This is a genomic window from Mesorhizobium sp. M0030 (assembly GCF_040323695.1).
In the GTDB taxonomy this organism is placed as follows: Bacteria; Pseudomonadota; Alphaproteobacteria; order Rhizobiales; family Rhizobiaceae; genus Mesorhizobium.
In genome coordinates this window covers 226665-282598 of the sequence record NZ_JAMYVE010000007.1, presented here as the reverse complement: position 1 = coordinate 282598, position 55934 = coordinate 226665, and the positions used below count along the sequence as shown (strand labels likewise).

Below are 55934 nucleotides of genomic sequence, written 5' to 3'. Positions count from 1 at the left end.
GTGTAAAAATGGTCTGGCCATGTTGACGTGAGCTTCTACCTTCAAACTGCCCACTACCTGGACCGGCAGTCAAATGGTCTCAGGGCAGCAAGTGAGGAGATGCGCTGGGAACCGGCTTATCGGGCGGGTATTCTATTGATCTTCGGTATCGATAGATCCATGTTCCGTCGTCACTGTGATCGCGTTGTCGCCCGCGATTGCTCTAGCGTATTCGAAGCGCTCCAACTTCTGTTCTGCCGATAGGCCTTTGAACATCGCGGTGGCCGAGTTCGTGATTTTGAAGTCGCCGCAACTCGGACAGCGAAACTCCCGGATGTCACCAACTGTCTCCGAATTAACGAGCGCCTGCTCATCTGTAGTCGGGCAAATTGCGGCCATCCAAGCCATCATGGTCCTCCGTCCTAAGGCCGTCCCCGATTACCCAAAAGGCATCGTCGAGTGCAAAATCCATTTCTGCCGACGCTCACCCCACCTGGAGTACTCCACCGAGTAGATTGCGCTCTCCACTCTCCAACCCAGAATGTGGATTAAAGCCAGTTCCTCGGCGAGCGATTTGCTGGTGAGCGGTAGGCGCTCTCGCTCTGGAGCCTCTCCCAAACGATCGGAGATGTTCATGTAGCGTCGGGCAGGACCGAAGGGCCGGAACGTGGCGTTTTCATCTCTTCGGCAATCACCAGTAGCGCCTCCAGAGCGACGACGATCCCCGACATCACCGTACTTATGTCTGCGCTGCCGCCGAGCGTCGAAAGTTCGGCCGCTCGCGTTTGCATGCTTTGGCTCAGCTCTTGTAACTTCAGGCGCAGCTCGCCATCCATGGTATGTTCTCCAAGCTTGACGCTGGAGGAACGCGCCTGCTTACAACCCGTTCCGCCGGTGGCCGCAGAGAACCAGAGACACCGCAGATGCTACTACTTGCGCTGTGGCGGCGCTTAGGATGGGCGGTGGATTGAGCCTCAGCGAATGACCGTCGGCAAATAGCGGATGCTTCAGTCTCGAAAAGGTGCTGGACGGCTCGATATGCACCGCCCCTTGGCCCTGGGTGCTGGTCCCATGCACAGTAAGGCCGTGCAAGTGCGCGCGGCCTCTGGGCTCAACATTCCAGTCGTCATGGTCCAAAGTTGTCCCAAGGTGGGTTCTCACCAAAGTGGGCGGCGAGAAGCGTCACGAAGCTTTGAACTTTGGCGGAAAGATGCCTTCTTGACGGGTACATCGCGTAGATCGACCGGCTTACCGGCTTGAACTGGGGCATCACTGTCTCCAGTTGGCCCGAACGAATGGCTTCTCCAACAAGGAAAGTGGGGCAAAGTACTATGCCTGCTCCACCCAGCGCCGCATCGCGCAGGAGCTGCCCGTTCGTTGCCGTCATCCGTGCAGTGATTTTTACCGCCACTTCCCCCTTTGGTCCGTCGAACCGCCATTTTCCGCGGCTGGCGCGCAACGCGTAGTCCAGACAATCATGGTCGTGGAGATCCGACGGCTTTGTGGGACGCCCGCGTCTGTCCAGATAATCGCGCGAAGCGCAGACCACCTCGCGTGACGGCGCGATTCGGCGAGCAACCAGATTGGAAACCGTGAGTGGAGCGATGCGTACCGCGACATCCAGGCCCTCTTCCACGATGTCAACCACACGGTCGTCCAACACCAACTCAACCGACACCTCCGGGTAGACCGCGAGATATTCTGCAACGACTCTCCCAAGGTGCATCGCGCCGAAGGAGATCGGCGCGCTGACACGCAGTGAGCCGGTCGGACGTGTCTTGCTCTCGGCCGCGCTCGTACGAACTTCCTCGACATCCTCGATTATGCGCAGACTGCGCTCGTAGACGGAGGCGCCGAGCTCTGTCAGGCTGATGCGCCGGGTCGTCCGGTTGAGAAGGCGTGCGCCAAGCCACTCTTCCAGCATTTGGACATGCTTGCTCACAGCCGCTGGCGATAGTCGCATCCGCTTGGCCGCTCCAGCGAAGCTGCCTTCACCGACGACGTTGGCAAACACGGTCATGCTGGTCAGCCGGTCCAACTGCAATCACCTCTTTCATTCACGTTTCGTGAATTCACCATCCATATCTCCCTCGATTATCAATCCGCAGTGGACAGATTATCTGAAACCAGGCCGGGATCAATTGCCCGATCCGTCTCTCTAACGTTTGCCCGAAACGTTGGCGTCGAGTGCCTTCTCGCGGGCTGGAGGTGATCATGTCTCTGACCAAAGCAGCCCTTCGGGAGAAACAGGGAGCCACTTTTCGCATGTGGCTCTCCGTGCTCACTGTATCGCTGGGTATTTTTTCGATGATCACTGCGGAGCAACTCCCTGTGGGGCTGATTCCGGCAATTTCTTCCGAGTTGAATGTCTCTATTGGGAGTGGCGGTCTCACGGTGACGATACCCGGCGTAATTGCGGCGTTCGCTTCTATCGGTTTGCCGTTGGCAGTGGGGAGGCTCGACCGGCGTATTCTGATGGCGGGCCTGCTCGCGGTAATGGCTGCGGCGAGCGTGATTTCAGCGCTCGCAACGAACTTTCCCGTTCTGCTCGCGTCCAGGCTGCTCGTCGGGATCACCATCGGTGGCTTTTGGGCGATAGCCGGAAGCATCGCAGTACGCCTTGTTCCTGGACCGTCCGTGCCGCGCGCCATGACTATTGTCTTCGGCGGTGTAAGTGCCGCTGCGGTGCTGGGCGTGCCGGCCGGCACGATCATCGGTGATCTAGTCGGCTGGCGCGGCGCGTTCTGGTCTCTCGCCGGCCTGAGCTTTGCCATACTGCTCGCCGCCCTGCTTGTGCTTCCGAAGCTGGAGGCGGCGCAGCCTGTGGAGGTGAAAGCCCTGCGTGCGCAATTGCGCAATCCCGCCCTCCTGTCGGGCGTGGTTGCGACCGCACTGCTGGTGGCTGCCCACTACGGTGCCTACACTTTCGTGAGCCCGGTGTTGCTGGAGGTCTCGGGCGTCACTGCAGGGAGCATAGGTTGGTTACTGTTGGGGTATGGCATTCTCGGAATGATTGGCAACGCCGTCGCAGGCGTCTGGGCCGCCAAATCCGTCGGTCGCACATTGGCCTGCATCGTCATTGGGCTCGGCGCCACGCTGGCTCTCTTCCCGTTGCTCGGGGTCACGCCGCTCACAGGAACCATCCTGCTGCTGGTGTGGGGCTTCGCGTATGGCGCGGCGCCCATCACGCTGCAGACGTGGGTGCTGAGTGCAGCACCAGAAAGCGCGGAGACCGCGACGGCCATCTACTGCTTCACTTTCAATCTTGCCATCTCCGTGGGTACCCTAGCGACCAGTCAGATCGTCGACACGATGGGCGTGAACAGGGTCCTCTGGGTCGACTCCGCCATCATCCTGCTGGTGCTGCTGCCGGTGTGCCGCGCACCCATGCTTAACCGGAACATCGGAAACTCGTAGACAGCAAGCCATCCTGTGCCGCCCATCTGGCAATGATGTGATAGGTTGAAGTAGATCTTCGTTTCCTCTGTCTTGAAAGTCACGCGCATCACATCAAACGCGGGTTCCGCCGCACCGTGCGGGTGCCGATGCTTTGCGCCCCCGGAGGACAACTGGCTACTTGAAAAAGGACTTGATCCCCTCGTCGATATGTGTGCTGATATGAGATCGATCTCATGCCGCGCTCTCAATTGCTGTTTCTCTACGGGAGCGCGCTCTGGGAAGCATATGTCTGAATGACGATGAAGAGGGAGGTTCAAGTGAGGAAATTGATCGCGTGGCTGGCCTTGGCCACTACCACGCTCGCGTTCGCGTCTGCGGCCTCGGCGGGTGAAACCATCAACCGGGTTACCTCGAAGAAGGCAATGGTGGTCGCCACAAACAGCGGTTGGCCGCCGCAGAGTTTCCTCGACGACAGCAATCAGTTGGTCGGCTTCGACATAGATGTCTCGAAAGAGATCGCAAGGCGCCTCGGTGTCGAGGTCAGTTTCGATACGCCGGACTGGGCGACGATGACGGGCGGCCATTGGCAGGGACGTTACGATCTGGGTGTCGGCTCGGTGACGCCGACCAAAGCGCGCGCCAAGGTGATCGATTTCGAAGGCATCTATTATTATAGCCCCTACGTTTACGTGGTTCACAAGGACAGCCCGGCCAAATCGGTCGCCGACCTGAACGGCAAGATCATCGGCGTCGAGACCGCCACCACGTCGGAGGATTTCATCCGTAGACAACTCGAGATCGATGCTCCCGGCCTGCCGCCCATCGAATACAAGCTGGAGCCCGGTGAGATCAGGACTTTCGCTGACTCAATGCTGCCGTTCGACGATTTGAGGCTCGGCGACGGCGTGCGCCTCAACGCGGTCATCGCACCAGAACAGACGGCTCAGAACGCGATAAAGAACGGCTACCCGTTGCGTGTCCTGGAAGGCGGCTATGCCTTCCGTGAGCCACTGGTGGTGATCGCGGAAAAAGGTGATGCCGAGTGGAATGCCAAGATCGGCGGCATTCTCGACGAGATGAAGAAGGACGGTACCCTCGCGAAACTGACCACCAAGTGGTACGGCAAGGATTACAGCTCTGACTGAGAGGCATCGTGGATAAAGCTTGAGCGGGGTGCATTCAATTGAACATCCCGCTCCATCTGTTTTGTTTCAGCCGCATTTCCACGACACCGGGCGGCTCCGCCTGCCTGCAAAATGCTCTAGTGCCGCCACCTCATCATATTGATCATGACATGTCCTGACACATATTACCGACGCACGCTTGCCGACAACACCATCAGACCGCCGCTGAGCGGCGTTTCCGAGTGCGAGACAGTCGTTGTCGGCGGCGGACTGGCCGGCCTGACGACGGCGTTGCAGCTGGCTCGCGCCGGCCAGCAGGTCGTCGTGCTTGAGGCGCAGCGGATAGGATTCGGCGCTTCCGGTCGCAATGGCGGCTTCGTTAATCCCGGTTTCGCCACCGGCACCGACAACATCGCCGCGATGGCCGGCGTCGACGCGGCACAAAAACTGCACCGCCTGTCCATCGAAGGCGTCGACTTCGTGCGGCAGACGATCCGCGATCTCGACGTCAAGGCGGCAGAGCCGCGCTCCGGTATATTGAGCGTGCTTCGCCACGATGGCGGCGCCGTGCTCAAGGCATATGCCGAGCAACTGGCGCGGGATTTCGACTACCGGCTCGACTATCTCGATCGCGACCAGGTGCGAGCGGTGCTGCATTCGGATCGCTACCACCAAGGCCTGCGCGATCCCAGCGCCTTCCACATGCATCCGCTTAACTATCTGCGCGCCGTTGCTGGCGAGATCGAGCGGCTGGGCGGCAGGATATACGAGAGAACGGCTGCCGTTGAAGCCAACCTTGACGGCGCCGAAAAGATCTTGCGTACCGACAGCGGCGAAGTGCGCGCCCGCCAGGCCGTAGTTGCCACCGGCGGATATACGGGCCCACTGGTCGGCCGGCTGCAGCGGGCATTCCTGCCTATCGCCACTTACGTTATGGTGAGCGAGGAGGCGCCTGACCTCATCGCCAAGGCGATTACGACGACCGACGCCGTCGGCGATAACCGTCGCGCAGGCGATTATTACCGTGTTGTCGAAGGCGGCAGGCGGCTGCTCTGGGGAGGGCGCATCACCACCCGGGCAGCCTTATCGGGCGTGTTGGCGAGGCAATTGCGCCGTGAGATGGTCACCACTTATCCGCAGCTCGAACACCTCAAGACCGAACTCGCCTGGTCCGGGCTCATGTCTTATGCCCGGCACATGATGCCCCAGATAGGCCCGTTGCAGCCGGGCGTCTGGTACCTCACGGCTTTTGGTGGCCATGGCATCAACACCACGGCGATCGCCGGCAAGTTGATCGCCGAAGCCATACTGGGACAATCGGACCGTTACCGGCTGTTTGCACCATTCGGCCTTGCCTGGGCGGGCGGCCCGGCTGGACTTGCGGTTGCGCAACTCACCTACTGGAAGCTGCAGGCGCAGGATTGGTGGCGCGAGCGGGCCCGCTGACCGCAGGGAGATCGAAGACGTGATCGGCCGACTATTGCTCAACCACCCGGACGCGGCGCGCCGCGTTGGCGTGTTCTTCGTGCTCGCCGCCATCGCCGCCGGCCTGTATGGGCTCGGCATCAAAGCCAGTTGGCTCGGCAAGCTCGTTCCGGGGTCGGTCGAGTGGCTCGCCGCCAACCCGGACGTCGGGCGGGCGGTCTCGGCGGTGCTGATCGCATTGATCTTGGTGGCGAACTGGAACGCGCTGCGGTATCTCAGCCGCAAACAGCAGATTGTGGCAGTTTGGATAGAGCTGTTCGTGTTGCTAATGTTGTTTTTCTATTCCTTCGACCTGTCCTTCGCGTTCATCGCCAAGAAGATCGGCTTCCTCGTCTCGAAGGGTGTGGTGACGACCCTCTACATTTCGGCCATTTCGATCGCCATTGCCACCCTCATCGCCTTCGTTGGCGCCATCGCCAAACTTTCCCGCAACGGCGTGGTCTATGGCTTGGCGACCTTCTATACCTCTCTGTTTCGTGGCTTGCCGTTGCTGATGCAGATCTACATCATCTATCTCGGCCTGCCGCAGATTGGCTACGTGATCGGCGCCGTGCCGGCCGGTATCATGGCGCTGTCGCTCTGCTACGGCGCGTACATGACCGAGATCTTCCGCGCCGGCATCGAAAGCATCTCGCGCGGCCAGACCGAGGGTGCTACGGCACTCGGCCTTAGCGCTAACCAGACGATGTTCCTGGTCATCCTGCCGCAGGCGATGCGCGTCATCGTGCCGCCGACCGGCAACCAGTTCATTGCGATGCTGAAGGATTCTTCGCTGGTCTCGGTGGTCGGGGTCTGGGAGATCATGTATCTCGCACGCACGCAGGGCCAGACCGAGTTCCGCCACATCGAGATGCTCATCACCGCCTCGATGATCTATTGGCTGCTCTCGATGGGGCTCGAGTTCCTTCAGTCGCGGATCGAGGACCGGTTCGGGCGCTCACTCAAGCGCTGATCGTCATCCGTGATCTTCGCCAAAGCGAGTTGCACAGCACCGCAACAGCCAGCTTCGGAGAGCAGCTGCAGATTGTACGCGACAGCATGCCTTTCGGCGACGTCGTGAGGGGTAAATCAACCCGGTATTTCATCGGCTTAGCCCGATCGGAGGGCAGAATAGAGCAAGTGCTGGACGAGCATGTTCGTTGGCCGACTGCCCGGCAACTACGACCGATTGCTGGACGCTATGTATCAATGGTAGCCGAGTTCGCCACGTGGTTCGCTAGGCAGTGGTTTGCGCGTTGCCAGCCGCACGACTCGGTCCATGCCCTGCACAGCCAAACGCACCGGCGAGGTTCCCGGGAATCAAGCTCGGCATGGTGTTTCGTTCCTTTGAAGTGGGCGTGTTTGGGGGAAGACCGTAGTCGGCGTGTTCGCGCCCGGTGGAATTTTCGAAGAGTTGTTTCCAACGGCGGGAACGAACCAAACTTCCATGCATTTAGCTCTGGCTTCGTTCATTCACTCTTTCTTCTGGGAGCTGGACCATTGTCATCCGGAGGCTATCTCTTGGCCGACCAACAAACCAATGACGTTTCCATCGTTGATCTGATACCTGCCCTGCGGGCTTTCGCGCGCACCTTCTGCCGCGTTCCAGACGATGCCGACGATCTGGTGCAGGAAACGTTGACCAAAGGGCTCGCCAACATCGACAAGTTCGAACCCGGTACACGCATGAAGTCGTGGCTCTTCACCATCATGCGCAACACCTACTACACGCGGATCAAGATCGCTGCACGGGAAGCGCCAGGCCTTCTCGACTGCGCGTCTTCGAGACCGATTTCGGAAGCTACCCAGGAATGGACCGTTCAGAGCAAGGAAGTTCACGGCGCCATCCAAAAGCTGCCCGAACATCAGCGCGAGGTGCTGATGCTGATCGGCGTTTTAGGAGTGGGCTACGAGGAAACCGCCGAAATCTGCGGCTGCGCGGTAGGGACGGTCAAGAGCCGGCTGAACCGTGCCCGCGCCAACATCCTTGAGCTACTCGGGGAGAGCTCGTTGCAGACATTGATAGAAAGGCGAAATCAGCTGTCGGATGGTCAGCTCGATATAGAGGTCGACAGCCGCAGATAATCAGCTCTTCACGTCTCGCCGATGCTTCTCGACGAGAGCATTTTGCAATTCGATCGCCAGCTTGGATAGGCGGTCTGGTATCTTTTCCTGCTCTATGGCGGCCAGCAGGGAAGCAATCTCCCGATCCACTGCCATCTCGACAAGCAGATCCGTGGTATCGTCGCTCGAATGAGACATCACGTTCTCTTGATAGCATCCCTAGATCCAAGTCTGGTGGATGAGCGCTCGGCACTACAAGGCGTTGTCGGCCGCTGAGAGGCTCACCGGCGGCCCTTGCACAGTTTTTCCTCCGTGCCGCGGCAAGACGCGGCGCGGTGGCGTCAGTCCTTCAGCAACCGGTTTGCGGCGTGATCCTGAAATTGATCGGACTTGGTTCGATTGCCGTCCAGCCCGCGCTCTCGGCCATGCTGCTTCCTGTCGCGGTTGGACAAAACCGCGTTTTCCTCGATCTTGTCCTTGTCCAAGGTGGTCATTGCGCCGGCGCCGGCACCTTTGCCTTGGCTGCCTTGGCCGAAATGCTTTTTGCCGCCGGATGCCATGATCTCCTCCTTCGAATCCAGGACACCGATCGGTGCCGACGCCCGAACCGGCATCGCGCTGTAATGTTCCGTCTCACCCAGCAAGCAAGAAGGCGTCGCCATCCCATGACCGAAACGGCTTCTCGCCGTCGATGACGACCCGCAATTGGTGAGCTTGCGCAAGACGGCCGATGTCGGCCCGGTCCAAAGAAAGCGATCCGCGATAAGAATAGTTCAGCAATGCGAGCCGGCCCGGCCGTTTGAGAACGCGCGCAATTTCATCGAAAAGCCGCTCAGCCATGCCGGCTAAAACCAGGTAGGGAAAGCTGTCGACCGCCAACACGCAATCGAAACTGTCGTCGTCGAAGTCGGCCAGATCGAGACCGGAGGTTTGGCGCAGTTCGACATTGCCGAGCGCTGCGCATTGCTCGGAGGCGATAGAGATCATCCGCGAGGATATGTCGATGCCGACCATCCGCTTGAAGGAATTGGACAGCGCGCGCTCGAAACGTCCGATGCCGCAACCGATGTCGAGAATGTCTCGTTCAATTCCGGTGAATTCTCGCGCCTCGAGCCATTCAACGATTTCGTCGGTCATGGCTGTCAGCCGCTCGTCATCGCCAAGGGATCCTAACTGGACACTTGCCGCGGTCGAAATTGCTGCCGCGGCATCAAAACTCGAGGCCAGCCTCCTGACCACGGCGATATCCGTCTCGCCGTTACCGCGTTCATGCCGAACGGCGCCGCCTGTCGCTCGCAAAGTGGCAAGGACGCCCGGTTTGTGGCGCAGCAGTCCAGCGACCTTTCGCAGTCTTTCAGCATCGCCGGTATTCGCCGGACGGACTTTCAGCACGACCTCCGCCAATTCCGCCGCTTCAATTGTGGGCGGCAGGTGAAGCGCCAACCTGACGAGAACAGCTTCGGCGCAGGCACCATCGACCACACAACCTTCGACCGCCCGTCTGACCGATGTCTGGCGCTGCGCGTGCACACTCATGACATCAACTCCGCGTCCAGATCCTCCGCATCGTCCACCTGTCGACGGCGCCCCAGCCATATTTGTAGGCTTCCTGGCCGCGCAGGAAGTCGAACTCGCGCGCCTCCTCGCGGATCGACTCCGCGATCGCGTGGCCGATCAGGATCGCCCCTGGGCTCTCCTCGGCATAAGCAGGATCGAGGCCGCCGAGATAGGCATAGGCGCGGCCGCGGTGGTGAAATCCGTAATAGGCGGCGACAGTCGTGCCATCGATCGCGAGCAACCAGCATCGGACCAGACCGTGAGCATCGAGCAAGGGAAGTGAAAGCCCATGGAAGTGCTGCACGGCGGGGTCGGCCAATACACCACCTCCATGTCCAACCCAGCGTGCATGGTGCAGGCGGATCAATTGGTTCAGGAAGTTCTGATCGCCCCGGGCTGACGCCAACGCGAGCCGGCCGCGTCTGGACGCCGCTTGGCGCGCCCGGCGCAACTGGCGCCTGCGCCGAGCGGGAACGCAGCCGGCCAACGTTTCGCCGCCGGCAACAGCAAGCACGGGGCAGGCTGCATGAATTGCCGGCCTCTCGACCGTTAAACCGGGATGCGCGATCGTAAGACCGGCACTGTTTTGCGGCAGATCAGACAAGATCCATTGTGACCACCCGACCGAGCAGATCGTTTCGGCGATGGTGGCGACAACCGCCGCCTCGATATCCTGGACAGCCAGGATGTCCAGATAATCACTGAGCGAAATGCCGACCGGAAGCAGCTTCGAACCGGCCGTTCCATGCTCGAGATAGAGTGGCGCCAGCCCGACCAGATCGCCGCCACGCCAGACCGCGACTGTCGCCAGTTCACCGGGTGCGAATGCGCGCCACCATGGCACCAGCCAAGCGGGGGATTGGAACGGCGTCGCAGAGGAGCTCCGCTCCCATAGTTTCCACCAGTGCGGCGTCAAGGCATCGAATTTTACGGGGTCATCGATGATTTCGCTGCGCAACACTGCTTTTCTCACGGTGCCGCAGCGAAGCGCCGGCAATCTGTGCCAAGTTGTGCCAGCGCCTGATAGGCAGCCATATACGACGAGATCATCCGTTCCAGCGAAAACCGCCGTCGCGCCTCCACCCGGCACGCCTCGGCGTCCAGGCTGGGCGCCGCAAGAATGGCTTGGGCCATTTCGTCGACTGTGTTGACGAGAAAGCCCGTCCTGCCGTGCTCGATGACATCCGCAAGCGCGCCATTCGGGAATGCGACCACCGGGGTACCGCAGGCGAGGGCCTCCATGGCGACAAGCGAGCTTGTCTCGGCGGCGAGGCTTGGAATGACCAGACAGCGGGCTGCGTTGAGAAAGCGCCTCTTGGCGTTAAAACCGAGCGGGCCCAGGAAGCGGCGGCGAGCATCAAGACGGGATTGGACCTCGTCGCGAAAGTAGCGCGTATGTGTTTCGTAGGGATAGACCTTGCCGCCGATGACCAGGGGCACGCGCGCCTGTTTGGCCGCGTCCAGGGCCAGGTGAATGCCCTTTTCCGGGCAGACCCGGCTGAGAACCAGGGCAAAGTCTCGCTTCGGCTGCACCAGGCTCAGTGCTTCGATGTCAACGCCGTTGGGAATCGGCGCCACCAGTCTGGCCCCTGGTGGCGCCGTTTGCTGCTGGGTGGGCGAGACCGCATGGAGCCATAGGTCGTCCCGCGTCGGTCGCAGAGCCTCGGCCGGATACCAGTCCAAGGGCAGGTGGAGGCTCACCAGGGTCGGACCATCGTCGGGCAGATAGGCATGAAAATCGATGCCGTGCAGATGAACCACATCAATCGGCCATCGGGCGCGGGCAGCGGCGATCGCTTTGCGATGAGCCTGCTGCGCGCGGCTCTTCGCCGCCTCGTCGATCACGCCGTTTTCAGCCGGTATTTCCACAAGGGTACCGCTCGCGCTGGAGCCGCGGCAACCAATGACGATAGAGCGGTGGCCGGCGCGAACCAGTGCCCGATCGAGCATCGACAGAACCTGTTCGGCACCGCCGACAGCATCGGGTCCGACGGGCGCGAGAGGGTAGGCGACATTGAGGACAGTGAGCGCCGCGGCTGGTTGCGCCTCGGTCCCGTATGCCGCACCACCTGTCGATGATGCCGCTAATTCGTCCAATGTGTCAGGCGTCTGATGCATGGCAGCATGACACTTTCACGCTGCCGAGGCCCGCCGCGTCGGGAGCGAAGCGGACGTCATGCCGGGCGCATAGCGGCGGATCATGGTTGCGCAGAATTCCGCGAACTCCTCCGGCGCCAGTGGCGGGCTGGTGTGGTGGGGCATCATTCCCCGATGCTGCGGTGTAAAGCAAAAGGTGACCGTCACGTCGAAATCGGCGAGTGCCTCCATCTGCCGGTCGAACCAGTCCAGCGCGTTCGGCCGGAAGCTGTCTGCCCAGGAAAGCCCCGTGCGCATATTGGTGACGCCCAGCCGCTTCATCCAGGCGACGGCATCGTCCAGCCGGGGGTCCTCGAAATGAAACCACTGCACCAGTCCCATTGCGGGCGTGCAGCGCAGGAACTCCTCCAGCGCTGGTTTTGGCGTGCCGTCCTGGCGCAGCAGCCCCATGTGGAAATGTCGATAGTAAGAAGAGCCCTCCGCCTCGCGATGCCGCGTCGTTGCTTCCCATTCGCGCGGAAGATCGTAGAGGCTGTACCACTGGATACGTGGTGCGTTGCCAATCAGCAACTCGGCGGTGCGCTTGAGCCCCCAGACCTGGATTTCTTCCGCGCCGAAGGTCGATACGCCGACTTCGCTGACCCAGATGGGAAGGTTGGTGACGGTCGCGATCTCGCCGATCTTCTGCGGCCATTCGTGGATCTGCCACAGGTTCCAGTCGAGCGGAAAGCCGTGCACGGCGACGGCATCGACATGGTCCAGCACGCCGAATTCCTTCATGCGGGTGATAAAGCCCGGATCTATCGGCGAGATGCCACCGAGTACTTTCGTCAAAGACGGGTTCTCCGACGCGATTGCGTCAGCCGACAAGATCGCCATCCTGGCAAAGCGGCTCCAATCGGGATCGAGCTCTGGGTCCCAATGCGATTTGTTGTTGGGCTCGTTCCAGATCATGGCGGCTTCAATCATGGAGCTGTCCTTTCGAGGGATAGATGGCGCCGCCGCCGGCCGGGTCCCCGGCTGCGCGGCAGAAATAGACCTCCTGCTCGGGGTGCAGAACGATCTCGAAACCGGCGCTGCGCAGCATCGCCTCGGTGCAGGCGCGGTTTGGAATCCACCAGTTGGTGGGATCGTCGGCATAGCGGTGCTCGATGAAATGCAGCTTGGGAAATTGCGGCTGGTCGAACAGGTCATGCGTCCAGAAATGATAGTTTTCTTCCAACTCGGGCAGATCCGCGCTGCCGCGCTGCATGGACTGGAAGATCATCAGGTCACGGGCGACATGTTCGCGGATCAGGTCGAGCGCGAGCAAGGGGTGGCGCAAATGGTAAAGCACCCCCATGAACAGCACGACATCGAATGTCTCGCGCAGCGAGCCGACGTCGTAGACCGAAAGCTTCTGGAATTCGATCTCGCAATCGGCAACCTCGGCCGCAAAGCGAGCTTGGGCCAGATAGGCGTCATCGAAATCGATGCCGAGGACACGGTCAGCACCTCGCCGTTTCATCTCGATGGAGTAAAATCCTGCATTGCAGCCGATATCGAGTACCGCCTTGCCTGTCAGATCAGCGGGAATGGCATTGGCAAATTTGCGCCATTTGATCAGCGGGTAGTTGCCCAGAAAATGGTTGGGAGCGGTTTCGACGCCGGCAAGTTCCATGTTGTGGAACCATGGGCCGAGCGCATCGATGCGGCGGCGGATTTCGGCATGGGAATGCAGCATGGCTCAGGCTCCTTCGCCAGGAACGACGGGTACATGCGACTGCGCGCCGGGCATGATCATGGTGGGCCGGCGGTGCGCGGATGGGGCGTCGTTTTCAAGCAACCGCAGCGCTGTGCGATAGCCGTTGAAAGTGCCGACATCGACATAGTCCGACCCAGCCCTGACACCAAAAGCTGTACCGCCGGCCGCAATATAGGCGTTGACCAAAGTGCCGATATATTCGTCACTGCGCTCCCGCTCACGCCAGAGTGCCGCAAGCTGATGCAGGATATGGCCCGGCATCTTGAACGCACCCCAAACCCAGTTCGTGGCGGCATCCTGCCGCTTGACCTGGATTTCGATCACGCGCTCGTGGACGTCGATGACGACGGCGTCGAAGAATTCCGGCTGATCCACCGGGAAAAGCAGAAATGAGAGCTGATCGTCGGGCAAATGGCGGAAACCGTCCTCGGGAAACCAGATCGTATCGGGAAGGCCGACCAGGACGACCTCGTCGGCCGCGACGAGGGGCGCCGCCCGGAAGATCGCATCGCACAGACCGACGGGGTTCGGCTGCACCACGAAGAGAGCCGCCGCGTCACCGTAGCCGGCGGCGTAGTATTCAAGGATGTCGGATTTACCCGATCCGATGATGAAGCAAATCTTGTCGACGCCGGCCTGCACCATGCGCCGTACCAGATACTCGCTCACGGCGCAGGGACGCTCGGTCTGTCCATCGATCCGGCTACCGACCGGCAGCAGCTCTTTCGAGAAGCCGAGCGGCTGAATGCGGCTGCCGCGCCCGGCAGCGGGTACGATGCCCAACATCAGACCGCTTCCCTCATCGGTTCGCCGGGAGATCTTTGAAAGGCATCGTTCAGGATGCGATCCAGTTCCGCCGCGCGCCGTGCGGAAGTGTGTTCGCCCAAGACCCGGTCGCGGGCACGCCTTCGAATGCCGTCGAGCTCGCACTCCGGCAATTGCAATGCGGCGACCACATCATCGGTGTCATGCGCCAACAATATTTCGCGGCCGGGTTCGAAAAATTCGGCCAGGCCCGGCCATGCATCGGTGACGATGGCAGCCCCACACGCGGCCGCTTCGAAGAGCCGTCCCGACGGGCACCAGCCCTTTTGCGCCATCGCCTCCCGGGTGACGTTCAGTGTCAGGCGAGATGATGAGAAGAAAGCCGGATGGTCGGCTGGCGGAAGATGCCTGACAAAGAAGATGTTGTCGCTCCATGGGAATTCCTGCGGATATTGCGCGCCGCCAATGATGAAACGGTGGTCGGGCAGGCGCGCGGCCGGGCGGACCAGCAGCTTTTCGACGCCGGCCTGGCGATCCGCCGCGTAAGTTCCGAGATAGGACAGATCACCGGCGAATTCGGCCCGCTTCTCTGCCGGCCGGTGTTGGTCGGGATCGACATGCCCATAGAGAGGCACCACGTGACGCGCGCCTAAAACCGACTTAAGCGCCTCGATCGCAGAGCCGCCGGTGTAACTCAAAACGAGGTCGAAATCGGCAAGACCCTCAGGTCCGAAATAGGGCGGACGCTCGCCTTGCTCGATGCGGGCAAGCGTGACCGGAGTGTCGAGATCGTAGAAGACACGCAATCCGCGACCTGTCTGCTGCGCCAGCCGCGAGGCCTCCACGGCGTCGGCACAGTAGGAGGTAACGACGACGACATCCGCTTGCTTCATTGCCCGCTCCGCAACGCGACGGATGTCTTCCCAGTCCGGATAAATGACGACGTTGCCGCCATCGAGCCGATCGAGATCACGCGTCCCGGCATAGTAGGGGGTATCGCGTTCGAAGAAGGTGATGGACCATCCCAGCCGACCCAGGGCGCGGATCAGTCCGCGCCAGAGCGTGGCATGGCCGTTGCCCCATGATGATGTAACGGTGAGACCGAAAATGACCATCTGCATCCGGAAAGTCCTCGTCAGGCAGCTTCGTTCATTCGCAGGAGCTTGGAGCCCCAGTCACCCGACACGATCGTCGTGATCGAGGCTGGATCGATGTCGAAGCGGAAGCAGTCGCCGACCGGCAAGCCAAGCACCTTGCAGACGGCGGCCTTGATGACGTCGGCGTGGCTGACCAGGGCGACACACTGGTTCGGATGCCGCTCGCGCACTGCGTTCATCAGTGCGACGATCCGCTCCTGGACATCCAGCATGGTCTCGCCGCTCGGTGTCCTGGCCTCCTGCCGCTGGTCGTTCCACGCCCGCCAGCCGGCGTCGCCGTTCAACTCGTCGAAGGTCTTTCCCGACCAATCGCCGAAATCGATCTCATCGAGTTCGGCGCAGATCGCAATCTCACCGACGCCGCAGGCAAGCGCGATCGGCACGGCCGTCTCTTGCGTACGCTCACGCGGGCTGCACAAGATGGCTTCAATCGGCTCCCGGGCCATGCGGCCACCAAGATGCGCGGCCTGCGCCTTCCCAGCCTCGCCAAGGCAAACGCCGTCCATTCGTCCTGCAAGATAGGAGCCGACATTGTCGTGCGCTGCATGACGGATCAAAAAGAACGTTGTCGTCATTCCGCGGCATCCAGCAAAGGCTCGTCCTTGCCGGCGATGAAAGCGAGCGTGCGCTGCCGCGCTTCGGCGTCGGTGAACTGTTCGGGAGGCGACTTCATGAAATAGCTGCAGGGGCCGGTCAGTGCTCCCGCTATGCCGCGATCGAGCGCAAGCTTGGCGCAGCGTATCGCATCGATCACCACGCCGGCTGAATTTGGAGAATCCCAGACTTCCAGCTTGAGCTCGGCGTTGAGCGGCACGCCGCCGAAGGTCGTCCCTTCCACTCGGATATAGGCCCATTTGCGATCAGTCAGCCACGGTACGTGGTCGCTGGGTCCGACATGAATATTGCCCGGCTCCAGGGGAACATCGAACTGGCTGGCCACGGACTGGGTCTTGGAAATTTTCTTTGATTCCAGCCGCTCGCGTTCCAGCATGTTGAGGAAGTCGGTGTTGCCGCCGAAATTCAGCTGATAAGTGCGATCGATGCGCACGCCGCGCTCGCGGAAGAGATTGGCCAGCAGGCGGTGAACGATGGTCGCCCCGACCTGGCTCTTGATATCATCGCCGACCAGCGGCAGCCCTCGCTGCTCGAAGCGCCGGCGCCATTCCGGACGTGAGGCGATGAAAACGGGTATGCAGTTGACGAAGGCGCAGCCGGCCTCAAGCGCGCATTCGGCGTAGAAGCGCGTCGCCTCCTCGGAGCCCACCGGCAGGTAAGAGACCAGCACGTCGGCGCCGCTGTTGCGCAGGATTTCGCTGACGTCGGCAACCGGCTCCGGCGCCTCCTCGATTTCGTCGCGCAAGTATTTTCCGATGCCGTCAAGTGTCGGTCCGCGCTCGACGCGAACGCCGTTTGCCGCCGCATCGGCAAAGCGGAACGTGTTGTTCGGGGCGGCGTAGATTGCTTCAGCGACGTCGAGGCCAACCTTGCTCCTGGCGACGTCGAATGCGCAGACAATCTCGATGTCGTCGACATGGTAACCGCCGAGGTCGGCATGCATCAGCCCTGGGATTGGTTCGTTGCTTTTTGCGTGACGATAATAGGAGAGGCCCTGCACCAGGGAGGATGCGCAATTGCCGACCCCGACGATACCGACACGAACCTTTTTCGATCCCACGAAACTGCCGCCCTATGCTGTTCAAAGGTAAGTTCCTGCCGCCGAACCACCAGCGTGCCGGAATGTTCCTTGGCCTGCCGAAAAATTGCGCAAGACAGCATGGATCGAAGCAGCGCTCGCTGCGTTGCCGCAAGGCAAAGCATTGGAAAACGATGATCGTTTACGGCGACCAGAAGCGGAGGCAGAGCGCAGAACGGCTTCGCGATGCTGCGAGCGAAATTGCTCAAAGTCTGGACCGCATGGCTCATGGCGTCCGACGCCATGCCGCGTTGGTCGGCCTATTCATCAGCGTATCGGAACTGGTTCGCGCGCTTGCCGATGTCGATTTCGAGAACAGGGGCATCGACATCTTTTCGCCGCGGCAACAGCAAGGCGCCAGATTGCTGGTTGGTCTTGCGGCAGAGGTGGCGAAGTCGTGGCGAAGCGGTTTCGCCGTGGGCGGTGGCATCGACCCGGGACTTCTCCAACTGCTGGACGGGTTGGATTGCGAGGCTGAGGTTCTGACCGGTTCTGCCGAGGGTTACGCGCATTACGCGCTTTATCCCGAAAGCTATTTGGGAGCGGCGCAGGAGTCAGGTCTCGATGCGAACACATGCGTGATCGGCATCCGCAGCATCGGCCTGGGGCTTGCAGCCATAGTGGCTGCCGCGATTGGCGCGCCGGCGCCGTTCAGCGTTCGTCCGGTCGGCCATCCTTTCCGCAGGCACATCAATGCCGATCCGCGCTCGATCGCTTCCTGGAAGAACAATCCATCGGCACGCTTCGCCGTTGTAGACGAAGGTCCCGGTCTGTCCGGCAGTTCGATGCACGCCGTCGTCGCGTGGCTGCGGGAACTGGGTATTGGTATGGACCGCATTCACCTGTTTCCCAGCCATCCTGGCAACCCGGGCATCGAAGCGTCACGGGAGGCTAGGGAGACATGGTCGCGCTGTCCGAAACATGTGGCGACGGCGCTCGAATGCACCTTCCCCGAAAGCTCGAACATTCCCACGCTTAGCGAATGGGTGGCCGAGGCGGTCGGCAGCCCCGAATTACGCCTGACCGAACTGTCTGGTGGCGAATGGAGGAGCGTCCACTACGTCGACGAAAAGCATTGGCCGCCGAGCCCGCGCGGCATCGAGCGGCGTAAATTCCTGGCGTCCGCGGGGTGTGGTCGCTGGCTCGTCAAATTCGCCGGCCTCGGCGAAACCGGACGGCGTAAGAGACGAGCCGCGGAAATGTTGGGGAAAGCCGGGTTCGGATCGCAAGTGGTCGGGCTTTGCCACGGCTTTCTGGTTGAACGGTGGATTGACGGCACCACGATGGACCAGGCGCCGCTGCCCAGAGGAAGGCTGCTCGCGGAGTTGACGCGCTATCTAACCTGGCGGGCGCTCAATCTCCGAACATGCGAACCGGGTGCATCATTGCTCGCACTCGCGGAAATGGCTGTTTCCAATACATCTGAAGCCTTGGGCGAGAACCGAGCGGCGACGTTGCGCGGCTGGCTCTCGAAAAAAACCCCTGCGCATGTTCTGCAGCCGGTGGAAATCGACGGAAAGCTTCACGCGTGGGAGTTTCTCGTTTGTGCCGACGGCTCGGTGGTCAAGACAGATGCCGTCGACCATTGCCGGGCACACGATTTAATTGGCTGCCAGCCGATAGAGTGGGACATTGCCGGCGCCCGTGTCGAATATGGACTGCCCGACAGCGATGTGAAGACATTGGTCGAGGGGATGGGGCTCGATATTGACAATGGCCACATCGATTTTTTCGAACCCTGCTATTTGGCGTTCCAAATCGGGCTCTGGAGCACGGCTGCGCAATCCGAAAATGGCCAGGAAAAAGCAAGGCTGGCCGCGACCGCAGACCGATACAGGGCGGGGCTGATACGATTCCTGGACGAATCTCAGGTGTAGCGTTTCGATCAATCCAGCCTTCGTAGCATGTCTGCTTCCTGCTCGAGAATAGCGGCCACTTCCTCGCGCTGCAGATGCGTCATCATCAGGCTGACGCAGCACTCGAGATAGGTGATCGAGGAGCGCCGCAGATAGGCAGCCGCCTCGCGTTCGGCAATCTTGTCGACATCCTTCGCGGGTCGCTTGGGTTGCATGAGGATGATCCTCCGTATCGGGTCCCTCCCGCCAAACTACAAGGTTGGATGGATGTTCCGCACGATCTCCGGGCAGGTCCGGCCGCGGCCCACGTCATGCAGGAAGGTTCTGCAGCCCGCCTGCGGGTCTCCTTTTGGCAAGGCCTGTCATCTGATCGCCGATGCCGGTGCCTTCGAGCGCCGCGAAATAATCGATCGTCAGCTTGAGCCCTTCGTTGAGCGGCACTCTCGGCGACCAGCCGAGCAGCGTTTTCGCACGCGAAATATCAGGCTGCCTGCGCCGAGGATCGTCTTGCGGCAGGGGCAGAAATTTCAGATCCGACTTGGTGCCGGTCATCGCCTTCACCAATGCCGCCAGTCGCACGATGGTGAATTCTCCGGGATTGCCCAGATTGACCGGCTTGCCCGGATTGGGGTCGATGTTCATCAGGCGCATCAATCCATCAATCAAGTCGGAGACATAGCAGAAGGATCGCGTTTGCTGGCCGTCGCCGAATATCGTCAGCGGACGCTTCTCGAGCGCCTGCATGATCAAATTCGAGACGATGCGACCGTCGGCCGGATCCATTCTCGGACCGTAGGTGTTGAAGATGCGCGCGACGCGGACGTCGGCCTTGCCGGCCCTTAGATAGTCGAAGCAAAGCGTTTCGGCGGTGCGCTTGCCCTCGTCGTAGCAGGCGCGTGGGCCGGTGCAGTTCACATGACCGACGTAATCCTCCCTTTGCGGGTGTTGTTCCGGATCGCCATATACTTCGCTCGTCGAGGCCTGCAGCAGTCGCGCGTCATTGCGGACAGCGAGTTCGAGCAGGTTGAGGGTTCCGATCACGCAGGTACGCGTGGTGTGTATCGGGTCGGCCTGATAACGCGGCGGTGAGGCGGCGCAGGCCAGGTTGAAGATGTGATCCACGGGCTCGCCGAGATCCAGTGGCCGGCAGATGTCCTGCTCGATCAACCGGAAACCGGGCCGGTCCATGATCGAGATGATGTTTTCCATGCGCCCGGTCAGAAAATTGTCGACGCAGATCACGCGCCAGCCGTTGCGGAGCAATACTTCGCAAAGATGCGAACCGAGGAAACCCGCGCCGCCGGCAACAAGCACCGTCTTTGCCCTGTGCGCCTTTCTTGTCTGTCGCATCGCTGTTTTCTCCTGTCTGCCGTTCATGCTGCACTTCCAATGTCGAGATCGAGGGCCGTCGCCCTTGGTTGGGTCAGCGCCGCCACGAATTCGCGAGCCCTGGCCGCGCCGGTGTGGGAAGCGAGGACGAGTTTGCGAGCCCGGCCGGCCATGGCCAGGCGTGCGCGCTCGGACTCGCCAACGAGGATATCGATGACATCGTCCGTCTCCGCTGCGGTGTGGATCGCCGACGCGGGAAAGAAGCTGTCGAGCCCTGGCCAGCGGTCGCTGACGATGGGCGTGCCGCAAGCCGCCGCTTCGAACAGGCGCACGCTGGGCGACCATCCTGCGGTGATCATGGAACTGCGTGTGACATTCAGCGTGTAGCGCTGACGGCTATAGAACGCGGCGTGATCGGCTGGCGGCAAATGTTCGATGCGTTCGACATTGTCCGGCCAGATGATGTCGGATGGATATTGGGAGCCGGCCACGACGAAACGGAGGCACGGCATATGCCGTGCGGGCTCGAGCAGCAGAGCGTTCAGCGTTGTCTGCCGGTCCATGCTGTAGGTGCCGAGATAGCCGAGATCCCAGCGGATCGGATCTCCTGTCGGGTGATGCCGTTCCGGATCGACCGAACAATAGAGAGGTTCGGCATGGCGCGCGCCGAAGTCTTGCGCCAGATGGCTGAGCGTTGGTCCGCCGGTGAAGGAGAAATAGACATCGAAGTACGGAATTTGCCGCGAACTCAGATAATCGCAATCGTCGGCTGAAAGCTTGGCCAGGGTCACCGGGGTGTCGATGTCGTAAAAGCAGAGCTGCCCCTTGCAAAGCGAGGCGACGATGTCGATGACCTGGCGTCCTTCTGGAACAAAGGATCCGATGACAATGATGTCGGCCTGCTCCAGGCACTGTGCGTAGTCGCGTTGCAGCTCCGCAGTGGTTTCGTAGTAGCGCAAGGCGCAGAACTCCGGATCGCGCAGATCGCGGTGATTGGCGTACCAGGGCACGTTGCGCTCCAGAAAAGTCACCCGGTGACCGAGTCCGTGCAAGCCTTTCAAAAGACCCCGGAAAGTCGTGGCGTGGCCGTTTCCCCAGGATGAGGACAGCGACAGGCCGAGAAAGACGATGTCCAGTTTCTTGGTCATTCCGCTGCCTCCACGGCCCCGTGCTCGAAATGACGTTTGAAGACGGCATCCGCCACATCCGCCCGAAGCGCGTAGGTATGGTCCGCCAGCACGCGGTGAAGTGCGGCTTGGCCGATTGCCTTGGCCCGCCCGGGGGTCAGCGAGCGCATTATTTCGGCGACATCGCCGCCGTCACGCGCGACCAGGATCTCCTCGCCTGGTTTCAGGAACAGTTCCACGCCCAGCCATGCATCCGTGATGAGACAGGCGCCGGCGCCAGCCGCCTCGAACACTCGCGTGGCCGGTGAAAAACCGTTGGCGGCCATGCTATCGCGGCTGATGTTCAACACGGCTTTTGGGGTGACATTGAAGGCGTTGTGATCGCGGGTGCCGACATGGCCGAGCCAGCCTACATTGGTGGGGAGCGGCTTGTCGCCCCAACCCGAGCCTCCGAGCAGGAAACGCTGTTTCGGCAGCTGGCTGGCGGGATCGAGGAAAAACGATTCGACACGCGCTTCACGGTCCGGCAGCCGGTTTCCGAGGAACGCCAGGTCGCAGGCAAAACGCGCTTTGCTGGCGACCGGATGGTGCGTTTCGGGATCGAGCGCATTGTAGATGGGCACGCACTCCTTGGCGCCCATGGCACGATAGGCCCAGACAACGGGATCGCCGCCACCATAGGTCAGCACGAGGTCGATCTCCTGCAGTGCACGATGGAGCGGGTGGTCCGGCTCGTCGCGCAACTGGGCAAGCGTGGCTGGCGCATCCACGTCCCAGAATACGACAAGCGCGTCGCTGCGGGCGTGGTCGAGAACGGCGCGAAGCAGCGCCTCGTCTTCGAAACCGACGCCACTCGCCTTGACGACGATGTCGGCGCCGGCGGCACGTGCCGCCACCTGCATCAGCGCATGCTGGGTCGCTTCATAAACGACGACAGTGCACCAGTCGGGCGCTTCGATGTCGCGGTTCTTCTGCCGGTCGTAGACATCGGGTTCGTAGAACGTGATCTCGTAACCCAATTGCGAAAGTGCCTTGAGCAAACCGCGATAGTACGTCGCGGCACCGTTCCAGTAGGACGACAAAAGGCTCGATCCATAGAATGCGATTTTCATGCGACGGCTTCCTTTGCGGCTGTCGGGACGGCGGTGTGTCGGTTCGCGCATTGCGTGAGCACGCCGAGCAACTCGTCGACGCGGTGGCGGCAGGTGTGCCGCGAGCGGATGGTCTCGAGACCCGAGGTCACCAGGGAGGCCGCAAAGTCCTCGTCGGACAACACCGTCCGAAGCTGTTGCCGCATTTGCGAGCCATTCTCGGCAAACAGGAAGTCGATACCGGGCCTGAAAAGCTGCTCGACATCGGACCATGGCGCTGAAATCAGCGGAATGCCGCAGGCGAGTGCCTCGAACATGCGGATCGTCGGGATACCGGGCAACCTCTCACGATAGGGGCGCCGTGGAACGTGAACGGTGACCCGATGCGCGGCGAAGGCCTTCGGCACGTCGGCATTGGCGATCCACCCCTCATAGCGCAGTCCGGCGGTGGCCAGATCCGCGAGTGCGGTCTTGGGGTAGCGTACGCCGTGAACAGCGGCATCAAGGCCGAGATCGTGCACCGGCTCGATCAGAAACTCCTTGAGTTCGGCGGTCCGCTCATCATCGCCCCAGTTGCCGATCCAGACCAGATCGGAGGTGGGGTGGATCTCCGGGTGCGGCTTGAACAGGCGATCGTCCGCCGCTTCATGCCAGGTGAAGACGCGCTTGCCCCAGCCGGCGCGCAGATAGCTCTCGCGCAAGGTCTCGCCAAAGGCGAGAACGCCGTCATAGTGCTCCAGCCGGAGCGCCGAGAGCGCCTCGGTCGCAGACACGGCCCGGTGATGGGTGTCATGAAAAAGAAGGATGAAGTTGCCGCCGGCGGCCCGGGCACGGCCAATACGTGCGACAAGCTCCGGATCCGTCCACTCATGAACGATCACAACGTCGGCCTCGGCGATCCAGGCTTCGTGATCAAATCCGGCATCGTAGGTCACCGGCATCAGTTCGGGAAAATCCTTGCGGAAGCGTTCGATGGCGAACGACCCCTTCTCAGCCAGCAGATTCGACCGGCTCCAGCCATTCGCCGGCTCCAGCGCAATCGCCTGATGCCGGCGCTGGACCAGCTCTCGCATGACGCCGCGCAGGAAATGGGCATTGCCATGGTTCCAGTCGGAAACGACCGAGTGGGTGTAGAACACAAAGCGCATGATCAGCGCTCCGCCATCGCTAAGGCCGCTTTGTCGTAGACGCCGCGCATAGCCGCTGTCTGCTTTGTCAGCCTAAACCTGCGGCTGCGTCGGATGGCTGCCTGGCCAAGCTCTCGCCGGAGCTCGGCATCGCTGGAGAGACGGTTGAGGCAGGCAGCGAGATCGTGCGGATCGCGCGCGTCAAAGAATATCGCGGCCCCGTCCCATAGTTCGCGATAGGTGGCGATATCGGAAAGCACCAGGGGCGTAGCCGACATGGCGGCTTCCAGCGCGGCCAGGCCGAATGGCTCGTAGAGCGATGGCGATACGAAAATACCCGCGCGAGCCATCAACGAACGCACCTCATCGGACGGCACTGCTCCCAGAGGAACAGCATGGCTGAAGCTGACATGCTCGCCGTTTGGGCCGTTCGTCGAACCGGCGGCAAACAGAGGCCATCGCGTCAGGGACGCCGCCTGATCGACCACCGCCGCATTTTTGCCCTCGTCCCACCAGCGGGCAGCGGCGAAGACGAGCGGTTGGTGCTTTTCGGCCTTCGGCAGAGGACGGGCACCATTTGTGACCACACTCAAGCGCGCGATCGGGCCGTAGCAGGTCTCTAGCATGTCGGCATGGCTGCGGCTCGGCGCGATGACCGCGTCGGCCCGATCCATGCCGCGTCTGTTGCGCTCCTTCTGCCAGGCCCATGCCCCATCCGCCGCCTGTCCTCTGACCGCATGGAACCAAGTCGTCACGCAGGAATGGGAGACCACCACGACCGGGCATGGCGCGTCGAATCCCGCCGCCTGCGACGGCGCGTTGAAATGGACAAGGTCGATGGCGTGGTCGCGCATGGGCGCATGCAACTCCCGAGGCAGCGCGTCGAGATCACCGCCGTTCCGGGTCATCCAATCCGGCGGCGTGTTGAGCCAGATCAGCTTCGCGAAAGCCTCCGCCTCGTCGGCCTGTTGCCTGGACGGTGGCGGACCGAGACCGGCAAGCACTACGCTATCGCCGCCATTGACAAGTTCCCTGGCCAGGTCGAGCGCATAGCGCCACACGCCGCCCACGGCATCGACCGTCATCAGGATGCGCCGCGAGCGCGGCGTCAGTGTCCGCAACATGTCGCCTCCAGTTCCGCCAGCGGACGCGGGCGCCTTTCCTGGATGTCGCTGAACTTCTGGAATGATGCGAGATAGTGATCATGGGCGCGCTCCCAGGCGAGGTCGTCGGGTTCGCCCCAAAGCTCGCGATAGCTTGGCGAACTCGGATATGGATAAAGCGGTACGGGTTGATTGGCCCACACGCCGTTGTCGATCAGGTGCGTTCGCCAGTAATCGACGAGGGCAGGATCATCCTCGACGACGCCGATCAGATTGGCCTGTACGAACGGAACGTGACGCCTGGCATTGACGAGCAGCGCGGCGAGTTCCTCGGTACCCAGCCGGCAGCGTTTCGCCAGCATCGCACGACCTTCCACGGTCAGGCTTTCGAGACCGGCCTCGATGGAGACGCAGCCAGCCGCACCAAGCAGTTCCAGCAGCTCGGGTTTCCAAAGGTCGATGCGGGTCTGCACACCGAACTTCACGTCGCGATGGATCAACGCTTCCAACAGCGCTTTTTGCGGCAGGAAGATTTCATCGATGAAATAAATGTAGCCGACGCCTTGGGCAATCAGCCGATCGATTTCCGCTATGACCGCCTCGTGGTTTCGGCGGCGATAGGCATCGCGGAAATCGATCTTGGCGCAGAAGCTGCAATTGTATGGGCAGCCGCGCGATGCTTCGACCTCCGCGCCGAACCCAACCTGATTGTCATCGAACCTGTGATGGTGATGCGAATGGGCAGCGATCCAGTCTGATGGCCATTGGAGTGGCGGATGATCGACAAACGAGCTGGCGTGGACGCTGCCGGTCAAAACCACCTTGGCCTCGCGCAGGTAAGCGGTCGAGGGCACAGCGCTCCAGTCGTCGCGCCGGGCAAGTTCCGCGACGATTTCCTCGCATTCGCCGCGCACAACAATGTCGACGCCAAGCTTGCGCAAGGTTGGCGCGGGCGTAGCCGAGCCATGCGGCCCGACCGCGACTGTGCGTCCACCGCGCCCGGCGAGACGGTTGAGGAAATCGGCCGGCACGCGCAACTCGGGTGGTGCGCAACGCCAGAACAGATAAGTCGGGGCGGTACTGACTACCGTCATTGCAGGCGCGAAATCAGCCACACGCTCGGAGAGGTCCGAGTTGTCGAGCTTCTGCAATTGCCCATCCAGCATCAACACCTCATGGCCGGCTGTTTCGAGCAGGGATTTCGAATAGCCGAGTTCCAGCGGGAGATGTGGTTGGCGGCAGCCGAAATAAATGCTGTCGTCATAGGTCCAGAACGGGTTTACCAGGGCGACTTTCATGCAACGTACCTCACGACTTCGGGGCGAGGCTGGAGCCGGTGTTGTTGCAGCCAGTCTGCGAGATCGCGAATGCCTTCGCGCCATGAAACACGAGCTTTCCAGCCAAGCATCGCTTTGATCTTGCGGGTGTCGGCGACGAAGAAGGGCTGATCGCCGGTGCGTTCGCCATCATGGCGGATCGAAAGCTCACGGCCGGTCAAGCTACGGATCTCGCTCAACAGCATGCGCAGGCTGATCGCATTATCGGGGCCGCCGCCAAGATTGAATGCCTGGCCTTTGGTCGTCTCGATACGATCGAGCGTGGCCCTGTAGGCGGCGACCGCATCGGAGACATGCAGTATGTCGCGCACTTGTCTGCCGTCGCCGTAAATGGTGATTGGACGTCCCGTCAGCGCACTCAGCAGGAAGTGCGCGACCCAGCCTTGATCCTCGGTTCCGAACTGGCGCGGCCCGTAAATGCAGCTCATCCGCAACACCGCCGTCGGCATGCCGTAGGATTTGGCATAGTCGAGCACATATTGGTCCGCCGCGCCTTTGGAGCAGCCATAGGGCGTGCAGAAATCCAGGCCGTGGGTCTCGTCGATGCCATTCGCTTGGATGATGCCGTCGCAAGGCAGGTAACGATCGCCGTCCTCGCGCACCGCGACGTCGGGCAGGCTGCCATAGACCTTGTTGGTGCTGGCGAAGACCACCGGAACAAACTCACTGCTCAGCCGCGCCGCCTCGAGGACATTGAACGTTCCTCGAAGGTTGATGTCGAAATCCTCGTCCGGTTGGACCAGGCTCGTTGTGACGGCGGTTTGCGCGGCCAGGTGGAAGATCGCCTTGGAACTCTTCAGAACGGGCGCAAGCGCGTTGGCGTCGCGCACGTCAATCGTTTCGACCATGACGCGGCTTCCGTGTTTCTGCGCCAGCCATTCAAGGTTCTGTTCGACGCCGGGGCGGCTGAGATTGTCGATCACCAGCACCGGCTCGCCATCCGACAACAGGCTGTCGGCCAGGTTCGATCCTATGAAGCCGCTGCCGCCGACAATGGCGACGGGCGCGTCGCGTCGATTGCGCGTATTCATGACACCAGCCCACGTTCTTCAAGCTCGCGTTTCATGTCGGCGCCGCGGTCGATGGCGGACGAGTTGCGCACCCAGGAAACGAAATCGGCGAGCGAATTCTCCAGTTGTTGCCTCGGCTCGAAACCGAGCAGCTCACGGGCCTTGGAAATATCGGCGAAGCAGTTGCGGATATCCCCGGAGCGCGCCTTGCCGAGCAACTCTGGCGAGCGGTCCGGCGTTCCCATGGCCTCGGCAAGTACCCGCGCGACGTCGCTGATAGCATAGGCTCGGCCGCTGCCGATGTTGATGACGTGACCCCTTGCCTGGCGTTGCTGCAGCGCAAGACGAAAGGCGCGGGCAACGTCATCCACATGGACGAAATCGCGCTTCTGTTCGCCATCCTCGAAGATCATTGGACGTTGGCCGTTGGCGAGACGCGAAGCAAAATTGGCCAACACGCCGGTATAGGGGTTCGATAACGCCTGGCCGGCGCCGAAGACGTTGAACAGGCGCAGCGCGACCGCATCGATGCCATAGGCTTCGCCGAAGATCAGCACGGCGCGTTCCTGGGCGTATTTCGTCAGTGCATAGATAGAGGCGAGATCGACCGGCTTTTCCTCGTCCGTCGGCAGGGGGGAGAGGGGTTCGCCTTCCGGCGACAGCGGATTCCACTGTCCGTTTTTGATGTCGCTCGCCTTGCGCCGGGCATTGTCGATGCGCCGGCCGTCCGATGTAGCATAGAGGCCCTCGCCATAGACACTCATCGATGAGGCGACGACAATGCGCTCGACCGGGTGTTTGATCAGCGCCTCAAGCAGCGTCGCGGTGCCGAGATCGTTGGTGCCGACATAGCGCGCGATCTCGTACATCGACTGTCCGACGCCGACTTCCGCGGCTAGATGAATGACCGCGTCAACGCCTTCCAGCGCCTTGGCGACCGCCTCCCGGTCCCGAATGTCGCCCTTGATCAGCTCGGCCCCGGCGGGAAGGGCGACTGTTTCGCCTGCGTGCACCTGCTCCAGCAGCACATCCAAAATGCGAACCGAATAATCCTGCTCGATGAGTTCCTGGGCGACATGCCGGCCGATGAAGCCGCAGCCCCCTGTAACCAATATCCGTTTCACGACCACTCCTCAGACAGGTAATCTTGGCGACCCGAACTTTTCGGCAAAAGGTTTGTTCCCTTGGCTTCAACAAAGTTCCTTTGGCCGGCTTCGTTCGGAAGCAGCCACATCGCGCTCGCCGCGCCGTGCCGGAACATTGCCGCCCTTGTGCTGTTAGGACGCCGGCAGCCCCGACGATGCCCGATGTTGGCAACGCCGATGATCAAAGGAGATTTCAATGTCCCAGTCGCAAACGACCACCAATCACGACGAAATCCGCAAATGGGCGGAGGAGCGGGATGGACGGCCGGCAGTGGTTCGCACCAAAGGCGCGGGCGGCATCCTGCGGATCGACTTCGGCAAACCCGAGGAAGCATTCGAGCCGGTCGAATGGGATGAGTTCTTCCGCATATTCGACGAGAACGATCTGGCCTTTCTTTACCAGTCCAAGACTGGTGACGGACAAACCAGCCGTTTCAACAAGTTCGTCGAGCGCAACCAGAAGGGCGAATGACGCACTTCGAGCCGGCCGATTTGCCTGACCTGGTTCTCGGGCAAATTTTTCTGGATGCGGTGGAACAATAGGGGCTCCGATCCTTCCGTCGCTGAACCACAGCCGCAGCAAGGATCGAAGGCCTTGGCCCTGAGCGCAGGAGGCGGCGGGGCTGGATAGGCGTCAAAAGCCGGAAACCCGCTACTCGTCCTGCCGTGAAACCAAAACGCCGCTCATCAGTCGTCCTGCTGCCTGCGGTGGCGGTGTTTTTCGATTTCCTCGGGCTCTTCATCGTCGATCCGCGTGATGTTCGAGGCATTGTGGTCTGATCGCAGGATCTCATCCAGTTTGGCGTGAATGGCCTGAGTGTCGCGGTGCTCGGCACGCTGGATGAACAGCGTCATGGCCCACGTAAACAAGGTAGCCGCTCCATGCCAGTCCAGGGTCTGTCGCTCGAAGATCATCCAAAGGATTGCGTAGACCAACAGGATCAGGAATGCCGCGGGGCGGGAGGTTAATGTGCCGATTGAGGTAAGCACGCCGGTGACGGGATGATTGGCCATGCGAAAGAACTCGCGGCAGTGACCGTGGTTCCCGACCGCAGTGCATCGCGCCGGCACGAGCCAGCTAGGCGCGACGGATGAATTCACGGCGCAGTGCTTGCCGATCGCAGCTACAACGATGACCACTCGATTGCCGGGCGCGCAATCATCAGCCAGAAAATGGCGAGCACGGCGCCGAAAGCTGGGAAGCCGAAGACAAACCAGCGTCTGAACAGCTGATGGTAGCGCTCGGGAGGAGGTTGGTTGGAGAGTGCGGCCTGTGTGGCTAGATTTCGCATCTCGATCTGCATCCACACGACAGGCAGCCAGAACAGGCCCGTCAAGATGTAGAGCAGGATCGAGAGAACGATCCATCCTTCGGACAGCGAATACCCCGCAACCCTAGCGAGGCCCAGTCCGGTCAGAGGTTGTGCGATAACGGCCGTAGCCGTGAACAGGAAATCAGCCAGCACGACAATGCGGGCGACGGCTGCGATCGTCGCGGCATTCCCGGTCCGGTGTGCCAAAAGCATGAAAAAAGCAATGCCGGCACCAGTTCCGAGCAGCACAGCAGCGCCGATCACGTGCAGGTATTTAAGCACGAAGTACGTCATCAGCGTTCCTCCAGAATGGCCAGCGCTGCAAAATGCAGAACGAGGATCGGGAGGATTTTGATCAACGGCCCGAGTGGCTCAAGCCAAAGATCCGGCCGCAGAATGCTCCCAGCGATCGCATAGAAAAGCGATACCGCGATTGCGCCGAAAAGACCAAGCCGGCTGGTTGGGCGCCAGGCGACAAGCGCCCCGACGGCGATGTCAGCCAGCGCGCCGGCGACTACCGCCGGTTCGGCCAAGGGGCCGGCAGCAGTGCCAATCAGCAAGTCAACTCCGCTGCGCCAGCCGGCGGTGAGGGAAATGATGCCGGTCATGATCCAGAAGAGCGGCAAGACGACAAAGAGCGCCGGCTTGACGAAGTAAAGACCGGCGAACCATCGCTCCTGCACGGTCGCAGGATTTAGACGCAGTGCAGATGTAAGACCTGATGGTTGAATGCCGGTCGCCGTCATCCACGGCTGGGGATCGCCGACAGCGCCACGGGCAATCTCTTTTGCTGCATTGCTGCGCATGGGCGGGCGCCAGCCCAGCTGAGCCGCGGCATCCCCGAACCTGTACAAGATAGCTGCGGCCCAATTCGGCAAGATGAACTCCCGAGCACTGCTCCATCCGAACCAGCGGCGATAGCGACCCACGACCTCGCTCATCGAAAGTGCCTCGGGCCCAGCCAGGTCCAGCGTGAGGTGCGATGGGCTGCCGGGTTTGAGGAAGAACAGGACGGTGGAGATGACGTCATCGAGTTGGACGACTTGGAGATGGCCCGTGTCGGGCATCAACGGCAAGAGCGGCAACGCCGCGAGGCCGCGAAACAGTGCACTTGCGCCGAAGGCCGGCCTTCCCAGCACTACGGAGGGGCGCAGGATGACCCAGCTAAGGCTACGTGCCATCAGTGCTTCATCGCCGGCGAGCTTGCTGGCGGAAAAGGCGGACGGCTGCTGGCGATCGACCCCGATGGCAGAAAAGTGAATCACCTTGTTCACACCTGCTTGCTCACACGCGGTGAAGAGAGCCGAGGCGCCGGTAGAATGGACATGCCGGGTGTTTTCCCGGGCACTATCCTGGAGGACGCCGGCACAGTTTACGACGGCGTCCACACCGGCGAGATAGGGGATCCAATCCTGAGGTCGCAAGGCCCGCGCCATATCCCGGGAAACGGTTTGGATCTCCGGGTGGACGCCAGTGTCTGCGTGGTGAAGCACGCGGACCACTTCATGACTCTCGCCGGCCAGGCGCGCGCAAAGCGCGGCTCCAATCAGACCTGACGCGCCGGTGACGAGAATTTTCATTCCTTCCTCCAGCCGTTCGCCAGCGCGTGCCCGTCCATCAACCCAGCGGCTGCGCCTGGGAGAACTCTAGCAAAGCCGAAGCCGGTAGTCTCACGCCGGGTGGAACAGGTTCCGGGCATCAACGCAGCCAAAGGTGAGCCGGTACGGTGCGTTCGCATCTGCAGGTCAACTTCGCCGGAAGTTCGTCGCCGGCTCGGCGCAATCGCGGAGGTCGTTATGAATGTGAGTTGCAGCCTTGGCGGCGTCTCCGAACGCAACAGCAATTTGATTGAGCCCCTCGGCCACGTCGCCAATGGCATAGAGTCCTGGCGTTGAAGTCTCAAGGTGTCGGTTGACCAGGACATAGCCTTCTGCGTCACAGTTAGCCCCCAGAGCAACCGCGAGTTCGGAGCGTACGTCGCTGCCCATCGAAGGGTACACCACATCGATGTTGCGCATCGGGGCGCCCTCGGCCATGACGACATCGAACCCGGTTCGTCGAGGGATCAGGTCATCGACCGCGTCCCAGATTTCAACTCCGCCTGCCAAGGCGGCGCCGCGGGCAGCTTCGGAAACATCATCCTGGTTATTGGCGAGCAAGGCGACCTGACTGCCATATCCCTTCAGGAACAGAGCCTCCCTGACGGCGAGATGCTCCGGACCAACAACGCCGATGCGGCTACCCCGGGCCTCATATGCATCGCAAACCGGGCACAGTCTGACAATGCCGGTTGCGATCGCCTCCTCCAGTCTTTCAATGGGAGGTGCCTTGTCCACAATGCCCGTTGCCAGAATCACGCGCCTTGCTTGGACAATCCCGCAGGTGGTCGTCAGAACAAAAAACCCCTCGCGTTTTTCGGCGTGGCCTACGCAACCATGGACAAGGCTCGCGCCGTATAGCTGTGCCTGGGCTCGTAGGCGGCCGAGCAGTTCTTCCCCGCTGATGCCGTCGGGGAAGCCGGGACAGTTGCGGGATTTTGGGATGAGCTTGGCACGCGCATGCCCCGCGTCGAGCGAGATCACCGAACGCAGAAACCTGGCTAAATACATGGCTGCAGCGAGCCCCGCGGGGCCGCCGCCGACGATGGCAACGTCAAAAACTAGTGCGCCCGAAAAGCTTGGTTCGCCCGAAAAGCTTGGCATCGGGCCTAACTTCAACTCAACGAGCTTGTTCCACAGGGTCGAAATGGACGCAATCAGGATGCACACTGCACAATAAGAGTGAACTCCAATCGAGTCGTGAAGAGAAAGGCCACTGCCTCATCAAGCCTGCAAAAACCTCGTGGCTCCCAACGCTGTGAGTACAGCACCACTGGGAAAGTGAACGCATCATGGAACTTCGGCTCACCGTCGCGCTTAGTTTGGCGAAAGGGTGGTCTGAGATGAGCGCGACCAGAGAGTTTTTTCAAAACTGGCTACAGGAGAATGTCGGCACACTTCCTGGTCGAGAGGAAGTCAGCGTCGCGGTGCTCGCTCAGCAATTCGAGCAGGATGCCGAGGTGGCTGGTTATGGGCGTGAAGTAAGGGAGGACGAACTCGGAAACATCGAAGATGCTATCGTGCAAGCGATCGAGAACGCCGGGTCCGGGGTGCAGAGCCCGAGCTCCGAAAAGAGCGATCCGGCACCTGTAATGGACGCGTTGGAGGTCGATGATGCCAAGAGCGGACCGTAGCCCCTGACACCTTCTTCTGTTCGCCTGAACAAGCCCCCGGACTGCCGTACGAGCCGAAAAACGGACCTTAGGTGCTTTCCCGTTAGTTCCATGCACCATCGAGGAACATTCCTGCCGCCACCGCGTTAGGAAAGTTCCTTCACACCCGGTGCGCCCGTGCTGACTGCTACCCTTCCAGGCGAATGGCTGACCCGGCATGATCAGGGTCACATCTCGCGGCGGGCCGCTCTTGCGGGTATTTGTTGCTGGCTATTGGGTGCTTCCGCTGAAGCCGCGCCACAGCCATCGCCGCTCGTGCGATTTGGCGTGCTGGGATTTGGCACCGCCGCCTGGGAAGTTGACGTCATGCGGCGACATGCGTTGGACGCTGTGCACGGCGTATCAATCGAGGCTCAGCGGCTTGCCGGGACCGAAGTCGGTAAGACCGCATTGCTGGCGGGCAGCGTCGACGTCATCGTTTCGGACTGGGTGTGGGTCATGCGCCAGCGCAGCGAAGGCGCTGATCTGGTGTTCTATCCCTATTCTCGTGCCGTCGGCGCGCTGGAACTGCCGCAAGGCTCGTCCATTCGAACTCTTGCGGACCTCAAGGGCAAAAGGCTGGGGATCGCAGGTGGTCCGCTGGACAAAAGCTGGATCCTGTTGCGCGCGCTCGGCCTCCGTCAGGTGAAGCGCGATCTTGCTGAAGAGGTGGAGCCAGTGTTCGGCGCGCCGCCTTTGTTGGAGCAGGAATTTCTGGCGGGGCGACTGGATGCACTGCTGACGTTCTGGAATTTCGCCGCTCGTCTCGAGTCAGAGGGGGCAAGGCCTCTGCTCAGTGTCGCGCAAATCCTGCAGGGGCTTGGCGTATCCGTGGACTTGCCGATGCTCGGCTACGTCTTCCATGAAAGCTGGGCGCGGGCCAACCCGATAGCCCTCGCGCGATTCACGAGCGCGACCGCGGCAGCGAAGTCGCTGCTCGAGTCTTCGGACGACGAGTGGCGGGTGCTCGCGCCTCAATTGGGCACGGACGATCCTCACCTACAGGCGGCGTTACGCGCCGCCTATCGAGCCGGAATCCCTCGTCGTTTCGGCAAAGACGAACGTGATGGCGCGGCCCGGTTGTTTGCAATCCTGGCCAAATTGGGCGGCGAGGATCTGGTCGGCAAGGCGACGAGCCTCGATCCTGGTGTCTTCCGGGCCATACCGGCTTGAGCTCGCGCCAATGACCGATGTCCCAGCGTTCCCCATCACAATGCAGCGTTGGCAATCGGCTGCGGCATTGCTGACCATGGTGCTCGTCTGGCAGATTGCATCATCGATCGCCGCCGATCGGCTGTTTCCTGGTCCGGTCCAGGTTGTTTCGGTTCTCCTGCACGAAGCGGTTCGGGGCGAGCTGCCATACCATTTGGGCATCTCGCTTGCGCGCGTCGTGGCAAGCCTCGGGTCGGCAATACTCATCGGCGCGGCCCTTGGCTACGCGGCAGGCCGCTCGCACAGAGCCGACATATGGATGAGGCCTTGGATCGTCTTACTCCTCAACATGCCGGCGCTGATCACGGTCATTCTAATTTATATCTGGCTTGGTCTTGCCGAGACCGCGCTTGTCCTTGCGGTCGCGCTCAACAAGATCCCCAATGTCGTGGTGACTATTCGTGAAGGCGCCAGCCGGCTGGACAAGGACTTTGCCGAAATGGCTGAGCTCTATCGCTTCGGGCGTGCTGCAAAGCTGCAGCATGTCGTGCTGCCGCAATTGGCGCCGTTCTTTCTCGTCACCCTGCGCAGCGGGCTGGCATTGACGTGGAAGATCGTGTTGCTCGCCGAACTGCTCGGCCGCTCCAACGGCGTCGGGTTCCAGCTACAGGTCTATTTTCAGAACTTCGACGTCACCCACATCCTTGCCTATGCGATCAGCTTCGGCGTTGTGATGCTTGCCATAGAGTATGGACTGCTTGTGCCGTTGGAACGTCGTTTGTTCGCCTGGCGACGCTGATGCTGAGGATCAGGATCGAGGACAAGACTTTCCCCGGTGACGACGGCCAGCGCCGGACGATCTTTCGCGCGCTGTCGCTTGATATAGCCGACGGACAGGTCTGCGTCCTGACCGGCCCTTCCGGTGTCGGCAAGTCGACGCTGCTGTCGATCGTTTCGGGCGTCGACCGCGAATTTCGCGGCAGCGTGAGCGGACGACCGCTTCCGATAGGCATGCTGTTCCAGACACCGAGGCTGCTGCCCTGGCTCACCGCCTTGCGCAATGTAGAGATGGCCATCCCGGATTGCGCGCCCGATGCGGCCCGGTGGCTTGCCGCTGTCGGCCTGAAAGGCAATGAGAAGAGCTATCCGCAGCGACTCTCGGGCGGCATGGCGCGGCGCGTAGCGCTTGCCCGGGCGCTCGCCGTGGAGCCTGCGCTCCTGCTCCTCGACGAGCCATTCGCTTCACTCGACGAGGCGACCGCGCAAGCCATGCGCCGCCTGCTGCAGGATTGTTTCGCCAGTCGGCGGACTACCACGCTGCTGGTTACGCATGATCTCGCATATGCCTCGTCGCTGGGGGATCGGGTTATTGTTCTGGAGGGATCGCCTGCGCGCATCGTGCGCGATGTCGCAATCTCTGGTGGCGATGAAGCGGGATCGTCGCGCTTTGGGCTGGGGGCGACACAATGAGACTGTTGCTGGGCCTTCTCTTTCTTTTGCTGATCACCGGCCCTGGCGCCACCGAGCAACAGACGATGGTGATCGGGTATATCGGCCAGGAGCGCAAACCGGCTCTGCCCCTTGGACCCCTTGATGAAACCGTCACCGATGACGGCCTGCAAGGCGCTCGGCTCGGCATTGCCGACGACGAAAGCACCGGCCGGTTTTTCGGGCAGAAATTTCGGCTGGAGGAAAGGGTATTGAAACCAACCGAAACGCCGGACGACGCGGTAAGACAATTCGCCGATGCCGGCATCGCCTTTGTCGTCGCCGATCTCGACGCCAGTCAGCTTCTACAGGCCAGTGCCGCGCCCGGTGCCGAGCAGATGACGTTGCTCAACAGCCGGGCGCCGGACGACGTGCTTCGCCAACAGGACTGCCGTCGGAACGTGCTGCACACGATCCCGAGCCGCGCCATGCTCGCCGACGGGCTGGCGCAATATCTCGCCTGGAAGCGCTGGCAGCGTTGGTTCCTGCTTGTGGGGCCGCATCCGCAGGATCAGGCGATGGCTGCGGCCTTTCGACGGGCGGCGGCTCGCTTCGGAGCCGAGATCACGATCGACCAGCCGTGGACATTCAGGCCCGCCAACGGACGTGCCGATACAGGGCATGTCACGCTGCAGACCGAAATACCCGCGGTCACGCAGGTCAGCGACTATGATGTGCTCGTGGTCGCCGACGAGGCGGATGAATTCGGCGCCTATCTGGAGGGCCGCACTGCGCTGCCGAGAATCGTCGCCGGCACGCAAGGGCTGGTCACCACAGGCTGGAGCGCTGTCAGCGAGGAATGGGGCGCCACGCAACTGCAGGACCGTTTCCACAGGCAGGCAAGGCGCTGGATGTTGCCCAGCGACTACGCGGCCTGGCTCGCTGTGCGCAGTATCGGCGAAGCGGCGACGCGCCTGCACAGTCTCGATCCCGCGGCAATCGGCAGATATATACGCGGCGACGCGTTTCTTCTCGCTGGCTTCAAGGGGCAGGGGCTTAGTTTCCGTCCCTGGGACGGACAGATGCGCCAGCCCATTTTGATCGCCGGGCCTCGCCTCTTGATTTCCAGCTCACCGCAACCGGGCTTCCTGCATCAGCGCACGCCGCTCGACACGCTGGGCATCGACCTGGAGGAGAGCACATGCAAGTTCTGATGACGCTGTTGTTGGCGGCGTTCGCTCTTGCTGCTCCCGCCGCCGCCGAGACCATCTACGTTTCCAATGAGCAGGACAATACCGTCGCGGTCGTCGACGGCGTGACAATGACTTTGCTGGCGACGATCGATGTCGGCCGCCGTCCGCGCGGGCTGGCACTGTCGATCGACAACAAGATGCTGTTCGTCGCGGAAGGCGACGACAACCGCATCGACGTGGTCGACGTCGCGAAGCGGCGGGTCGTCGGCGAATTGCCTTCGGGAGCCGATCCGGAATTCTTCGCAGTCCATCCCGATGGCAAGCGGCTGTTCGTCGCCAACGAGAATGACAATCTGGTGTCGGTGGTGGACATCGCCGCGGCCAAGGTCATCGGTACCGTGGATGTCGGCGTCGAACCGGAAGGAATGGCGGCCAGCGCCGACGGCCGCTATGTCGCCTGCACTTCGGAGACCACCAGCATGGTGCATCTGATCGACGCAGGCACGCTTGAACTCGTCGACAATCTGCTGGTCGATACCCGGCCGCGCGCGGCTTTATTCTCGCCGGACGGGAAGCAATTCTGGGTGTCCTCGGAGATCCGGGGCACTGTCACCGTCTTCGACACGGCAACGCGCGCGCAGACCGGCAAAGTCGAGTTCGAGGTGCCGGGTATACGACGCGAGGGCGTGCAGGCGGTCGGCATGGGGACGTCCCGCGATGGCACGACCGTCTATGTGGCGCTCGGCCCCGCCAACAGGATTGCGGAAGTCGATGTGAAAACGCTGGCGGTCCGTCGGCTCTACCTTGTTGGTCAACGACCCTGGCACGTTGCGCTCTCCGGCGACCAGAAGCGCCTGGTCACCGCAAACGGGAATTCCGGCGATATCTCGTTTATCGATCTGGAAAACCAGGAGGTGGTGAAATCGCTGCCGGTGGGGCGGGGGCCGTGGGGCGTCGTGATCGGGCCATGAACGCCTTGTCGGTCGAGAATCTGGGTCATAGTTTCGGGAACCGGCGGGTTCTCGACGGCGTCTCTTTCTCTGTGGCCCAAGGCAGGATGTGCATCTTGCTAGGCCGCAACGGCGCCGGCAAGACGACGTTGTTCTCGCTGATCACCGGTCTTTATCACGCCCGCTCCGGCTCGGTGCATGTCTTCGACCAGGCGATGGATGTCAACCCGTCCGCCGCGTTGGCGCAGATGGGCGTCGTCTTCCAGTTGCCGACCCTCGATCTCGATCTGACGGCCGGCGAGAACCTGCGTTACCACGCGGCCTTGCATGGGCTTAGCCAGGCCTTGAGCAAGGAGCGCTCCATCCACGAACTCGGCCGGCTGGACGTGCTGGACAGGATCGACGATCCTGCCCGAGCGCTTTCCGGGGGGCAGCGTCGCCGTGTCGAGATAGCACGCGCTCTGATGCATAGCCCACGCCTTTTGCTGCTGGACGAGCCGACCACCGGGCTCGACGTGCCGGGCCGCCGCGCGCTCGAGCGGCACGTGCGGGAGCTTTGCCGCGAGCGCGGCATTGCCGTCCTGTGGGCAACACATTTTCTGGAAGAACTAACGGCGGATGACGATGTGGTGGTGCTGCATCGAGGCACAATGCGGTGGGCCGGCCGCGCCGATCGTCTGGCTGCCGATCTCGGTGTAGCGAGCACGGGCGAGGCCTTCGCGTCGCTGACGGAGTCCGAATGAAAACGTCTCACGCGGTGCGCGCGCTCAACGGCATCCTGCGCAGGGAGATGCTGCGCACGTTGCGGCAACGCGGTCGGCTGCTCTCGGCGATGGTGCGGCCGCTGGTCTGGCTGGCAATCTTTGCCGCTGGCTTCCGCTCCGTTCTCGGTCTGTCGATCACGCCACCCTACCAGACCTATGTTCTCTATGACGTGTATGTGGTGCCCGGGCTAGCGGCCATGATGCTGCTCTTCCATGCCATGGCGAGTTCGCTGGCCATGGTCTACGATCGCGAGATGGGCAGCATGCGCTTGTTGCTGACCGCACCATTGCCGCGCTGGTACCTGCTTGCGGCGCGCCTGCTGGCCAGCGTGATCGTCGGCGTGCCGCTGGTCTATTTGTTTCTGTTGATCGCGCGTTTCTGGGATGTGCGGCCGCCCGTTCTCGGCTACGTCGCGGTATTTCCGGCGCTCGTGCTGGCGGGCCTGATGCTTGGCGCGTTCGGCCTGCTTGTCTCCTCGGTTTCGACACAGATGGAGAACTTTGCCGGTGTCATGAACTTCGTCATCTTTCCGGTGTTCTTTGCCTCGACGGCGCTCTATCCGCTGTGGCGGCTTGCCGAGGCGGGACCGGTGCTGGCAACAATCGCCGCCTGGAACCCGTTCAGCTCGGCGGTCGAGCTGATACGCTTCGCGCTCTATCTGCGGTTCGATCCTGTCGCGGCGGTTGTGGTCCTTGGCTGCCTCGTCGCCTTCTTCCTCGCGGCGGTCATCGGCTATGACCCCGGCCGGGGCTTGTGGTCCCGGCGCGGCGGCGAGGGATGAATTACCTCAACGCATAGAGATAAGCGGCGATGTCCCGCGCCTGTTGTTCGGTGATCCTCGTAGACGGCATGGCCGTGTGCGGATTGACTTCTCTCGCCGAGCGTATCCAGCGGATCATGTTCTCCGGATTGTTTGCCAGCAGTCCACCGATAAAGACCCTGTCGGCAAGGCCACCGTCCAGGCGGGGTCCGACCTGGCCTTGCGCACCCGGCACGCCGGGTATCGTATGGCAGCCGGAGCAGCCATTCGCCGTCATGATTGGAATGGCGCGAGCGCCTACGCCCCCGGTCGCCGCATCCGACTCGTGCCGGACACGGTCGCGCCGGTCGGACCACAAAGTCGCCGCTGCGACAGCCGCGGTCAGCAGCAGGATTGCGGCAAGGGCGCCCCCGATCAGCCTACCCAGGTCTGAGCGCATGTGTTGCCTCCCTGGTTGCGCTGCTGCTTATCCAGAGGCCGGCGAGCAGCAGGGCGGCGCCGCCATAGATCAAGCCGGCCGGAACCCACATTACCAATCCGGCGAGCTGCTGGTCCTCGATCGCGGTCATTCCCCACAATGCCGCGCCGGCGCCATTCTCCGGATACCAGAGTTTGGGCGACATCAGCAGCAGGACACCGAGCAGGCCGGTATGAAGCGAGGTGAAGAAAAGATGCATGACGGAGTTGCCAGAGGTCTGCTGTCGACCGGGGCGCGGTAGGAGCGCCCACCAGAACAGCAAGGCTGTGCCGAGGAAGCTCGCATGCTGGGCATAATGAAGAAAGCCCTGCTGGAGCGCTGCCTGGAACAACGCCGGAATGTGCCAGATCCAGATGGCGACGCCGTGAATGATCGTCGCGTTGAGGGGGCGGATCACCAGGGCCCAAACCGATTGCAGCGTCTTTGCGCGCGTGAGCTTGCCCGTTCCGCGGCGAAGTGAGGCCGGCAAGGACCAGAGCAGGACCGCCCCTGGGCAAGCGGCGACAAGGAGGGGCGCCGCGACCGCCATCAGCAGTTCATGCTCGATCATATGGGCGGCAAACACCCGCTCGCCGAGCGCATGGATGGGGCTGACCAGTGCTGCCGTCAGCACGCCCCAACCGGCGGCGAACAACAACGCCTGCCGCATCCGCTCGGGACGGCCTCGGCTGCTGCGGCGCCACAACCGAGTCGCTCCGATGGCATAAAGGAAGGCAATGGCGGCCAGCGGAAACGTGATGGGAAATGCGAGCGTCCATCCGGCCTCGGGCGCGCCGGTGCCGTAGCAGATCGAGGTCGAGAAGAACGCGTCGAAGCTCATCGCAGGCACTCGTCGAGAATGAGAGCTGCGCTGCCTTGCATGATGATGACGAGGGCAAACAGCAATGCCGCAAGCATGCCGAGATCGGCGACGAACTGCTCGGTGCTGCGCGTGCGCTCAGGCTTGAAGGCGGCGCCGCCCTGCCGCTTCGCCCGCCATGACAAGGCACCGCCGAGCAGCGAAAGCACGGCGAGCACCAGTGCCACGGGAAGCACCACCGGCACCTGGCGGTTGCACTGCCATGGTACGAGTGCGTAGTTCAGCTGCGTCGAGATTGCCCAAGCCATCGGCCCCGACAGAAGACCACCCCAGGACGTTCCCATTTTCAACGCACGCATCAGCCTAGCCTCGGCATCCAGTAGATGAGCAGATAGATCGGGATCCAGGTCAGCACCACGAAATCCCAATAGAAGACATTGTCGCCGACATCGCCGAAGCGCCGGCCGCTATAGCCATGGCGTGTGAACATCAGCACCGTCAAAACGATGGTGTCGCCGACATCGGTGATCAGGTGTGTGGTATGCAGCCCGAGCAGCACCCAGAGCATCGAACCATAGGCGTTCGTGTCCCAGTAGATGTTCAGCGCCGGGAATTCGAACCAGCGCACGACAAGCGGGGCCAGACCGAGCAGCGACATCACCACCAGCCCGATCCGCACCGGCACGATCGCGCATTGCTTGGCATGGCCGTGGAGGATGTGATTCGGCACCACGCTGATGATGAACAGGATGGTGACGATCGTTCCGGGCCAATGGTTGGGGTGCGGGGCGCTTAGACGCCAGTTGGGCCACAAAGTGGCGAGATAGAGATAAGCGCCGGCGGCCAACGCAAAGCCCATGCCTTCCAGCGCCATGAAGCCGAGCGTTCCCCACCAGGTCGGGCTGCGCGGACCATGTCCAAAGGTTGGGAGGTCCGAAAGATCCAAGCTGGGACGCTCACTCATCCCTCATCCTCCGGGTCGTCCTTGGGCCAGAACCAGCCGATCAAGGTGATGGCGATGGGCGCGGCGCCCCAGACGATCGCCCAGGGCGTGAAGATCGAATAGACAAACGTACCGCCGACAGCGATTGCTGCCAGCAGCGGCCAGATCGACGGTGTCGCCGATTTCTCGCGAATGTCGGGGTGGGCTTCCGCCACGGTTGAGATCAACAGCTCACGGACATCGACGCGGAGTCCGGTCGCCACAGGCAGCGCCTCCCGTTCGGCCCAGAGCGGCTCGACGTGTGTGACAATCGGTATCCGCGCGAAATTATAGCTTGGCGGCGGCGAAGACGTCGCCCATTCGAGCGTACCGGCATCCCAGGGATTGTTTCCGGCCAGCGCGCCCTTCAACGTGCCGTGTACAAGATTGAAAGTGAACAGTACGAAGCTGAGGAAAAAGAGCACCGCGCCGGCGCTGATGAACAGGTTGATGTTGCCCCAGCCAAGCTCGGCCGGATAGGTGTAGACCCTGCGTGGCATGCCCCAGAGCCCGACGAGATGCATTGGGAAAAAAGCCGCGTTGAAGCCGATGAAAGCCAGCCAGAAATGCCAGCGCCCGAGACGCTCGCTCATCATGCGGCCGCTGATCTTGGGGAACCAGAAGTAGGCCGCGCCCAGCAGCGGGAAGACCGAACCGCCGATCAGCACGTAATGGAAATGGGCGACGACGAAATAGGTGTCGTGCACCTGGAGGTCCAGCGGCACCGAAGCGAGCATGACGCCGGTGAGGCCGCCGATGACGAAGATGAAAAAGAAGCCGAACACGAACAGCAGCGGCGTGCGGATCACCGGCCTGCCGTCCCACAAGGTCGCCAGCCAGCAGAAGATCTGAACGCCATTGGGGATGGCGATCAGCATGCTCGACGCGGTGAAGAAGCTGGCGCCGAGCTTGGGTAGTCCCGTCGCGAACATGTGATGGACCCAGAGGCCGAACGAAAGGAAGCCGACGGCGATCAGCGACAGGACCAGCCCGAGATGCCCGAACACGGGACGCCGGGCGAAGACCGGGATGATCGCGGAGACCATGCCCGTCGCCGGCAGGAAGATGATGTAGACCTCGGGATGGCCAAAGAACCAGAACAGATGCTGGAAGAGCAGTGCGTCGCCGCCCTCGGCCGGGTTGAAGATATGTGTGCCAACCAGCCGGTCGAGGATCAGGAAGGTCGAGGTGATCATCACCGCGGGCATGGCGAAGACGACGACGAAGGAGGTAACCAGCATTGCCCAGACGTAGAGCGGAATCCTGTCCAGCGACATGCCGGGGGCTCGCTGCTTGAACACGGTGACGATGGTTGCCACCGCGACGGCCAGTGAGGATACTTCTGTATAAGTGATCATCTGGGCCCAGACGTCGGCCCGCTTGCCTGGCGCGAATTCGGGGCCTGACAGCGGCACATAAGCAAACCAGCCGACGTCGGGCGCCATGTTGAGCGCGAAAGACACCCAGGCGAATATGCCGCCCGAAACATAGATCCAGTAGCTGAACGCGTTCAGGCGGGGAAAGGCGATGTTGCGGCTGCCGACCATCAGCGGGACGAGATAGATGCCTGTCGCCTGCACGATGGGCACGGCGAACAGGAACATCATGGTCACACCATGCATCGTGAACAGCTGGTTGTAGAGGTCCGGGCCGATCAGACCGCGCTGCGGCCCTGAGAGCTGGATGCGCATGGCGACGGCGTTGAGCCCGCCCAGGCACAGAAACACGAAGGCGGTGATCAGATAGCGCCGTGCGACGACCTTGTGGTCGACGCTCGACAGCGCGCCGATGATGCCGGGGGGCGTTCGCCATGTCCGCGCCAGCCAGCGATCCAGGCTGGCATCGTCCATGCCGGTGTCGCGCGGTCCGTCATGCTCGGGTGCGACGTCGCCCGTGGTAGAGGTTTCACGCTCCGGCGGCAGGTCGCGTTCGCTTGTGAGGTCCGCGCTGCTCATTTAAGCGCCTCGAGGTAGGCGACCATGGCGTTGAGTTCGTCGCCGCTGAGCTCCACCACCGGCATGTGGGATCCGGGCTTGATGCCCTGCGGGTCGGCTATCCAGGCGGCGAGATTGCCGCGGGTCATCGTCAATGTCCCGGCGGCAAGGGTCTGCCGGCTGGCTATATGGGTGAGGTCGGGGGCGACCGTACCTCCGGCAGGCGTGCCGCCTATTCTGTGACACATCACGCAAGGGCGCTTCAGAAACAGATCCTGGCCGGCCTTGGCCTCGTCCCCTGTCGGAGTAGCGGCCGGCTGCAACTGGTCGTTCCACCAGGCGTCGAACTTCGCACGCGGCTCGGCGATGATGAAGGTGCCCATGTTTGCGTGCTGCGCCCCGCAGAACTCGGCGCATTGACCTCGGTAAACACCAGGCTTGTCTGCCTTGAGGTCGAGCACATTCATGTGGCCGGGAATGAGGTCGAGCTTGCCCGAAAGGCTCGGGATCCAGAAGGAATGGATGACGTCGGTCGAGGTCAGAAGAAGCCGCACCGGCTCCCCGGCGGGGATATGGATCTCGTTCGCCGTGGTCAGGATGCGGCTTGGCGTGGCATCCTCATAGCGCACCTCCCACCACCATTGATGGCCGGTGACCCGAATGGTCAGTGCGGCATCCGAGCCGATCGCGGCGAGCGTCCTGTTGGCGAAGAAGCTCAGCAAGGTCAGTCCGATCAGGACAATGGCGGTCAATCCGACGGCGGTCATCACCGCGCGCAGCTTCCGGTCGTCGGCGCCGGCCTCGATCGCGAGCGGCTCCGCCTGCGCGCGCGACCGCATCATCAAGGGCACGACGAGGGCGATCATCACCAGCACCCACACCACGGCGCAGAGCGCAGTGAAGAACCAGATCAGCCATGCCAGTTCGCTCGCCGCGGGACCTTTCGGGTCGAGGGCGGATTGCCAGCCCGCGCATCCCTGGAGCAACAGAGCCCCGGCGGTGGCGAACGCCATCGAGACGAGACGTTTCACGGCGACTTCCCCAGCGTGGCCGCGTCGGGCATGCGGTTTTCCGAAGGATGCGCCATCATGTCGTCATTGCGTTGCGGTGCGGCGGAAGACGGCGCGTTGCCGCTCAGCGAGCGCACGAAAGCCGCGAGCTCCCAGATCTGGTCGTCGGGAATCTTGTCGCGGAAGCTCGGCATGCCGTTTGGCCGACCGTCGCGGATCGTGGCATGGATGCTTTCGATCGAGCTGCCATAGAGCCACTTTTGGTCCATCAGGGCCGGCCCCATGCCGCCGCCGCCATTGGCGTGGCATCCCGAACAGTTGAACCAGCCGAAAAGCCGTTTCCCTTCGCTCATGTGGAAGGCGTTGGCCTCGAAGCTCGCCGCCTTGTTGTCGCTGGCGGGGGGCCGCTGTCCGCCGGGCTCCAGCGTGGTCACAGGCGTCGGCTGCTCGCCCGATCCGAGCGCCGATTGCGGGCGCGTGTCACGTTCCTCGCGCTGGCAGGCAGCGAGCGCCAGGACTGGAAACAGGAGCATGGCCACCGCGGCTCTCATCGCACCGGGCTCCCCGAGGGATCGAGGCGGGGCACGCCATACTGTGACAGCAAGGCATCTATCTCGCCCTTGTGCCTGGACAGGGCGCCATTGACATCGCCGCGCAGCGCATCGTCTTCGCGGCGGACGCCCATCGAGATGTCGTAGATCATCGGCAGTTGCGGTCCGTCGATGCGGGGCGCAACCGGCGTGATGCGGAGCGGCACCTTCTGCCTTGCGGCGAAGTAGCCGGCGAGGGGGCCCCAGACCACGGCAAGGTCGATCTCGCCACTCGCCACCGCTTCGACGATGCGCGCCGGCGGGTTGGGGGCGGAATAATCGCCATACACGGGATAGCCAACGAGGTGCCCGACGATACCGCGGCGGCCAAGCGCCTGGACCGGAGGCGAATTGGCGCCATCGTCACCGATGAGCTGAACACCGATCCGCATGTCGCGCAGCCGCGGATCATTGAACGATGTTACGTCGGGGCCGTCCCTGCGCGTGACGAAGACATAGGACGATCGGTAGTAGGGCGTGGTGGTGCGCAGCATTTCGAGGTTGCTCGGCGTGCCCGGCACGAGATCGCACAGGCGCGCCTTCAGCGTGTTGCGGATGAAGCCGCGACGCTGCGCCCACCAGGTATAGGTCAGCTTGGCGCCGAGATCGGACGCAACGATTTCGGCGATCCTGTTCTCGAAGCCCTGACCGGCCGCGTTGGAGAACGGCATGTTGTTCGGATCGGCGCAGACCCTCAACTCACGTGCGTCGGCTGTGGCCGTCAAGAACACGAAGGCGATGGCGGCCATGCCGATCGCCAGTCGTTGACACCCCTTTCGCGCCGGACCTACGGTCAAGTACAATTCATCAAGGCAGCCGGAACACATAAAGCGTGCCTCCCGAGGTTGTCGCGTTCTTCAGATCCTTCATGGCATTGACGAAACCGAGCGCGGCGGTGGCGTCACGCGGGTCAAGATCGCCCGATACAATGGCGCCGGCCCAGCCGCCGACGCCTGAGAGGATGGCGACATATTGGTGCCCGTCGGGACCGCGATAGGTGATGGGCTGGCCGATGATCCCGGACGAGGTCTTGAACTGCCAAAGCAGGTCTCCGGTCTTGGCGCTAACCGCCTTGAACCAGCCTTCCATCGTGCCATAGAAGACAACGTCGCCGGCGGTCACTACCGCGCCGCTCCACACCGGGAAATTCTCCTTGAGGCTCCAGGCCGGTTTCTCCCCGGCGATGTCCCAGGCGGTGAAGGCGCCGCGATTACCGCCAGGCCCTGGTATCATGCGGACGTTCATGCCCACATAGGGCGTGCCGGCGATGTAGTTCACCTCGACGCCTTCTTCATCCATGCACAGATTGTTGTGCGGGATGTAGAGCAGGCCGGTCTTCGGCGAGAACGCGGAAGGCTGCCAGTCCTTGAGGCCAGACGCCGTCGGACAGATATCGCGAACGACCTTGCCGGTGCCGGTCTTCTTGTCCGGATTTACGATCAGCCGACCGGTTTTCAGGTCCACACCTTTGCTGGAGTTTACGGGACCAAAGGGTTTTGCCGACAGCACCTCGCCGGTTGTCCGGTCGAGGATGTAGAGATAGCCGTTGCGCTCCGGCCGGATCAGCACCTTGCGCGGCTTGCCCTGCCAGGTCATGTCGAGCAGGATCTGCTCGTTGATGCCGTCATAGTCGTGGAGGTCGTGCGGGCTCCACTGATAGAACCATTTCGCCGCGCCGGTGTCTGGATCGCGCGCGAAAATGCCAGACGTCCACTTGTTGTCGCCCGGCCGCAAATCCGGATTCCATGGTCCGGGATTGCCGGTGCCGTGGAAGATCAGGTTCAGATCGGGATCATAGGAAATCCAGCCCCACATGTTGCCGCCGCCGATCTTCCAGGCTTCCGGCGGCCATGTCGTGACGCCAAGATCCTTGCCTTTGTCCATGTCGTAGTGCGGCTTGAAGTCCGGTCCGATCAGCACGTCCTTGTCCGGCCCGGTGCTATAGGCGATCCAGACGACATGACCGTCGCCGGCGTCGAGCGCCTTTACCCAGCCGCGAACGCCCATCTCGCCGCCGGAATTGCCGACCAGCACTTTGCCCTTCACCACAAGCGGCGCCATGGTGATGGTCTCGCCGATGTTGATGTTGCCGACATGAGTGTTCCAGATCGGCTTGCCCGTGTTCGCATCAAGGGCAATCGTGTGGCCGTCCAGCGTATTGAAAAAAATGCGCCCGTCGGCGAATGCCACTCCTCGGTTGACGACGTCGCAGCAGGCCACCCCCTGTGCTGCCGGCTCCGGATTGGGTTCGTACTTCCACTTCATCGGGGCGCCGGGCTTGGAGAGATCGAGCGCATAGACGAAGTTGGGAAAGGGCGTCACGATATACATGGTGTTGCCGACGACCAGCGGCGCTGCTTCCTGGCCCTTGTTCACGCCTGTCGAGAACGTGAACGCGACCTGCAGGTTCTTGACGTTGCCTTCATTGATCTCGGAGAGTTCGCTGAAGCGCGTCGACGCGTAGTTCTTGGCCGGCATCGTCCATTGGCCGTCATCGGGTGGCGAAGCTGCGCCTGGCGGTACGATCGCTGGTGTTTTAGGAGGCTCGGACGCAGCGCCCAGAAGCAGCAGGCAGGCGAGCAGCGTCACCAGAAGGATAGCGCCAAAGGAATTCCCGGCTGCCAATTTGCGGGTACGTCGTTCTACGTCAACGCGCGTTAATGCCAACTGCGGCATAGCTTTCATTTATTGATCGAGCCTCCCACGCCGGCGCCGAGTTCGGCGGCGATGTCGGCCTCCGTTCCGGCACAAAGCGGATGGCCCCAGCCCGAAGCGCTTTTGCCGCCGGGGTCCAGATCGTAGACAATGGCATCCTTGCGATTTGGATTGACGCCTGCCGGGACCTTGTCGAAGCCGAGCGCCGCGCGGATACGCCAGGCGACATTGTGATCGGCGCATGAGGAATCGCCTGAAACGCCGAGGCCGCCGACAATGCTCTTGCCGTCGTAGAGGGCAAGCCCGCCGCCAAACACCACGACGCCTCCGATGGGCTTGCCGACGAGCGGGTCGCCGGCGCTTCCGAACGTTTTGGGATCGCCCGTATAGGCCGCGGCCTGGTTGACGGGATTGGTCTCCTGCAGGCCAAATAGCGGCCCGCCCGGCTGCACCCCCGCATAGAGATTGGCCGTAGAGAGGGCCATCTGAGCCAGGCTGAGACCGTTGGCCGTGTTGGCTTTCTCCGCTGCTATGAGCCGACTTCCCGGCCATTGCGAGTCGGGGGTGGGGCCGCTGAACGCAATCGCGCAGACAGTGCCGTCACGGGCAACGATGGCTGCCCATTCGTTGGTTTCAAAGCCGCCATTGGCTGGTCCGCCGCTTGCCTTCACGTTGGCTTTGAGGGCTGCAAGCAGCTTGTCGTGATCGGCCGGACAGGGCTCCTGCGCCATGGCATCATGCCCGTGGAACAGGCCACCCATCAGCAACAGCAGGCCAAAAAGAGGTACGAAAAGCTGCGAGCGATACATTGTCCTGGCATTCGTTTACAAAAAAAGGACCACCCAGGCAGACCGCAGAATGCGAGGATACGTCCAATGGGTCAGTGCCTAACTCGCGTAATGCTTCTATGTTCCTGCTTTGCATAAAATTCGTGCAGTTGGATTTGGGTGCAGGTGTTCAATCAAAGCATGGGACCTGGATACCCGTGGCCACAGGCCAAGCGGTGAGGCAACGCGGCTGATCCAGGAAAATGCGATCGGGATGGCGCAGACGCACCCGCCCTGACAAACGCTGTTGCCTTGTCACGGCGTTCGACGATGGATGATCTCTTCAATAAGTTTCGCGTCGGCTTCGTACTCCGCGGCCCGCGCAGCCATTTGGCTGGCCAGGCTGTGTCTTTCCCGCGCGGCTTCGCGTTTTGCCGTACGTTTCGCCAACTCAGCCCGCTGCTGGTGCGCTCTTAAAAGGCTCCAAAGAGCCTGTTCCGCATCGTCAGCCTGGGCCTGCATTAAAACGTCCGCTCCGAACGCATGTCCGGTGTGGCAGCGGTAACGGGTAATCGGCCCGTCTTCGATCTCCCATAGGGGGCCATGACATTCGGGGCAGACAAATGTCGAGGGGGCGCCAAGCTGGCCTTCGGTCAATTCCATTGTGCTGTGCTCCTGAGCTGCAATCGCTGCCTCAAGGCGGATGCCGGACGGGATTTCTGGTGTCGGCCCTGCGATTTCGGAAGCAAGCCTGTGCAACAGGCCAGCCATTTCGGACAGAGGGACGCAATGGTCGATTTCCACATTCTGCAAGGCGCTCAGCGGCATATCGGGTACTGCGGCGTCGCCGGGGTCCTGGACTACGCTGACGCCTCCGCACATCTTGATTGCGTGCAGGCCGGCGGTGCCGTCGGAGAGGCTGCCTGTGAGCACGACGCCGATCACGCTGCCGCCAAAGCTGCAGGCCGCCGATCGAAACAGGGGGTCGATGGCGGGGCGCGCCAGGTTCTCGCGCGGCCCGCGCCGCAGCAGCATATGATCGTCATGTAACAGAAGGTGAGCTCCGGGCGGTGCAACGAAGATGTGCCCGTTTTTAACCTTCATGCCGTTGGAGGCATTTGCAACGGGCATGTTGGCAGCGCGACCGAGAATGTCGCCGAGGTAACTCGTGGGACCAACGTGCTGTACGACGAGGAGAGCCGCCGGGATGTCCGGCGAAAGATCGCGGACAAGTCTCTTCAGCGCGTCGACGCCGCCGGCCGATGCTCCGATTGTCACGATGCACCGGTTCTCGCAACCGTCGGGACGGACCTTATCCGGCTGGCCCGCACGCTCCGAATCTGATCGTGGTGCGGCGGTGGCCATGGTTGCTTCACCCACATTCAGCACAGATGTCGATGCGAGCGCTCCGGCCAGTCCGTTGCTGGTCGGATGCCCTGCCTTCGTCGGTGTTAGCTTCCGGCCGCATCGCGGAACATAGATGCCCGCAATGATGTCGGCTCTGTGCTAACGCCTACGTGCGCGTTTGACGGCAGCCTCTGCCACGGCCGGGGCCTCCTGAATGCTTGCCGCGCCGCCGAAATCGGCGTTCTTGGTACGGCCAGCTCCCGGGCCCGCTCCTAGATCAGCGCCTGTCGTCGGATCGGAAGCCGGATCGGAAAGCGTACGGTCGGCCATCCTGGCCACCACCTTCATGTCTTTGGCCCCCAGCTTGACAGTTGCCAGGCCGTCTCCGCCGTCGACGGGCATCACCTCTTCAAGGTCATCGATCCGATCCCACTCTTCGCCGGAATTCCATGGGCCAGCGACATCGCCGTCGCCTTGAGAGGTGTTGACATACATGCTGGCGTACTTCTCTACGCCTGGGAGCTTGCCGGAAGGGAAATTGTTTTCGATCGCGTAGAGTGCTTTCTCAAACGACTTCTGGTGCGCGATCTCGCGGGTCATCAGGAAGCCGAGCGCGTCCTTGATTCCCGGGTCGTCGGTGATGTTGATGAGGCGTTCGTAAACGATCTTGGCGCGAGCTTCGGCGGCGATATTCGATCGCAAATCCACCGTAGGTTCACCGCGCGAATCGACATAGGCCGCGGTCCAGGGAACGCCGGCTGAGTCGCACAGCGCGGGAGCGCCGCCGAACAGAATTGATTCCTTGGCTGTTGTGCCGCTGGCGCCGATCATCAGGTAAAGGTCCGCTTCCTTCATTTGGCCCTCGGCCAGCTGTGCCTTAAGCCCCTTGTTGAGCATGGTGACGATTGATCCCACCACTTCGAGATGGCTGAGTTCTTCGGTCGCAATATCGAGCAACATGTCACGACGGCCAAGATCGTCCTCGCCAAGCCCTTGCGTGAAATAGCGCATGGCCGCTGCAAGCTCGCCATCGGCGCCGCCGAACTGTTCCATGATCATGCAGGCCAGGCGAGGATTCGGCTCCGAGACGCGAACGGTGTATTGCAGGCGCTTGTTGTGCATGAACATGGACATCTCTCCGGTTAGATCATCCGAACATCCCGGCAAGTTGATTGTTCCATCCGGCCATCGGCCAGCGAGCATTTTTACGGTAACTTCAGTGTTGAGCATCGCAGGGAGCCAGAGGCGGCATTTATTTCTCGCTGGGATTCTCCGACTGGCGACCGGCGGCAACGAGATTTCGATCGTGCTGCGCCATCACGGCAATGAGCAAGGCCGCGGATGGGCAAGAGGTCGACAAAATCTGGAGGGATACTGGCTCGGAAAAGTGAAGCCGGGCCATGTCAATATGATGTCGGTGTCCGGCCCTTTTCGCTGCACACCCACGCGGCAAACGGCGTGTTCGGTCACGGGGCGAGCGTCGCGGGCTGTTGCCCGTTCACTTTCGATCCAGCACCTTCCGGACTTTCTCTGCCAATTCGTCGATCGTGTAGGGCTTGGTCAAAAGTTCGGTTCCGAAATCGAGCGTGCCGTTGTGGACAATCGCATTTCGTGTGTAGCCGGTGGTGTAGAGCACTTTTAACGACGGGTGCATTGTCTTGACCTGATCCACCAGCTCCCGGCCCGACATCTCCGGCATCACCACGTCGGTGAACAAAAGCGACGGCACTTGCCCGCTTTCGATGGCCGCCAGCGCGTCGCGTGGGCCTTGCATTTCCAGCACGGAGTAGCCCAGTTCCCGCAGCGCTTCCGCCGCCGTCAGCCGGACGCGATCTTCATCCTCGACAACCATGATGATCTCGTCTGCACAGCCGGGGTGCTCGCCCGCCACGACCTCGATTTGGCTGTCGAGCACGCCGTGGTGCGAGCGCGGCAAATAAATCTTCAACGTGGTTCCGACGCCTCGCTCGGAATAGATCTTCACACTGCCGCCGGACTGGCGAACAAACCCATAGACTTGGCTGAGTCCCAGCCCGGTGCCTTTGCCGACCCCCTTGGTGGTGAAGAACGGATCGAAGGCTCTTGCGACAACATCAGCAGTCATGCCCGTTCCTGTATCGGTGACCGCTATCATCACATACTGGCCGGAGGGGATCGCGTTCTCCCTGGCATAGCGATCGTCGACGTGGGCGTTTGATGTCTCGATCGTCAGCTTGCCGCCAGCAGGCATGGCATCCCTTGCGTTGACGCAAAGGTTGAGCAGCGCGCTTTCCAATTGCCCTGCGTCGGCCTCGACATGCCATAGGCCCGCAGCGAGCACGGTCTCGATCTGAATGGTCTCGCCAAGCGTCCGGTTCAGCAATTCGCTCATACCGGAGACGAGGCGATTTGGATTCAGCCGCTTCGGCGCCAGTGGTTGCTGGCGGGAAAAGGCGAGCAGTCGCCTGGTAAGTTCTGCGGCACGTTGTGCTCCATCGATCGCGCCGGTTACGAATTGGTGGACGTTGGTATCGCCGTTTCTGAGCTTGCGCTGCACAAGGTTCAGGCCGCCGATGATGACGGCCAGCATATTGTTGAAGTCGTGCGCGATGCCACCGGTGAGCTGTCCGACAGCTTCCATCTTCTGGGCTTGGCGCAGGTGCTCTTCTGCTCTGGCGCGTTCCGCAACTTCATCTTTGACACGTTGTTCGAGCGTGCCGTTGAGTGTCTGCAGCGCCTTGAACAGCCGGGAGTTGTCGATGGCCGTCGCGGCATGGCCGGCAAGCCCCAGCAAGGCCGCTTCTTGCTGTTCGGCGAACACGCCGGTCTCTGAATGACCAAGGAAGAGGCCGCCCAGGACCTCGCCCGAACGCGAGACGACCGGCACGGCGAGATAGGAACGCACCGGCAGATGGCCCTCCGGCATTCCCTTGCGGGGCCAGTTCTTTCCGTAACGCGGATCGGTGAGGATATCGTCGGAACGCACCACGCTTGTGCCGCGGAAAGTGGGCTCGAACACCGAGGTGTTGCGCGGCATGGGAAAGTTTTCGAAAGCAGAACGAGGTGCCCCCGAAAGGGCGTAGAGCACATAGCTGTCGCCCTTGTCGTCGATCACATTGTAGAAGAAAGCTCCAAATTGTGCGCCCGACAGCACGACGCCGGCATCGGTTACCGTCTGGACAATTCGCTCCACGTCAAGCTCGGCCGCCACGGCTGCCGCAGTAGCGTTCATCAACTGAAGCTGATGCTCCACCCGCTTTCGCGCGGTGACATCAACCACGGTGCCGATGAAGCGGATCGCACGGCCGGACTGGAAAAGCGCTTCCCCCGTTGCGGCAATCCAGCGCTCCTTGCCATCCCGAAGGCCGATCGTCCGGTATTCGATGTCGTAGCGGGAGGGGGTGCCCGGCGCGAGCGACTGGCGTACGGCCTCGTCGGCCCGTGCGCGATCTTCCGGGTGGAGGCCCGCCAGGAAGGCGCTTTCATATGTCACCTCCGCGTCCGGCGGCAAACCAAAAAGGGCTTTGCACCGGTCGTCCCAACGCAGCACTCCGCTGATGGGATCGTAATCCCAGGTGCCAATAGCGGCCGCGTCGGTGGCAAGCCTCAGCCTCTCCTCGCTGGCCCGTGCCGCCTGTTCCGAGCGAACGCGCTCGATGTGAGCCCAGGACCGCTCCGTCACCTCGGTCAGCAAGGACAGTTCGCGTTGCGACCAGACGCGGCGCTGCTTGTCGTGGATGGCCATCAGGGCAGTCAGTCGGCCTTGTTTGACCAAAGGCATACAGATGGTTGCCGTTATCCCGATATCCTGAAAGGTCTTCGCTTCCTCGGGAGCAATTTCCTCAAGGTTGTTGTTGATGATAAGCGGCTTGTTGGCGCTGAGGTTGGTGACAGCCAGGCGACCGAAATCGGCAAGACTGTAATATCCCCTGATGCTGGGCGAGCCAGGTGCGCTCCAATCGCCGCGGATGGTGAAATGGTCTTGGTCCTGCTCCATGTCGGCATAGGCGCAAATCGAGACGCCAAGATGTTCGCCGAGGAGCCGAGTGGTGATCTGCATGACAGCATCGGCGTCGGCCGCGAGGGCTATCTCCCTGCCGAGGCGGTCGAGAAAAGCAAGGCGTTCGGCGTTCTCACGCAGGGCCAGTTCGGCGCGAAGGCGTTCTATCGCCGTACGCGTCCGGTCCGCGACTGCCGAAATGAGGGCTACTTCCTCCGTCGCCCAGCGTCTGGGCGCGGAGTGGTTCAGGTATAACAGCGCCACCAGCCCGCCATGCTCGGTAACGGGCATGTTGATGACGGATTGGGCGCTGATGGCTTTGAGTGCCTCCGCATGGCTGCTGGTTCGCGGATCTGTCTCAGCGTTTTCAAAGACAACGGTTTCGCCTCGCTTCAAATCCTCGATATACGAGCCGTAATTCCTGAAATTCAGCGTCCCAGCCAGGCTTTTGATGCCTGGCGCGTTCCAGTCCCTGTCAATGGTGATCGTTTCTTTCTCTAGATCGATCGTGCCGTATCCGGCTCGGCTGATGCCAAAATGGTTCCCCAGCAGTTCCGCGGCTGCGTAGGCCAGTTCTGCGGGATCCGTAATCTCGCGAATACGGTCGCCCAGCGCTGCCAAAAGCTCGAAGCGCTGCAGTTCAGATCGCGGATTGCTTGAAGTGGCCCCCATTTCGCCCCCGTTTTGCCCGGACTTAAATGCAGTCTGCGGCCAAGAGTTCCCCGCAGGACGGCAGTTTCTTTGGCGGGCCGGTCAGCCGAACACGCCGCACCGGTCATAGGTTAATGACAGCTTGGCGCGCGGTGGCGGATAAAGGGGAAACCAGCGGGCACTTGACGAGCTCCCTCTGGCTGGGTGCCCGAACCGCACTTCACGTTTGATGCTTGACCGACCCATTCTTACGAATACGGACGCTCTCTATCCAGACGACCTGAAAACGCTTCGGTCGGTCTTCGACGCGCTGTGTGTCAGGAATTTGAGATTTCGTCGGACACTACCGCGGCAGAATCCATCGCGAGAGAGCTGGTCAGACTTTTCCAGACCGGGATGACGGAAGCGGCCATGCTGATGATTGCCGTGCGCGCACGTTGGCAGGGTGATTGGAAAATGGGAGGCAGCAGCGCTGCCCAGGCTTAACGGTCCCAACTCCATGGAGAAGGCCTACTTTAGCCGCTTGAGCCGGTTGTACAGCGTTGTCTTGTCTGGCGGAACAAGCTTTCGCCCCGAGAGTTGGGGTCGGCAGATAGTTTCCAACAGGCACGGGCATGGCGTTCGACAGAGATGGACCGAAACTCGCGACCGGGTTGCTCGCGGCCTCGTTGGCGGTGCTGGCGGCATACAACGCCATCCGCGCCAAACGTGCGATTGCCGGCCGGGCGTGCGGACGTGTGATGGAGATCGATGGTCTGCGCCTGCATTTTATCGAAGCCGGAACCGGCATGCCGCTGCTTCTCCTGCATGGCAATGGATCCATGGCGGAGGATTTCAAGTCGAGCGGCATCTTCGATGAGGCGGCAAAGACCTACCGGGTGATTGCATTTGATCGTCCCGGTTTTGGGCGAAGCTCACGGCCGCGCGGCCGGCGTTGGTCCGCTCGCGACCAAGCCGACCTTATACATGCCGCCGCCTGCGGGCTGGGTATAGAGAAATACCTCGTGCTTGGACATTCCTGGGGAGCTTGGATCGCCCTCGAGTTGGCGCGAAGGCATTCTCCATCGGTCGCCGGCATCGTGCTGGTCTCGGGTTACTACTATCCGCCACCGCGGCTGGATCTTGCACTGGCCGCACTCCCTGCATTGCCTGTGATCGGCACCGCGTTTCGTCACACCTTGCTGCCCCCGCTTGTAAGGCTTGCCTGGCATTGGGCAATGGAGAAGATCTTTAAACCCGCCGTCGTCGCCAGCGACTTCGCCGCACTGGCCAAAGATGTCGCCAGCCGCCCTTCCCAACTGCGGGCGGTTTCTCTGGACACAGCATCGATGCTGGCCGCGTCCCTCTTGGGAAAAGCCAACTATAGGGACATTGCCGTGCCCACCGGCATCATGGCGGGATCCGGGGATCGTTTGTTCGACGCGCAACGCGATGCACGACGCTTGCACGCGGAAGTCGGTGGGTCTCTCCTTGAGGTGGTTCCGGGGGCCGGCCATATGGTTCATCAGAGCGCCCCGCAAGCGGTGGTTGGCATGGTGCACACTATTGCAGGCCGGCACGCCTTGTTCCAAGCGGGCCGTCGGCAGCGACCCAAGTCGCGTGCCGACGAGTTCAAGGCAGATCCGGCCTCGCGGGAGCCACCGGCGATAAGCGACGCCGCTTGCACGGAATGATCTCCAAACGGGGCTTTCAAATGAGCGACCAACGTCCAGCCGACATGCAGTCGGTGCTCCACCAGAACATACAGGCCCTGGTGGAGCACA

At 61.8% G+C, this 55934-nt stretch carries 57 protein-coding genes (1 of these 57 only partly in view); 17 read left to right on the top strand and 40 right to left on the bottom strand.

Annotation, left to right across the window (positions count from 1 at the left end; translation table 11 throughout):
- Positions 1-132: 132 nt before the first annotated feature.
- From NKJ80_RS16965 to NKJ80_RS16955, 3 genes are all read right to left on the bottom strand, one after another.
- Positions 133-390, bottom strand: coding sequence for a hypothetical protein (locus NKJ80_RS16965; protein ID WP_352497987.1), 258 nt, complete (start codon positions 388-390; stop codon positions 133-135).
- Positions 391-611: 221 nt separating this feature from the next.
- Positions 612-815 (bottom strand): hypothetical protein, encoded by a 204-nt coding sequence (locus tag NKJ80_RS16960; protein ID WP_352497986.1) that lies wholly within the window; start codon positions 813-815, stop codon positions 612-614.
- A 290-nt stretch (positions 816-1105) separates the two neighbouring features.
- Positions 1106-2017 carry a LysR family transcriptional regulator gene (locus NKJ80_RS16955; RefSeq protein ID WP_023691455.1) on the bottom strand — a complete coding sequence of 304 codons (912 nt, stop codon included), beginning with the start codon at positions 2015-2017 and terminating at the stop codon, positions 1106-1108.
- 176 nt (positions 2018-2193) lie between these two features.
- Here NKJ80_RS16955 and NKJ80_RS16950 point away from each other — a divergent pair, with 176 nt between their 5' ends.
- The 5 genes from NKJ80_RS16950 to NKJ80_RS16930 all read left to right on the top strand — a co-directional run bounded on the left by NKJ80_RS16950 (position 2194) and on the right by NKJ80_RS16930 (position 8051).
- On the top strand, positions 2194-3396 hold the full coding sequence (locus NKJ80_RS16950; RefSeq protein WP_023714681.1) for an MFS transporter: 1203 nt from the start codon (positions 2194-2196) through the stop codon (positions 3394-3396).
- 299 nt (positions 3397-3695) lie between these two features.
- Positions 3696-4523, top strand: a complete 828-nt coding sequence (locus NKJ80_RS16945; protein WP_023691453.1) for a transporter substrate-binding domain-containing protein — start codon at positions 3696-3698, stop codon at positions 4521-4523.
- Positions 4524-4667: 144 nt separating this feature from the next.
- Positions 4668-5948 (top strand): NAD(P)/FAD-dependent oxidoreductase, encoded by a 1281-nt coding sequence (locus NKJ80_RS16940; RefSeq protein WP_352497985.1) that lies wholly within the window; start codon positions 4668-4670, stop codon positions 5946-5948.
- Positions 5949-5967: 19 nt separating this feature from the next.
- A complete protein-coding gene (locus NKJ80_RS16935; protein WP_023687785.1) occupies positions 5968-6939 on the top strand; it encodes an amino acid ABC transporter permease in 972 nt (323 codons plus the stop codon).
- Between the two features lie 548 nt (positions 6940-7487).
- Entirely contained in the window at positions 7488-8051 is a 564-nt protein-coding gene (locus tag NKJ80_RS16930) for a sigma-70 family RNA polymerase sigma factor (protein WP_023667968.1), read from the top strand.
- On the opposite strand, the gene NKJ80_RS16925 is transcribed toward NKJ80_RS16930, so the two are convergent.
- The 11 genes from NKJ80_RS16925 to NKJ80_RS16875 form a co-directional block, all read right to left on the bottom strand.
- A complete protein-coding gene (locus NKJ80_RS16925; protein ID WP_023696378.1) occupies positions 8052-8228 on the bottom strand; it encodes a hypothetical protein in 177 nt (58 codons plus the stop codon).
- Positions 8229-8371: 143 nt separating this feature from the next.
- Positions 8372-8590 carry a hypothetical protein gene (locus NKJ80_RS16920; RefSeq protein ID WP_023741848.1) on the bottom strand — a complete coding sequence of 73 codons (219 nt, stop codon included), beginning with the start codon at positions 8588-8590 and terminating at the stop codon, positions 8372-8374.
- 73 nt (positions 8591-8663) lie between these two features.
- Positions 8664-9566, bottom strand: a complete 903-nt coding sequence (locus NKJ80_RS16915; RefSeq protein WP_352497995.1) for a class I SAM-dependent methyltransferase — start codon at positions 9564-9566, stop codon at positions 8664-8666.
- Positions 9567-9570: 4 nt separating this feature from the next.
- Positions 9571-10548 (bottom strand): GNAT family N-acetyltransferase, encoded by a 978-nt coding sequence (locus NKJ80_RS16910; RefSeq protein ID WP_352497984.1) that lies wholly within the window; start codon positions 10546-10548, stop codon positions 9571-9573.
- 8 nt (positions 10549-10556) lie between these two features.
- On the bottom strand, positions 10557-11705 hold the full coding sequence (locus NKJ80_RS16905; protein ID WP_352497983.1) for a glycosyltransferase: 1149 nt from the start codon (positions 11703-11705) through the stop codon (positions 10557-10559).
- Positions 11706-11720: 15 nt separating this feature from the next.
- Positions 11721-12653, bottom strand: a complete 933-nt coding sequence (locus NKJ80_RS16900) for a glycoside hydrolase 5 family protein (protein ID WP_352497982.1) — start codon at positions 12651-12653, stop codon at positions 11721-11723.
- Entirely contained in the window at positions 12646-13407 is a 762-nt protein-coding gene (locus NKJ80_RS16895) for a TIGR04290 family methyltransferase (RefSeq protein WP_023687791.1), read from the bottom strand. The genes NKJ80_RS16900 and NKJ80_RS16895 overlap by 8 nt, the downstream gene beginning before the upstream one ends.
- Before the next feature lie 3 nt (positions 13408-13410).
- Positions 13411-14214 (bottom strand): sugar phosphate nucleotidyltransferase, encoded by an 804-nt coding sequence (locus NKJ80_RS16890; protein WP_352497981.1) that lies wholly within the window; start codon positions 14212-14214, stop codon positions 13411-13413.
- Positions 14214-15314, bottom strand: coding sequence for a CgeB family protein (locus tag NKJ80_RS16885; RefSeq protein WP_023687793.1), 1101 nt, complete (start codon positions 15312-15314; stop codon positions 14214-14216). The genes NKJ80_RS16890 and NKJ80_RS16885 overlap by 1 nt, the downstream gene beginning before the upstream one ends.
- A gap of 14 nt (positions 15315-15328) precedes the next feature.
- Positions 15329-15925, bottom strand: coding sequence for a histidine phosphatase family protein (locus tag NKJ80_RS16880; RefSeq protein WP_023667978.1), 597 nt, complete (start codon positions 15923-15925; stop codon positions 15329-15331).
- Positions 15922-17025 (bottom strand): inositol-3-phosphate synthase, encoded by a 1104-nt coding sequence (locus tag NKJ80_RS16875; protein WP_023681094.1) that lies wholly within the window; start codon positions 17023-17025, stop codon positions 15922-15924. Before NKJ80_RS16875 ends, NKJ80_RS16880 begins: the two co-directional genes overlap by 4 nt.
- 14 nt (positions 17026-17039) lie before the next feature.
- On the opposite strand from NKJ80_RS16875, the gene NKJ80_RS16870 reads away from it, so the two are divergent.
- Positions 17040-18920, top strand: coding sequence for a hypothetical protein (locus NKJ80_RS16870; protein ID WP_352497980.1), 1881 nt, complete (start codon positions 17040-17042; stop codon positions 18918-18920).
- 8 nt (positions 18921-18928) lie between these two features.
- Here NKJ80_RS16870 and NKJ80_RS16865 read toward each other — a convergent pair whose 3' ends face one another.
- The 9 genes from NKJ80_RS16865 to NKJ80_RS16825 all read right to left on the bottom strand — a co-directional run bounded on the left by NKJ80_RS16865 (position 18929) and on the right by NKJ80_RS16825 (position 28147).
- Positions 18929-19114, bottom strand: coding sequence for a hypothetical protein (locus tag NKJ80_RS16865; protein WP_023667982.1), 186 nt, complete (start codon positions 19112-19114; stop codon positions 18929-18931).
- A gap of 94 nt (positions 19115-19208) precedes the next feature.
- Positions 19209-20249, bottom strand: a complete 1041-nt coding sequence (locus NKJ80_RS16860; RefSeq protein WP_023681096.1) for a UDP-glucuronic acid decarboxylase family protein — start codon at positions 20247-20249, stop codon at positions 19209-19211.
- 23 nt (positions 20250-20272) lie between these two features.
- On the bottom strand, positions 20273-21376 hold the full coding sequence (locus NKJ80_RS16855) for a CgeB family protein (RefSeq protein ID WP_352497979.1): 1104 nt from the start codon (positions 21374-21376) through the stop codon (positions 20273-20275).
- Positions 21373-22467 carry a CgeB family protein gene (locus tag NKJ80_RS16850; protein ID WP_023667985.1) on the bottom strand — a complete coding sequence of 365 codons (1095 nt, stop codon included), beginning with the start codon at positions 22465-22467 and terminating at the stop codon, positions 21373-21375. Before NKJ80_RS16850 ends, NKJ80_RS16855 begins: the two co-directional genes overlap by 4 nt.
- The gene (locus NKJ80_RS16845) at positions 22464-23594 is read right to left on the bottom strand and encodes a CgeB family protein (protein WP_352497978.1); all 1131 of its coding nucleotides are present in this window, start codon (positions 23592-23594) and stop codon (positions 22464-22466) included. Before NKJ80_RS16845 ends, NKJ80_RS16850 begins: the two co-directional genes overlap by 4 nt.
- 2 nt (positions 23595-23596) lie before the next feature.
- Positions 23597-24697, bottom strand: coding sequence for a glycosyltransferase family 4 protein (locus NKJ80_RS16840; RefSeq protein WP_023681099.1), 1101 nt, complete (start codon positions 24695-24697; stop codon positions 23597-23599).
- Positions 24682-25974 (bottom strand): TIGR04295 family B12-binding domain-containing radical SAM protein, encoded by a 1293-nt coding sequence (locus NKJ80_RS16835; protein ID WP_352497977.1) that lies wholly within the window; start codon positions 25972-25974, stop codon positions 24682-24684. The genes NKJ80_RS16840 and NKJ80_RS16835 overlap by 16 nt, the downstream gene beginning before the upstream one ends.
- Positions 25971-27044, bottom strand: coding sequence for a GDP-mannose 4,6-dehydratase (locus NKJ80_RS16830; RefSeq protein ID WP_352497976.1), 1074 nt, complete (start codon positions 27042-27044; stop codon positions 25971-25973). The genes NKJ80_RS16835 and NKJ80_RS16830 overlap by 4 nt, the downstream gene beginning before the upstream one ends.
- Positions 27041-28147, bottom strand: a complete 1107-nt coding sequence (locus NKJ80_RS16825; protein ID WP_023681102.1) for an NAD-dependent epimerase/dehydratase family protein — start codon at positions 28145-28147, stop codon at positions 27041-27043. The genes NKJ80_RS16830 and NKJ80_RS16825 overlap by 4 nt, the downstream gene beginning before the upstream one ends.
- A gap of 217 nt (positions 28148-28364) precedes the next feature.
- On the opposite strand from NKJ80_RS16825, the gene NKJ80_RS16820 reads away from it, so the two are divergent.
- Complete coding sequence (locus tag NKJ80_RS16820) at positions 28365-28640, top strand: hypothetical protein (RefSeq protein ID WP_023667991.1); 276 nt, start codon at positions 28365-28367, stop codon at positions 28638-28640.
- 215 nt (positions 28641-28855) lie between these two features.
- Here NKJ80_RS16820 and NKJ80_RS16815 read toward each other — a convergent pair whose 3' ends face one another.
- The 4 genes from NKJ80_RS16815 to NKJ80_RS16800 form a co-directional block, all read right to left on the bottom strand.
- Positions 28856-29182, bottom strand: a complete 327-nt coding sequence (locus NKJ80_RS16815; RefSeq protein WP_023681103.1) for a low affinity iron permease family protein — start codon at positions 29180-29182, stop codon at positions 28856-28858.
- A gap of 110 nt (positions 29183-29292) precedes the next feature.
- Positions 29293-29775, bottom strand: a complete 483-nt coding sequence (locus NKJ80_RS16810; RefSeq protein ID WP_023741841.1) for a DUF2269 family protein — start codon at positions 29773-29775, stop codon at positions 29293-29295.
- Complete coding sequence (locus tag NKJ80_RS16805; RefSeq protein WP_352497975.1) at positions 29775-31061, bottom strand: SDR family oxidoreductase; 1287 nt, start codon at positions 31059-31061, stop codon at positions 29775-29777. The genes NKJ80_RS16810 and NKJ80_RS16805 overlap by 1 nt, the downstream gene beginning before the upstream one ends.
- Before the next feature lie 165 nt (positions 31062-31226).
- Positions 31227-32183, bottom strand: coding sequence for an NAD(P)/FAD-dependent oxidoreductase (locus NKJ80_RS16800; protein WP_031196940.1), 957 nt, complete (start codon positions 32181-32183; stop codon positions 31227-31229).
- Between the two features lie 188 nt (positions 32184-32371).
- On the opposite strand from NKJ80_RS16800, the gene NKJ80_RS16795 reads away from it, so the two are divergent.
- The 8 genes from NKJ80_RS16795 to NKJ80_RS16760 all read left to right on the top strand — a co-directional run bounded on the left by NKJ80_RS16795 (position 32372) and on the right by NKJ80_RS16760 (position 39000).
- On the top strand, positions 32372-32713 hold the full coding sequence (locus NKJ80_RS16795) for a DUF768 domain-containing protein (RefSeq protein ID WP_023696361.1): 342 nt from the start codon (positions 32372-32374) through the stop codon (positions 32711-32713).
- Positions 32714-32869: 156 nt separating this feature from the next.
- Complete coding sequence (locus NKJ80_RS16790) at positions 32870-33904, top strand: ABC transporter substrate-binding protein (protein ID WP_031193032.1); 1035 nt, start codon at positions 32870-32872, stop codon at positions 33902-33904.
- Positions 33905-33914: 10 nt separating this feature from the next.
- Positions 33915-34682 carry an ABC transporter permease gene (locus tag NKJ80_RS16785; RefSeq protein WP_023741839.1) on the top strand — a complete coding sequence of 256 codons (768 nt, stop codon included), beginning with the start codon at positions 33915-33917 and terminating at the stop codon, positions 34680-34682.
- Positions 34682-35353, top strand: a complete 672-nt coding sequence (locus tag NKJ80_RS16780) for an ABC transporter ATP-binding protein (RefSeq protein WP_352497974.1) — start codon at positions 34682-34684, stop codon at positions 35351-35353. Before NKJ80_RS16785 ends, NKJ80_RS16780 begins: the two co-directional genes overlap by 1 nt.
- On the top strand, positions 35350-36525 hold the full coding sequence (locus NKJ80_RS16775) for a lanthanide ABC transporter ABC transporter substrate-binding protein PedA1 (protein ID WP_352497973.1): 1176 nt from the start codon (positions 35350-35352) through the stop codon (positions 36523-36525). The genes NKJ80_RS16780 and NKJ80_RS16775 overlap by 4 nt, the downstream gene beginning before the upstream one ends.
- Positions 36513-37475: a PQQ-dependent catabolism-associated beta-propeller protein gene (locus NKJ80_RS16770; RefSeq protein ID WP_023741837.1), complete on the top strand. Its 963-nt coding sequence runs from the start codon at positions 36513-36515 to the stop codon at positions 37473-37475. Before NKJ80_RS16775 ends, NKJ80_RS16770 begins: the two co-directional genes overlap by 13 nt.
- On the top strand, positions 37472-38197 hold the full coding sequence (locus NKJ80_RS16765) for a lanthanide ABC transporter ATP-binding protein PedB/LutE (RefSeq protein ID WP_023700002.1): 726 nt from the start codon (positions 37472-37474) through the stop codon (positions 38195-38197). Before NKJ80_RS16770 ends, NKJ80_RS16765 begins: the two co-directional genes overlap by 4 nt.
- Positions 38194-39000: a lanthanide ABC transporter permease protein PedC gene (locus tag NKJ80_RS16760; protein WP_023729521.1), complete on the top strand. Its 807-nt coding sequence runs from the start codon at positions 38194-38196 to the stop codon at positions 38998-39000. Before NKJ80_RS16765 ends, NKJ80_RS16760 begins: the two co-directional genes overlap by 4 nt.
- 1 nt (position 39001) lies before the next feature.
- On the opposite strand, the gene NKJ80_RS16755 is transcribed toward NKJ80_RS16760, so the two are convergent.
- From NKJ80_RS16755 to NKJ80_RS16695, 13 genes are all read right to left on the bottom strand, one after another.
- The gene (locus NKJ80_RS16755) at positions 39002-39418 is read right to left on the bottom strand and encodes a c-type cytochrome (RefSeq protein WP_023712217.1); all 417 of its coding nucleotides are present in this window, start codon (positions 39416-39418) and stop codon (positions 39002-39004) included.
- Positions 39399-40277 (bottom strand): cytochrome c oxidase assembly protein, encoded by an 879-nt coding sequence (locus NKJ80_RS16750; RefSeq protein WP_352497972.1) that lies wholly within the window; start codon positions 40275-40277, stop codon positions 39399-39401. The genes NKJ80_RS16755 and NKJ80_RS16750 overlap by 20 nt, the downstream gene beginning before the upstream one ends.
- A complete protein-coding gene (locus NKJ80_RS16745; protein ID WP_023681115.1) occupies positions 40274-40615 on the bottom strand; it encodes a hypothetical protein in 342 nt (113 codons plus the stop codon). Before NKJ80_RS16745 ends, NKJ80_RS16750 begins: the two co-directional genes overlap by 4 nt.
- Entirely contained in the window at positions 40615-41220 is a 606-nt protein-coding gene (locus tag NKJ80_RS16740; protein WP_023681116.1) for a cytochrome c oxidase subunit 3, read from the bottom strand. Before NKJ80_RS16740 ends, NKJ80_RS16745 begins: the two co-directional genes overlap by 1 nt.
- Positions 41217-43193 carry a cytochrome c oxidase subunit I gene (ctaD, locus tag NKJ80_RS16735; RefSeq protein WP_352497971.1) on the bottom strand — a complete coding sequence of 659 codons (1977 nt, stop codon included), beginning with the start codon at positions 43191-43193 and terminating at the stop codon, positions 41217-41219. Before ctaD ends, NKJ80_RS16740 begins: the two co-directional genes overlap by 4 nt.
- Positions 43190-44203: a cytochrome c oxidase subunit II gene (gene coxB, locus NKJ80_RS16730; protein ID WP_352497970.1), complete on the bottom strand. Its 1014-nt coding sequence runs from the start codon at positions 44201-44203 to the stop codon at positions 43190-43192. Before coxB ends, ctaD begins: the two co-directional genes overlap by 4 nt.
- Entirely contained in the window at positions 44200-44733 is a 534-nt protein-coding gene (locus tag NKJ80_RS16725) for a c-type cytochrome (protein ID WP_023681119.1), read from the bottom strand. The genes coxB and NKJ80_RS16725 overlap by 4 nt, the downstream gene beginning before the upstream one ends.
- Entirely contained in the window at positions 44730-45599 is an 870-nt protein-coding gene (locus NKJ80_RS16720; protein ID WP_502896525.1) for a substrate-binding domain-containing protein, read from the bottom strand. The genes NKJ80_RS16725 and NKJ80_RS16720 overlap by 4 nt, the downstream gene beginning before the upstream one ends.
- The gene (locus tag NKJ80_RS16715; protein ID WP_352497968.1) at positions 45580-47457 is read right to left on the bottom strand and encodes a methanol/ethanol family PQQ-dependent dehydrogenase; all 1878 of its coding nucleotides are present in this window, start codon (positions 47455-47457) and stop codon (positions 45580-45582) included. The genes NKJ80_RS16720 and NKJ80_RS16715 overlap by 20 nt, the downstream gene beginning before the upstream one ends.
- A complete protein-coding gene (locus NKJ80_RS16710; protein ID WP_023826387.1) occupies positions 47454-48236 on the bottom strand; it encodes a heme-binding protein in 783 nt (260 codons plus the stop codon). The genes NKJ80_RS16715 and NKJ80_RS16710 overlap by 4 nt, the downstream gene beginning before the upstream one ends.
- A gap of 273 nt (positions 48237-48509) precedes the next feature.
- Complete coding sequence (locus NKJ80_RS16705) at positions 48510-49559, bottom strand: chemotaxis protein CheB (RefSeq protein WP_023681123.1); 1050 nt, start codon at positions 49557-49559, stop codon at positions 48510-48512.
- A 141-nt stretch (positions 49560-49700) separates the two neighbouring features.
- Positions 49701-50669, bottom strand: coding sequence for a manganese catalase family protein (locus NKJ80_RS16700; protein ID WP_023681124.1), 969 nt, complete (start codon positions 50667-50669; stop codon positions 49701-49703).
- 370 nt (positions 50670-51039) lie between these two features.
- Positions 51040-54192 carry a GAF domain-containing protein gene (locus NKJ80_RS16695; RefSeq protein ID WP_352497967.1) on the bottom strand — a complete coding sequence of 1051 codons (3153 nt, stop codon included), beginning with the start codon at positions 54190-54192 and terminating at the stop codon, positions 51040-51042.
- 593 nt (positions 54193-54785) lie between these two features.
- On the opposite strand from NKJ80_RS16695, the gene NKJ80_RS16690 reads away from it, so the two are divergent.
- The gene (locus tag NKJ80_RS16690) at positions 54786-55844 is read left to right on the top strand and encodes an alpha/beta fold hydrolase (RefSeq protein ID WP_352497966.1); all 1059 of its coding nucleotides are present in this window, start codon (positions 54786-54788) and stop codon (positions 55842-55844) included.
- Between the two features lie 20 nt (positions 55845-55864).
- Positions 55865-55934 carry the beginning of a DUF1003 domain-containing protein gene (locus tag NKJ80_RS16685; protein ID WP_023668020.1) on the top strand. 461 nt of this gene lie beyond the right edge of the window, so the window shows 70 of its 531 coding nt (coding positions 1-70); its start codon is at positions 55865-55867; its stop codon lies beyond the right edge, outside the window.

Excerpts from the sequence above, each read along its gene's own strand:
- NKJ80_RS16890 (WP_352497981.1), bottom strand. The coding sequence starts at position 14,214 with ATGTTGGGCATCGTACCCGCTGCCGGGCGCGGCAGCCGCATTCAGCCG.
- NKJ80_RS16960 (WP_352497986.1), bottom strand. The coding sequence starts at position 815 with ATGGATGGCGAGCTGCGCCTGAAGTTACAAGAGCTGAGCCAAAGCATG.
- NKJ80_RS16900 (WP_352497982.1), bottom strand. The coding sequence starts at position 12,653 with ATGATTGAAGCCGCCATGATCTGGAACGAGCCCAACAACAAATCGCAT.
- NKJ80_RS16775 (WP_352497973.1), top strand. The coding sequence starts at position 35,350 with ATGAGACTGTTGCTGGGCCTTCTCTTTCTTTTGCTGATCACCGGCCCT.
- NKJ80_RS16700 (WP_023681124.1), bottom strand. The coding sequence starts at position 50,669 with ATGTTCATGCACAACAAGCGCCTGCAATACACCGTTCGCGTCTCGGAG.
- NKJ80_RS16915 (WP_352497995.1), bottom strand. The coding sequence starts at position 9,566 with ATGAGTGTGCACGCGCAGCGCCAGACATCGGTCAGACGGGCGGTCGAA.
- NKJ80_RS16845 (WP_352497978.1), bottom strand. The coding sequence starts at position 23,594 with ATGCGCTTTGTGTTCTACACCCACTCGGTCGTTTCCGACTGGAACCAT.
- NKJ80_RS16785 (WP_023741839.1), top strand. The coding sequence starts at position 33,915 with ATGACCGATGTCCCAGCGTTCCCCATCACAATGCAGCGTTGGCAATCG.
- NKJ80_RS16770 (WP_023741837.1), top strand. The coding sequence starts at position 36,513 with ATGCAAGTTCTGATGACGCTGTTGTTGGCGGCGTTCGCTCTTGCTGCT.
- NKJ80_RS16895 (WP_023687791.1), bottom strand. The coding sequence starts at position 13,407 with ATGCTGCATTCCCATGCCGAAATCCGCCGCCGCATCGATGCGCTCGGC.
- NKJ80_RS16710 (WP_023826387.1), bottom strand. The coding sequence starts at position 48,236 with ATGTATCGCTCGCAGCTTTTCGTACCTCTTTTTGGCCTGCTGTTGCTG.
- NKJ80_RS16920 (WP_023741848.1), bottom strand. The coding sequence starts at position 8,590 with ATGGCATCCGGCGGCAAAAAGCATTTCGGCCAAGGCAGCCAAGGCAAA.
- NKJ80_RS16715 (WP_352497968.1), bottom strand. The coding sequence starts at position 47,457 with ATGAAAGCTATGCCGCAGTTGGCATTAACGCGCGTTGACGTAGAACGA.
- NKJ80_RS16885 (WP_023687793.1), bottom strand. The coding sequence starts at position 15,314 with ATGCAGATGGTCATTTTCGGTCTCACCGTTACATCATCATGGGGCAAC.
- NKJ80_RS16795 (WP_023696361.1), top strand. The coding sequence starts at position 32,372 with ATGGAACTTCGGCTCACCGTCGCGCTTAGTTTGGCGAAAGGGTGGTCT.
- NKJ80_RS16805 (WP_352497975.1), bottom strand. The coding sequence starts at position 31,061 with ATGAAAATTCTCGTCACCGGCGCGTCAGGTCTGATTGGAGCCGCGCTT.
- NKJ80_RS16940 (WP_352497985.1), top strand. The coding sequence starts at position 4,668 with ATGACATGTCCTGACACATATTACCGACGCACGCTTGCCGACAACACC.
- NKJ80_RS16905 (WP_352497983.1), bottom strand. The coding sequence starts at position 11,705 with ATGCATCAGACGCCTGACACATTGGACGAATTAGCGGCATCATCGACA.
- NKJ80_RS16850 (WP_023667985.1), bottom strand. The coding sequence starts at position 22,467 with ATGAAAATCGCATTCTATGGATCGAGCCTTTTGTCGTCCTACTGGAAC.
- NKJ80_RS16870 (WP_352497980.1), top strand. The coding sequence starts at position 17,040 with ATGCTGTTCAAAGGTAAGTTCCTGCCGCCGAACCACCAGCGTGCCGGA.
- NKJ80_RS16835 (WP_352497977.1), bottom strand. The coding sequence starts at position 25,974 with ATGAAAGTCGCCCTGGTAAACCCGTTCTGGACCTATGACGACAGCATT.
- NKJ80_RS16750 (WP_352497972.1), bottom strand. The coding sequence starts at position 40,277 with ATGAGCTTCGACGCGTTCTTCTCGACCTCGATCTGCTACGGCACCGGC.
- NKJ80_RS16950 (WP_023714681.1), top strand. The coding sequence starts at position 2,194 with ATGTCTCTGACCAAAGCAGCCCTTCGGGAGAAACAGGGAGCCACTTTT.
- NKJ80_RS16705 (WP_023681123.1), bottom strand. The coding sequence starts at position 49,559 with ATGGCCACCGCCGCACCACGATCAGATTCGGAGCGTGCGGGCCAGCCG.
- NKJ80_RS16760 (WP_023729521.1), top strand. The coding sequence starts at position 38,194 with ATGAAAACGTCTCACGCGGTGCGCGCGCTCAACGGCATCCTGCGCAGG.
- NKJ80_RS16745 (WP_023681115.1), bottom strand. The coding sequence starts at position 40,615 with ATGCGTGCGTTGAAAATGGGAACGTCCTGGGGTGGTCTTCTGTCGGGG.
- NKJ80_RS16695 (WP_352497967.1), bottom strand. The coding sequence starts at position 54,192 with ATGGGGGCCACTTCAAGCAATCCGCGATCTGAACTGCAGCGCTTCGAG.
- NKJ80_RS16725 (WP_023681119.1), bottom strand. The coding sequence starts at position 44,733 with ATGAGAGCCGCGGTGGCCATGCTCCTGTTTCCAGTCCTGGCGCTCGCT.
- NKJ80_RS16720 (WP_502896525.1), bottom strand. The coding sequence starts at position 45,599 with ATGTGTTCCGGCTGCCTTGATGAATTGTACTTGACCGTAGGTCCGGCG.
- NKJ80_RS16755 (WP_023712217.1), bottom strand. The coding sequence starts at position 39,418 with ATGCGCTCAGACCTGGGTAGGCTGATCGGGGGCGCCCTTGCCGCAATC.
- ctaD (WP_352497971.1), bottom strand. The coding sequence starts at position 43,193 with ATGAGCAGCGCGGACCTCACAAGCGAACGCGACCTGCCGCCGGAGCGT.
- NKJ80_RS16860 (WP_023681096.1), bottom strand. The coding sequence starts at position 20,249 with ATGCGACAGACAAGAAAGGCGCACAGGGCAAAGACGGTGCTTGTTGCC.
- NKJ80_RS16690 (WP_352497966.1), top strand. The coding sequence starts at position 54,786 with ATGGCGTTCGACAGAGATGGACCGAAACTCGCGACCGGGTTGCTCGCG.
- NKJ80_RS16840 (WP_023681099.1), bottom strand. The coding sequence starts at position 24,697 with ATGTTGCGGACACTGACGCCGCGCTCGCGGCGCATCCTGATGACGGTC.
- NKJ80_RS16800 (WP_031196940.1), bottom strand. The coding sequence starts at position 32,183 with ATGCCAAGCTTTTCGGGCGAACCAAGCTTTTCGGGCGCACTAGTTTTT.
- NKJ80_RS16810 (WP_023741841.1), bottom strand. The coding sequence starts at position 29,775 with ATGACGTACTTCGTGCTTAAATACCTGCACGTGATCGGCGCTGCTGTG.
- NKJ80_RS16740 (WP_023681116.1), bottom strand. The coding sequence starts at position 41,220 with ATGAGTGAGCGTCCCAGCTTGGATCTTTCGGACCTCCCAACCTTTGGA.
- NKJ80_RS16780 (WP_352497974.1), top strand. The coding sequence starts at position 34,682 with ATGCTGAGGATCAGGATCGAGGACAAGACTTTCCCCGGTGACGACGGC.
- NKJ80_RS16820 (WP_023667991.1), top strand. The coding sequence starts at position 28,365 with ATGTCCCAGTCGCAAACGACCACCAATCACGACGAAATCCGCAAATGG.
- NKJ80_RS16765 (WP_023700002.1), top strand. The coding sequence starts at position 37,472 with ATGAACGCCTTGTCGGTCGAGAATCTGGGTCATAGTTTCGGGAACCGG.
- NKJ80_RS16880 (WP_023667978.1), bottom strand. The coding sequence starts at position 15,925 with ATGACGACAACGTTCTTTTTGATCCGTCATGCAGCGCACGACAATGTC.
- NKJ80_RS16815 (WP_023681103.1), bottom strand. The coding sequence starts at position 29,182 with ATGGCCAATCATCCCGTCACCGGCGTGCTTACCTCAATCGGCACATTA.
- NKJ80_RS16925 (WP_023696378.1), bottom strand. The coding sequence starts at position 8,228 with ATGTCTCATTCGAGCGACGATACCACGGATCTGCTTGTCGAGATGGCA.
- NKJ80_RS16830 (WP_352497976.1), bottom strand. The coding sequence starts at position 27,044 with ATGAATACGCGCAATCGACGCGACGCGCCCGTCGCCATTGTCGGCGGC.
- NKJ80_RS16855 (WP_352497979.1), bottom strand. The coding sequence starts at position 21,376 with ATGACCAAGAAACTGGACATCGTCTTTCTCGGCCTGTCGCTGTCCTCA.
- NKJ80_RS16965 (WP_352497987.1), bottom strand. The coding sequence starts at position 390 with ATGATGGCTTGGATGGCCGCAATTTGCCCGACTACAGATGAGCAGGCG.
- NKJ80_RS16865 (WP_023667982.1), bottom strand. The coding sequence starts at position 19,114 with ATGCAACCCAAGCGACCCGCGAAGGATGTCGACAAGATTGCCGAACGC.